The 56178-nt window shown below is 52.3% G+C and carries 58 protein-coding genes and 4 tRNA genes (2 of these 62 cut by a window edge); 30 read left to right on the top strand and 32 right to left on the bottom strand.

Translation table 11 applies throughout. The features are described from left to right. A protein-coding gene (locus K8942_04135) for a bifunctional oligoribonuclease/PAP phosphatase NrnA (protein UPA22219.1) crosses the window boundary here: on the top strand, window positions 1-11 show its 3' portion. 976 nt of this gene lie to the left of the window's left edge; the window shows 11 of its 987 coding nt (coding positions 977-987); the start codon falls outside the window, past its left edge; it ends in the stop codon at window positions 9-11. Window positions 12-13: 2 nt separating this feature from the next. Here the strand turns inward: K8942_04135 and K8942_04130 are convergent, their stop codons facing one another. Together K8942_04130 and K8942_04125 are read right to left on the bottom strand one after the other, a co-directional pair. Beyond that, window positions 14-1990: an ATP-binding protein gene (locus K8942_04130; GenBank protein ID UPA22218.1), complete on the bottom strand. Its 1977-nt coding sequence runs from the start codon at window positions 1988-1990 to the stop codon at window positions 14-16. 62 nt (window positions 1991-2052) lie between these two features. Beyond that, window positions 2053-2874: a hypothetical protein gene (locus tag K8942_04125; protein UPA22217.1), complete on the bottom strand. Its 822-nt coding sequence runs from the start codon at window positions 2872-2874 to the stop codon at window positions 2053-2055. Between the two features lie 214 nt (window positions 2875-3088). Between K8942_04125 and argS the strand changes: the two genes are divergently transcribed. Both argS and K8942_04115 read left to right on the top strand, forming a co-directional pair. Further along, window positions 3089-4792: an arginine--tRNA ligase gene (gene argS / locus K8942_04120; protein ID UPA22216.1), complete on the top strand. Its 1704-nt coding sequence runs from the start codon at window positions 3089-3091 to the stop codon at window positions 4790-4792. A gap of 25 nt (window positions 4793-4817) precedes the next feature. Further along, entirely contained in the window at window positions 4818-6251 is a 1434-nt protein-coding gene (locus K8942_04115; protein UPA22215.1) for an SH3 domain-containing protein, read from the top strand. Between the two features lie 68 nt (window positions 6252-6319). On the opposite strand, the gene K8942_04110 is transcribed toward K8942_04115, so the two are convergent. The 6 genes from K8942_04110 to K8942_04085 all read right to left on the bottom strand — a co-directional run bounded on the left by K8942_04110 (window position 6320) and on the right by K8942_04085 (window position 12104). Continuing rightward, the gene (locus tag K8942_04110; protein ID UPA22214.1) at window positions 6320-6658 is read right to left on the bottom strand and encodes a hypothetical protein; all 339 of its coding nucleotides are present in this window, start codon (window positions 6656-6658) and stop codon (window positions 6320-6322) included. Window positions 6659-6703: 45 nt separating this feature from the next. Beyond that, complete coding sequence (locus K8942_04105; protein UPA22213.1) at window positions 6704-7807, bottom strand: peptidoglycan bridge formation glycyltransferase FemA/FemB family protein; 1104 nt, start codon at window positions 7805-7807, stop codon at window positions 6704-6706. Beyond that, the gene (locus tag K8942_04100) at window positions 7804-8214 is read right to left on the bottom strand and encodes a hypothetical protein (GenBank protein UPA22212.1); all 411 of its coding nucleotides are present in this window, start codon (window positions 8212-8214) and stop codon (window positions 7804-7806) included. The genes K8942_04105 and K8942_04100 overlap by 4 nt, the downstream gene beginning before the upstream one ends. Next, window positions 8211-9446 carry an aminotransferase class I/II-fold pyridoxal phosphate-dependent enzyme gene (locus K8942_04095; protein UPA22211.1) on the bottom strand — a complete coding sequence of 412 codons (1236 nt, stop codon included), beginning with the start codon at window positions 9444-9446 and terminating at the stop codon, window positions 8211-8213. The genes K8942_04100 and K8942_04095 overlap by 4 nt, the downstream gene beginning before the upstream one ends. A 6-nt stretch (window positions 9447-9452) precedes the next feature. Further along, window positions 9453-11042: a UDP-N-acetylmuramoyl-tripeptide--D-alanyl-D-alanine ligase gene (locus tag K8942_04090; GenBank protein ID UPA22210.1), complete on the bottom strand. Its 1590-nt coding sequence runs from the start codon at window positions 11040-11042 to the stop codon at window positions 9453-9455. 324 nt (window positions 11043-11366) lie between these two features. After that, complete coding sequence (locus K8942_04085; protein ID UPA22209.1) at window positions 11367-12104, bottom strand: alpha/beta hydrolase; 738 nt, start codon at window positions 12102-12104, stop codon at window positions 11367-11369. A gap of 33 nt (window positions 12105-12137) precedes the next feature. Here K8942_04085 and K8942_04080 point away from each other — a divergent pair, with 33 nt between their 5' ends. Next, window positions 12138-12542, top strand: coding sequence for a hypothetical protein (locus K8942_04080; GenBank protein UPA22208.1), 405 nt, complete (start codon window positions 12138-12140; stop codon window positions 12540-12542). 559 nt (window positions 12543-13101) lie between these two features. On the opposite strand, the gene K8942_04075 is transcribed toward K8942_04080, so the two are convergent. The 3 genes from K8942_04075 to K8942_04065 form a co-directional block, all read right to left on the bottom strand. After that, window positions 13102-13347, bottom strand: coding sequence for a hypothetical protein (locus K8942_04075; GenBank protein ID UPA22207.1), 246 nt, complete (start codon window positions 13345-13347; stop codon window positions 13102-13104). Window positions 13348-13628: 281 nt separating this feature from the next. After that, a tRNA-Met gene (locus tag K8942_04070) sits at window positions 13629-13704 on the bottom strand. Window positions 13705-13781: 77 nt separating this feature from the next. Then, window positions 13782-14132, bottom strand: coding sequence for a hypothetical protein (locus tag K8942_04065; protein UPA22206.1), 351 nt, complete (start codon window positions 14130-14132; stop codon window positions 13782-13784). 129 nt (window positions 14133-14261) lie between these two features. Here K8942_04065 and K8942_04060 point away from each other — a divergent pair, with 129 nt between their 5' ends. Beyond that, window positions 14262-15065 (top strand): hypothetical protein, encoded by an 804-nt coding sequence (locus tag K8942_04060; protein UPA22205.1) that lies wholly within the window; start codon window positions 14262-14264, stop codon window positions 15063-15065. Next, the gene (locus K8942_04055; protein UPA22204.1) at window positions 15062-15592 is read left to right on the top strand and encodes a nucleotide exchange factor GrpE; all 531 of its coding nucleotides are present in this window, start codon (window positions 15062-15064) and stop codon (window positions 15590-15592) included. The genes K8942_04060 and K8942_04055 overlap by 4 nt, the downstream gene beginning before the upstream one ends. On the opposite strand, the gene K8942_04050 is transcribed toward K8942_04055, so the two are convergent. Genes K8942_04050 through K8942_04040 form a run of 3 tightly spaced genes read right to left on the bottom strand, consistent with a single transcriptional unit; the run spans window position 15581 to window position 18831 of the window. Beyond that, complete coding sequence (locus K8942_04050; protein UPA22203.1) at window positions 15581-16144, bottom strand: hypothetical protein; 564 nt, start codon at window positions 16142-16144, stop codon at window positions 15581-15583. The two genes, K8942_04055 and K8942_04050, sit on opposite strands and share 12 nt — an antisense overlap. Window positions 16145-16171: 27 nt before the next feature. After that, on the bottom strand, window positions 16172-17482 hold the full coding sequence (gene murD / locus K8942_04045; GenBank protein ID UPA22202.1) for a UDP-N-acetylmuramoyl-L-alanine--D-glutamate ligase: 1311 nt from the start codon (window positions 17480-17482) through the stop codon (window positions 16172-16174). Further along, the gene (locus K8942_04040; protein ID UPA22201.1) at window positions 17479-18831 is read right to left on the bottom strand and encodes a hypothetical protein; all 1353 of its coding nucleotides are present in this window, start codon (window positions 18829-18831) and stop codon (window positions 17479-17481) included. The genes murD and K8942_04040 overlap by 4 nt, the downstream gene beginning before the upstream one ends. A gap of 50 nt (window positions 18832-18881) precedes the next feature. Between K8942_04040 and K8942_04035 the strand changes: the two genes are divergently transcribed. Continuing rightward, window positions 18882-19391 (top strand): DUF3592 domain-containing protein, encoded by a 510-nt coding sequence (locus tag K8942_04035; protein UPA22200.1) that lies wholly within the window; start codon window positions 18882-18884, stop codon window positions 19389-19391. A 7-nt stretch (window positions 19392-19398) separates the two neighbouring features. Here the strand turns inward: K8942_04035 and K8942_04030 are convergent. After that, window positions 19399-19484, bottom strand: a tRNA-Leu gene (locus K8942_04030). Between the two features lie 39 nt (window positions 19485-19523). Next, window positions 19524-20273: a hypothetical protein gene (locus K8942_04025; protein ID UPA22199.1), complete on the bottom strand. Its 750-nt coding sequence runs from the start codon at window positions 20271-20273 to the stop codon at window positions 19524-19526. A gap of 45 nt (window positions 20274-20318) precedes the next feature. Between K8942_04025 and K8942_04020 the strand changes: the two genes are divergently transcribed. From K8942_04020 to recF, 6 genes are all read left to right on the top strand, one after another. Then, window positions 20319-20828, top strand: coding sequence for a hypothetical protein (locus K8942_04020; GenBank protein UPA22198.1), 510 nt, complete (start codon window positions 20319-20321; stop codon window positions 20826-20828). A gap of 85 nt (window positions 20829-20913) precedes the next feature. Next, window positions 20914-22167 carry a Glu/Leu/Phe/Val dehydrogenase gene (locus K8942_04015; protein ID UPA22197.1) on the top strand — a complete coding sequence of 418 codons (1254 nt, stop codon included), beginning with the start codon at window positions 20914-20916 and terminating at the stop codon, window positions 22165-22167. A 41-nt stretch (window positions 22168-22208) separates the two neighbouring features. Further along, entirely contained in the window at window positions 22209-23126 is a 918-nt protein-coding gene (locus K8942_04010) for an FAD-dependent oxidoreductase (GenBank protein ID UPA22196.1), read from the top strand. A 44-nt stretch (window positions 23127-23170) separates the two neighbouring features. Beyond that, window positions 23171-23365 (top strand): hypothetical protein, encoded by a 195-nt coding sequence (locus K8942_04005; GenBank protein UPA22195.1) that lies wholly within the window; start codon window positions 23171-23173, stop codon window positions 23363-23365. Between the two features lie 52 nt (window positions 23366-23417). Next, complete coding sequence (locus K8942_04000) at window positions 23418-23873, top strand: NUDIX domain-containing protein (protein ID UPA22194.1); 456 nt, start codon at window positions 23418-23420, stop codon at window positions 23871-23873. Window positions 23874-23880: 7 nt separating this feature from the next. Further along, window positions 23881-24978 carry a DNA replication and repair protein RecF gene (gene recF, locus K8942_03995; protein ID UPA22193.1) on the top strand — a complete coding sequence of 366 codons (1098 nt, stop codon included), beginning with the start codon at window positions 23881-23883 and terminating at the stop codon, window positions 24976-24978. Here the strand turns inward: recF and ruvC are convergent. Further along, the gene (ruvC, locus tag K8942_03990; GenBank protein ID UPA22192.1) at window positions 24970-25455 is read right to left on the bottom strand and encodes a crossover junction endodeoxyribonuclease RuvC; all 486 of its coding nucleotides are present in this window, start codon (window positions 25453-25455) and stop codon (window positions 24970-24972) included. The two genes, recF and ruvC, sit on opposite strands and share 9 nt — an antisense overlap. 151 nt (window positions 25456-25606) lie before the next feature. Between ruvC and K8942_03985 the strand changes: the two genes are divergently transcribed. Continuing rightward, window positions 25607-27094 (top strand): hypothetical protein, encoded by a 1488-nt coding sequence (locus K8942_03985; GenBank protein UPA22191.1) that lies wholly within the window; start codon window positions 25607-25609, stop codon window positions 27092-27094. Window positions 27095-27649: 555 nt separating this feature from the next. On the opposite strand, the gene K8942_03980 is transcribed toward K8942_03985, so the two are convergent. The 3 genes from K8942_03980 to K8942_03970 all read right to left on the bottom strand — a co-directional run bounded on the left by K8942_03980 (window position 27650) and on the right by K8942_03970 (window position 29451). Beyond that, window positions 27650-27726: transfer RNA gene (locus K8942_03980), tRNA-Ile, on the bottom strand. A 127-nt stretch (window positions 27727-27853) separates the two neighbouring features. Next, window positions 27854-28450, bottom strand: coding sequence for a hypothetical protein (locus K8942_03975; GenBank protein ID UPA22190.1), 597 nt, complete (start codon window positions 28448-28450; stop codon window positions 27854-27856). Between the two features lie 74 nt (window positions 28451-28524). After that, window positions 28525-29451 carry a ribose-phosphate pyrophosphokinase gene (locus K8942_03970; GenBank protein ID UPA22189.1) on the bottom strand — a complete coding sequence of 309 codons (927 nt, stop codon included), beginning with the start codon at window positions 29449-29451 and terminating at the stop codon, window positions 28525-28527. 51 nt (window positions 29452-29502) lie between these two features. Here K8942_03970 and K8942_03965 point away from each other — a divergent pair, with 51 nt between their 5' ends. Continuing rightward, window positions 29503-30030 (top strand): hypothetical protein, encoded by a 528-nt coding sequence (locus K8942_03965; protein ID UPA22188.1) that lies wholly within the window; start codon window positions 29503-29505, stop codon window positions 30028-30030. An 88-nt stretch (window positions 30031-30118) separates the two neighbouring features. Here K8942_03965 and K8942_03960 read toward each other — a convergent pair whose 3' ends face one another. The 3 genes from K8942_03960 to tsaD form a co-directional block, all read right to left on the bottom strand. Further along, window positions 30119-30520 (bottom strand): TrbC/VirB2 family protein, encoded by a 402-nt coding sequence (locus tag K8942_03960; GenBank protein ID UPA22187.1) that lies wholly within the window; start codon window positions 30518-30520, stop codon window positions 30119-30121. A 151-nt stretch (window positions 30521-30671) separates the two neighbouring features. Then, the gene (locus K8942_03955) at window positions 30672-31232 is read right to left on the bottom strand and encodes a hypothetical protein (GenBank protein ID UPA22186.1); all 561 of its coding nucleotides are present in this window, start codon (window positions 31230-31232) and stop codon (window positions 30672-30674) included. Between the two features lie 282 nt (window positions 31233-31514). Then, window positions 31515-32543, bottom strand: a complete 1029-nt coding sequence (gene tsaD / locus K8942_03950) for a tRNA (adenosine(37)-N6)-threonylcarbamoyltransferase complex transferase subunit TsaD (GenBank protein UPA23146.1) — start codon at window positions 32541-32543, stop codon at window positions 31515-31517. A 183-nt stretch (window positions 32544-32726) separates the two neighbouring features. On the opposite strand from tsaD, the gene K8942_03945 reads away from it, so the two are divergent. Genes K8942_03945 through lgt form a run of 4 tightly spaced genes read left to right on the top strand, consistent with a single transcriptional unit; the run spans window position 32727 to window position 37034 of the window. Further along, on the top strand, window positions 32727-33674 hold the full coding sequence (locus K8942_03945) for a glycosyltransferase family 4 protein (GenBank protein ID UPA22185.1): 948 nt from the start codon (window positions 32727-32729) through the stop codon (window positions 33672-33674). Next, a complete protein-coding gene (locus K8942_03940; protein ID UPA22184.1) occupies window positions 33652-34800 on the top strand; it encodes a glycosyltransferase family 4 protein in 1149 nt (382 codons plus the stop codon). Before K8942_03945 ends, K8942_03940 begins: the two co-directional genes overlap by 23 nt. Window positions 34801-34818: 18 nt before the next feature. Beyond that, window positions 34819-36276 (top strand): hypothetical protein, encoded by a 1458-nt coding sequence (locus tag K8942_03935; protein UPA22183.1) that lies wholly within the window; start codon window positions 34819-34821, stop codon window positions 36274-36276. Then, window positions 36273-37034, top strand: coding sequence for a prolipoprotein diacylglyceryl transferase (gene lgt, locus K8942_03930; protein ID UPA22182.1), 762 nt, complete (start codon window positions 36273-36275; stop codon window positions 37032-37034). Before K8942_03935 ends, lgt begins: the two co-directional genes overlap by 4 nt. On the opposite strand, the gene K8942_03925 is transcribed toward lgt, so the two are convergent. The 4 genes from K8942_03925 to K8942_03910 form a co-directional block, all read right to left on the bottom strand. Then, window positions 36922-37650, bottom strand: coding sequence for a ribonuclease HII (locus K8942_03925; protein ID UPA23145.1), 729 nt, complete (start codon window positions 37648-37650; stop codon window positions 36922-36924). The genes lgt and K8942_03925 overlap by 113 nt on opposite strands. 64 nt (window positions 37651-37714) lie before the next feature. After that, a complete protein-coding gene (locus tag K8942_03920; GenBank protein UPA22181.1) occupies window positions 37715-39022 on the bottom strand; it encodes a UDP-N-acetylmuramoyl-L-alanyl-D-glutamate--2,6-diaminopimelate ligase in 1308 nt (435 codons plus the stop codon). Then, complete coding sequence (locus K8942_03915) at window positions 38991-39365, bottom strand: riboflavin kinase (protein ID UPA22180.1); 375 nt, start codon at window positions 39363-39365, stop codon at window positions 38991-38993. Before K8942_03915 ends, K8942_03920 begins: the two co-directional genes overlap by 32 nt. A 72-nt stretch (window positions 39366-39437) precedes the next feature. Then, window positions 39438-40049, bottom strand: coding sequence for a hypothetical protein (locus tag K8942_03910; GenBank protein ID UPA22179.1), 612 nt, complete (start codon window positions 40047-40049; stop codon window positions 39438-39440). A gap of 173 nt (window positions 40050-40222) precedes the next feature. Between K8942_03910 and K8942_03905 the strand changes: the two genes are divergently transcribed. From K8942_03905 to ftsZ, 3 genes are all read left to right on the top strand, one after another. Beyond that, window positions 40223-41155 (top strand): hypothetical protein, encoded by a 933-nt coding sequence (locus K8942_03905; GenBank protein UPA22178.1) that lies wholly within the window; start codon window positions 40223-40225, stop codon window positions 41153-41155. A gap of 358 nt (window positions 41156-41513) precedes the next feature. Continuing rightward, entirely contained in the window at window positions 41514-42746 is a 1233-nt protein-coding gene (gene ftsA / locus K8942_03900; GenBank protein UPA22177.1) for a cell division protein FtsA, read from the top strand. Window positions 42747-42880: 134 nt separating this feature from the next. After that, window positions 42881-44035: a cell division protein FtsZ gene (gene ftsZ, locus K8942_03895; protein UPA23144.1), complete on the top strand. Its 1155-nt coding sequence runs from the start codon at window positions 42881-42883 to the stop codon at window positions 44033-44035. Window positions 44036-44376: 341 nt separating this feature from the next. Here ftsZ and dut read toward each other — a convergent pair whose 3' ends face one another. From dut to K8942_03880, 3 genes are read right to left on the bottom strand one after another with little or no spacing between them, the layout of a single operon-like run. Beyond that, window positions 44377-44820: a dUTP diphosphatase gene (dut, locus tag K8942_03890; GenBank protein UPA22176.1), complete on the bottom strand. Its 444-nt coding sequence runs from the start codon at window positions 44818-44820 to the stop codon at window positions 44377-44379. A gap of 17 nt (window positions 44821-44837) precedes the next feature. After that, window positions 44838-47408: a hypothetical protein gene (locus K8942_03885; GenBank protein ID UPA22175.1), complete on the bottom strand. Its 2571-nt coding sequence runs from the start codon at window positions 47406-47408 to the stop codon at window positions 44838-44840. Continuing rightward, complete coding sequence (locus K8942_03880) at window positions 47409-47906, bottom strand: hypothetical protein (protein ID UPA22174.1); 498 nt, start codon at window positions 47904-47906, stop codon at window positions 47409-47411. A gap of 168 nt (window positions 47907-48074) precedes the next feature. Between K8942_03880 and K8942_03875 the strand changes: the two genes are divergently transcribed. Then, window positions 48075-49037 (top strand): alpha/beta hydrolase, encoded by a 963-nt coding sequence (locus K8942_03875; protein ID UPA22173.1) that lies wholly within the window; start codon window positions 48075-48077, stop codon window positions 49035-49037. Between the two features lie 14 nt (window positions 49038-49051). Continuing rightward, on the top strand, window positions 49052-49882 hold the full coding sequence (locus K8942_03870) for a glycosyltransferase family 2 protein (protein ID UPA22172.1): 831 nt from the start codon (window positions 49052-49054) through the stop codon (window positions 49880-49882). Between the two features lie 9 nt (window positions 49883-49891). Here K8942_03870 and K8942_03865 read toward each other — a convergent pair whose 3' ends face one another. Both K8942_03865 and K8942_03860 read right to left on the bottom strand, forming a co-directional pair. Next, on the bottom strand, window positions 49892-50293 hold the full coding sequence (locus K8942_03865) for a VOC family protein (GenBank protein UPA22171.1): 402 nt from the start codon (window positions 50291-50293) through the stop codon (window positions 49892-49894). Window positions 50294-50343: 50 nt separating this feature from the next. Further along, a tRNA-Val gene (locus tag K8942_03860) sits at window positions 50344-50420 on the bottom strand. A 221-nt stretch (window positions 50421-50641) separates the two neighbouring features. Here K8942_03860 and K8942_03855 point away from each other — a divergent pair. From K8942_03855 to thrS, 6 genes are all read left to right on the top strand, one after another. Next, on the top strand, window positions 50642-51283 hold the full coding sequence (locus tag K8942_03855) for a hypothetical protein (GenBank protein ID UPA22170.1): 642 nt from the start codon (window positions 50642-50644) through the stop codon (window positions 51281-51283). A gap of 182 nt (window positions 51284-51465) precedes the next feature. After that, the gene (locus K8942_03850) at window positions 51466-52572 is read left to right on the top strand and encodes a M50 family metallopeptidase (GenBank protein UPA22169.1); all 1107 of its coding nucleotides are present in this window, start codon (window positions 51466-51468) and stop codon (window positions 52570-52572) included. Next, complete coding sequence (gene dnaA, locus K8942_03845; protein UPA22168.1) at window positions 52547-54010, top strand: chromosomal replication initiator protein DnaA; 1464 nt, start codon at window positions 52547-52549, stop codon at window positions 54008-54010. Before K8942_03850 ends, dnaA begins: the two co-directional genes overlap by 26 nt. Beyond that, complete coding sequence (locus K8942_03840; protein ID UPA22167.1) at window positions 54007-54264, top strand: hypothetical protein; 258 nt, start codon at window positions 54007-54009, stop codon at window positions 54262-54264. The genes dnaA and K8942_03840 overlap by 4 nt, the downstream gene beginning before the upstream one ends. Window positions 54265-54340: 76 nt before the next feature. Beyond that, the gene (locus tag K8942_03835; GenBank protein ID UPA22166.1) at window positions 54341-54853 is read left to right on the top strand and encodes a hypothetical protein; all 513 of its coding nucleotides are present in this window, start codon (window positions 54341-54343) and stop codon (window positions 54851-54853) included. Between the two features lie 93 nt (window positions 54854-54946). After that, on the top strand, window positions 54947-56178 hold the 5' portion of the coding sequence (gene thrS / locus K8942_03830) for a threonine--tRNA ligase (protein UPA22165.1). 571 nt of this gene lie beyond the right edge of the window; only the first 1232 of its 1803 coding nucleotides appear in the window; the start codon lies at window positions 54947-54949; the stop codon falls past the right edge of the window.

Here is a 56178-nt window from a genome sequence, read left to right as displayed (position 1 = left end):
CTGCGCAGTAACGTTATTCCTTTTTCTCTGCATCGCTCATTTTCTTCTGGGCGGTTGCTCTCTGCTGAGCTGCCACCTCGCTTGGCTTCGTTGTGATCAGTTTGGATTCCTCCGTGCTTGCGACAATTTCTGTAGCCACATGCTTGTACCCGGCAAAGAGAATGCCCTGTCCGACGTCTGAGTTCAGGAGGACGTACTTCTCACCATCTGTCAGGTAGAAGAGTTTCTGGAGGCTATCGACTGTGGTCGGGGACTGCTTCATCAGCAGCTGTAGTGAGGAGTTTGTGATGATCGGTTTTCCGAACGGAGACTCCACGAAGTCATCGACGTCCTGTGTGATGGTCGTGACGCCCAGGTAGTACTTACGGGCGCGCTTTACGATGCCGTAGAGGAAGCGTGCGGAGTCTTCGTGCTGCATGAGGTTCCAGGCTTCATCAATCACGAGCAGGCGCTTCTTGAGTTCAGTGCGGATGCGGTTCCAGAGGAAGTTCAGGACCACGTAGATGGCGATCGGGCGGAGCTGTTCTTCGAGGTCGCGGATCTGGAAGACGACCATCTGCTTATTGAGCTCGACGTTTGTCTTCTGATCAAACAGGCCGGCGAAGCTTCCTGTTGTGTATTTCTGGAGCACCTTTCCCATGTTCTCACCGCCATCGGTTGTCATCAGCACATCGACCAGCTGACCGAGGGTTGGCGGGTCATTGGCAGTCAGATCATCTGTGGTGAGCGTAATGCCGTTCAGGGCGTAGGTATCAAGAATTGCTTTATCCAGCACACCGTCTTCGGTCGGGGTAATGGGGCCGAGCATCAGCTTCAGGAGGCCGTGGATATTGATGACCGCAGAGCGGAGCACTTCACCAGGCGCAGCTTCGTCACCGCGGATTGCCTTCGGCAGATCGAAAGGATTGATGCGGAACGGACTCTGGATGGAGAGGGGAATGAACGAACCGTCGACTGCTTCGCAGAGGTTGGTGTATTCATTTTCCGGGTCGATGACGAGCACCTCGGTTCCGAGCATCAGGTAGCGCAGGAGTTCCAGCTTCGCGGTGAAGGACTTACCGGCTCCGGAGGTTGCGAAGATATTGGAGTTGGCGTTCGGGAGATCGAAGCGGTCAAAGATAATTAGCGAGTCGTTGTGGCGGTTGATACCGTAGAGAATACCGTGGTCGTCCGTCAGGTCACTCGAGCTGAACGGGAAACTGGCTGCGAGTGGCGAGGTGTTCATGTTGCGGTTGATCTCGATTTCATCGAGACAGAGCGGCAACGTGCTGGTCCACGCGTGTTCCATCTGGAAGAGGGCCGGCTTTGTGAGCACGAGCTTTCCTCCGAGCATAGATTCAAGGTCAGTCTGGAGCTTTTTGAGATGCTCTTCATCCTCCGCATACAGCGTGATGTACATACCGAACTGGAAGAGTTTTTCCTGGCCGCGTGCAAGGAGGTCACGCAGTTCTTCGGCGTCCTGCAGCGCTGCCTCGAGTGTCGGGTCGCGGACAATACCGCGCTGTTCCAGCATACGGATGCTGGAGCGGAGTTCCGCAACTTTCTTGCGGAGCATTTTCATGATCGCCTTGTTCGAGGTCGGGTAAATGTACTGGGCGATATCCATGGTTGCGGTCATGTTGATGGTCTGCGCGAGCCAGTTCGGATAAATATAGTTTGGCCAGTTGTAGGTATAGAACGTCCGTGCGTACAGGTCGTTCATGACAATATCTTTATTGCGGACCTGCATACCGGCAGGGGCAATCAGATCCAGCATTTTCTGCAGACCTTCTTCATACCGCTTGATGGCTTCGCGCTCGTCGGCGGTCCAGGTCTCGTCATCCTTTTTCTTGTCGAGCACATCAATTGTCTGTTTGTGGAGACCGAGCAGGTCATCAATAGCCTGCATCATCGGCGGTTCCTGCTTGAGGCTGACAGGCGGAAGAACCCCATTTCCTGCTGGAGGCAGGGGAGTTGTGTCTGGGCCGATTGGAGTATTTGTGTCAGGCATGCGGAAAACGTATCTAGTTAGTATAGCAGAAAGACCAATTTCCCGCAACAGGCCGGTTTCGCCTAATTCCCGAATATATTGGAGTTATTGCCCGATCTGGTACCGGTTTTGGTATCCAACACCCCGAGTTCCTGGATTCCTGGCACATCCACAACGGTGATTCCCGCAATTAAAGCCTCGCGATTGACGCTGATAGCCGCAAGGCGCCTGTCTGCAACCTTGTTCAGATTCGTATACAGCGTGATGGTACTTTGACTCTGGTTCACTTCTGCATCCGCCGTTGCCTGCTCGGATTTGGCTTCTACGATTTCCGACTGCTTCACGCTGGCGGTGGTGTAGTCTTTTTTCTGCAGGGCCAGGTTGAGGTCATGCTGAATGGCGACCACACGGGAACGCTTTTCACGTCTTGTATTCAGGAGTGCGGTCTGTTGTTGCTTGAGAGCGGTGAGGTGTGTCTTGCTCCGGTCGTAGACCTGTGTGAGCGTATCGATATACGCATCGAGAGTCTGCTGTCTGTCTGTGCTGCGGTTCAGCATGTCCGGAATATTTACCTGCAGCACGACACCCAGTTGCTGGAGAAGTTCAAAGGATTCGCCGGGACTTTCCTCGCTGTCGAGAAGGGAGTCGAGTCCGGTGTCGACGCCGTACATTGCCCCCTGCACAAACACTCCTGATTCGTTCACCATGAACCCGGCAATATAGAGTCCAAGCAGTGCTCCCGGCGCAGCGCGCAACCGGACTCCGGACAGGAGTTCTGCAGTCTGTATGACACCGATCTGCGCACCGAAAACAGCATCAGGAATCTGGGGCTTGTCTGCTGCTTTGCACTGGGTCAAAAGCAGGGCCGCAAGGAGTAGAGAAATATGTCGGGTGGATGTGTGCACGGCAGTCATTCTACCGGACCCCGGAAGGGACTGCTAATGCTCTGTGTGGAGGCCTTTTTTTCCGCGACCTGGAGAGTCTTTCGCAGAGCAGTAAATTGTGTTCAAACCATGAGTAGAAAGTGTGAGCAAGATCAAATAATGTTTTCATATAGAAACCCCGCTTTTCCCTGATATAGTTCAGCCGTTTTATTGAATAGCGTTTGTGTTCAGACCCATGTTTTCCTTCCTTGCCACCGAAGCCAATCAGGCAGTGCAATCACTGTTTGGAATCAGTGATATTCCGGTGGAGTGGCAGACCCCGAAGGAGGCCACACACGGCGACATTACGACGATTGTTGCACTCAGAATTGCACGTGCAAAAAACCTGAAACCTCAGGACGTGGCGATGCAGATTGTGGAGGCCCTCACGAACAGCCCGTCTGTTGAAAAAGCGGAGGTTGCGGGAGCGGGGTACGTCAACATCTGGCTGACACCCGCAGCACTCATGAAAGAACTGGAAGAAACTCTGCACGCCTGCACTCCCCAAAAGACACGCGATGAAGCACCGGTGATCATCGAATACTCACAGCCGAATATTGCCAAACCCCTTGGCATCCATCACATCATCGGAACAACAATCGGACAGGCGCTCGTGAACCTCTACAGACACACAGGGTATCCTGTTCTTGCGTGGAACTATATTGGAGATTGGGGAACGCAGTTCGGGAAACTCGCTGTGGCGTATGAAAAATGGGGAGGGGGGAAACCGGTGAAAGACTGTACGCTCGATGAACTTCTGGATTTGTATGTACGCTTTCATAAAGAAGTGGAGAACGATGAAACACTGGAGGATCAGGGGCGTGAGGCCTTCCGAAAACTGGAGAGTGGGGATGCTGCGCTTCGTGCATTCTGGATGGATGTCGTAAGCGTCACCAAAGAGTCTCTGGCGGATCTCTACACCAAGCTCCATGTTTCGTTTGATATTGATAAGGGTGAGAGTTTTTACGAAGACAAAATGGAACCTCTTTTGGAGGCCGGCAAAAAAAAGAAGGTATTCGTGGAAGGGGAAGGTGGGTCGTGGATTGTGCAGTTTCCCGAAGAGTCAAAACTGCCGCCGTATCTTGTCCAGAAAAGTGATGGAGCGACACTCTATTCCACGCGCGATATTGCACAGATGAAATACCGCATGGAGACATATCATCCGCAGGCCATCTACATCCTGACAGACATTGCCCAGAAGATGCATTTTCAGCAGCTGGTTGCAACGTGTCAGCAGCTTGAATGGGATATTCCGACCTTTGAAAATGTGCTCTTCGGACGCATGCGTTTTTCTGATTCTTCCATGAGTACACGCAAGGGAACAGTGCTCAAACTGGAACATGTGATTGAAGAGGCGGTTGCCCGCGCAAGGGCTATTACAGAAGAGCGTGGCGAAACCATCCAGACTGATAATGCAGAAGAGCTGGCGAACATGATGGGCGTCGGGGCACTCGTCTACGGCATCCTCAGTCAGAACCGCAAAATGGATATGGTGTTCGACTGGGACAAGATGCTGAGCTTTGAAGGAAACAGCGCGCCGTATCTGCAGTACACGCATGCGCGTGCGAAGTCTGTTCTCCGTAAGGCCGAGAAGGAAATTGGAAATTGGAAATTGGAAATTGGGGTGAAAGAGCTGTCTATGCCGGAGAGAATTCTGATTGGAACATTGCTCCAGTTCCCGCAGGTTCTGGTTGAAGCGCGGAGCGAACATTTGCCACACAAACTTGCGAATTTCCTGTACCAGCTGTGTCAGGATTTCAATTCCTTCTATAACACGGAAAACATTCTTCAGGCTGAGACACCTCAGCGCGATCTTCGTTTGTCACTTACATCCCTAACGGCGACTGTCCTGAAAACCGGCGCCGAACTTCTCACATTGCGCGTCCCAGACCGCATGTAATTTCCCCCTTATTCCTTCCACTCTTATGGCCCGCTCGTATTCCTCTTCCCGTTCCCGTTCCCGGACTCCCGCTCCGTTCATCGCGTTTCTGCTCGTCGCATCCTTCGGCATTCTCTTTGCCGGATGCAACGGTCCTGAGGATGTAGGGGAAGATCAGGATTTTGTTTTTACCCAGGAAAATATTGATGAAGCGCACGATCTGGCGCAGCAGGCGGCAAGCGGAGCCTTGACCGGAACCGGCGCATCGCCGTATCTGGAAGGGGTCGATTCAGGATCAGGGGCAACCGACACGGCTGTGCTGGATCTTTCCATGGTCTCTACGTATAACTCCATCCGTGCCGGACAGGGAACGGTCGGCAAGAACGTGTATCGCGTGACAAATGAATTCCTGAATGTCCGTGACAAAACATCCACGACTGCAGCAAACGTTGCACGTCTGGTGTACGGCGACTCTGTGGAGGTCCTCTCCTTTCCAAATGCGGGGTGGGCGGAGGTGAAGACGGCTGCAGGTCAGACGGGATTTGTGTCCATTCGCTACATTGCAAAAATGACGAGCGATGAAAAGCTGGCAGAGGAGAAGAAGGCGTTTGAGGGTCAGTACTTTGTGAGCTACGGATTTGTGAACATGCGCAAGGAGGCGAATCAGTCGAGCGAGAAGCTTGGCGAGATTCCGGGTCAGACCATTGTGAAGCCAAACAGCATTAATGGCGCATGGGCCAATGTGACCTACGACGGGAAAGTGGGCTATGTCGCGATGTCGTATCTGTCACCCTTCACCCCGAACTTCATTGTCCGCCAGAACCAGTACACGCTGCCTGTTCTCCACTATCAGCTCACGAAGGGCCAGGAGACGGAAATCCTGAAGTCACTCACAGACCATGTTGCAGCACTGAAGGCTGCTGGAAAGACCTTCACGACGTTTGCAAAATTCCACGATCAGCTCGTGGAACAGCAGCGCCGCGATATCCGCCTGGATGACAAGAACGTGATTGTTGCTGTCACAGGCATCACCCCGGACAACGTCCGCGCTCTGTCCGATGCACTCATTGCTGCGAACATCGACGCAACGTTCTTCATTCAGACCCGTTACATCGGACTCAGTGGCATCACGCAGAAAACACTCTTGAACCTCATGGCCAACGGCTTTGATGTGCAGCCGAACACGCACACCGGTGACGATCTCCGCGCGCTTACAAACGCACAGGTGGAACTCGAGCTCAAGCAGAGCCGCAAGATTATTGAAGATCTCACCAACAAAGATGTGGTGGCTGTTGCCTATCCGCAGGGCGGCAGCAACGATCGCGTGATGGAACTCGCGAGTCAGGCCGGGTATCTGATGGGCCTTGGCACGGGATCTGACAAGGTCTTCACCCGCGATCAGCTCCTGAATATCCCGGGCATTGATATCTTCCCGAACATGACAGCGGAGGAGGTGGTGACACTGGCAACGACGAAATAAACACTTTCACAGCCATACAATACAGAGAAGCGCCAAACGCGACGCTTCTCTGTCCCATATGCTTTTTTTTATTTCTTCGGCTGCATGTACCCGTTCAATCGGTCCATCAGGCTTTCCTGACTCGTCATACTTTTGACAGACATATCCGTGAGCTGCTGCATGAACTCGGTCCCGTGCGCGTAGAAGTACCAGGCGCTTGCGACAAAAATAAAGATGGGAACCAGTGTCAGTACTCCGCGGAAAAATCCGCCGATGGTCCGCCAGTGATCGCGGCGGTCCATACGATGGAGGTAGGTGACGATAATATCCAGCTTCTGTTCCACACTGAGATCGTGCGTCATGGGCGGGGTGTTACTGTTGTGGTCGATGACAACAGGTTCGGTATCCGGGGTGATTTTTTTAGGCATGGGAAAAGTATAAGGTCACGGCTGGGGATTTGGAATGTTTTCATCTTAAAACCCGCGCTTCCACTTGCGGATGTATTCAAATGTTCTCGTCAGATAGTATTTCGATGAGAGCGGGAGATCGAAGCAGTGTTCGAGGTTGAGCAGCTTTCCGCCAAAGCCGGTCTTGAAGAGTGTCACTCCTGCAAAAGGATGTTTCGGATTCAGGATTTCTGCCTTGGATTCCTGTCCGTCTTCAGACTTTTTCTCGCTCATGGGTGCAATGCCCCAGAAGTTATAGACGCTGTCGCCGCGCTTGATGGCATCCTGAATCGCGCGCCACTGGAGCAGGTAGCTTGCGGGGACTTTGGTCATCACACTGGCGCCATGATGATAGCTGGTCTCACCGCCAAACTGCATGTGGATGGAGGTCGCGAGAATCTGTCCTTCGTGTTTTGCGATATAAACGAGAACGTTTCCGGCTTCCGCGAATCGCTTCACCTGCGCGCGGAAAAAGCTGTTGGTGTAGGGCGTGAAGTGATGGCGCTTGCGGGTTTCATCATGGAGCTTGATGAACTCTTCCACATCGCGAACCGGATCAGTCGACAGCTCAACGGTGACGCCGTCTTTCTCGGCTCTCCGAATGAGGTTTCTAGTCGTCTTTCGCATTGCCATGAGGATCTCTTCTTCTGATCTTTTGGTTATGGGTAATGAGTGATGGGTTACGGGGGGCCACTGATCGTCGGTTGTGAGGGGGAGATACCAGATGTGCTCCGCTAAAAGATGCAGAGGTGATGAGATTCCTTTGAGTTGCTCTTGATGAGTATCGGAGGCAAAGGGGCTCATGCGTACAAAACTACAGCGATGCTTCCGGGCTTCTTCTTTCAATCCATCAACCAACATTTCAAAAACCCCATGACCCATAACCGATAACCCATAACCGACCACTGGTCCATACTGCACCATCAAATGCCGTCCTCTGCGTGCGGGTACCAAAATCGCCTGACAGATACCGACAATCTTTCCATCATCGCGCACTTCCAGTCTGACCGGTTCTTGTCCGATATCGCGGTAGACCTCTCCCATAGTCCAGCTCTGGAGGAACGGCGAGAAGCGCTGGCTTTTCAGAAAGTCATCCCACTCCTGCCGGTTGTCTGCAATCTGGGTGATCATCTGTCCTGTACTTTATAAACGAATTTCAATGCTGCATAGGAGTATTCGATCTCGGTGTTATTCACTTCCGAGAGTCCGTGCTTCTTTGCGATGTTGCGCACAACCGCCGACTTCAGATCTGTCTTGATGCCCATGATGATTTTCGGCCACGCGATCCAGAGGGCGCCGTGCGTGGCGATCTGTCCTTTAAGGGAGTCGAATGTCTCATCGAGCTCTTTTGCATCTGTCTGAAAGGTAATCAGCATGTCCGCGCCTTTGCCCGGTGTCTGCTGCAAAAGTGCCTGCCGCGCCTCCGATCCCAGCGTTCCAAAAACCGTGGTGGGAACATTGTGCAGGACAACGGTGTGCCCTGGCTTGATGCCAAGACGTTTGCTGAGCGGGTCGTGGCGGTTTTCGGGGGTGTTCATGAACGGAGAAGGGGATCGAGATGGGAAACGAGTGTTTTGGCTTGAGCGAGTGTCATGGTCGGATGCGTCGGGAGGGAGAGAATCTGCTGGCACGCAGACTCGGCCTGCGGGTCCTGTCCATCCTCATATCCTGCGTCTGCATTGCTGACGGTATCCGGGCAGACGACACATCCCGTCCAGCCATCATACAGGTGAATGTTGTGTTTCTTCAGTGCACGCCGGATCTTTTCTGCGCCCACGGTAAAGAGCGGGAATTTCTGCAGCGGAAAACTGCCGGACAGAGCGTCCACAGTCGGCCAGCCCGCTTCAAATCCGTGTGTCAGGTAGAAATCTGTGAGCATACGCCGATGATCGTTAATCGCCTCCAGTGTGTTCAGCTGCTGCAGCGCAAGTGCAGCGCAGGCTCCGGGCATACGGTGCAGGGTCTGTCCCATCTCTCCTTTCTTTTCTAACCGTGTGAGAATGGGAATAAGCAGTTTGAGTTTCGATGCCAGCACCAGGATCGCTTTCCCAAGGCCGCGGTCGTACACAGGCTTTGCGAGACTGTAGAGCAGGGGGTACTGGAGGTAGGCAAAAATCTGGAAGAGACCAATCGGTCGTGCATCCTGCTGCATCGCACGCAATTGATTGGCGATATGCGTATCCCTGACTATCAGTCCGCCGCCACTCACGCCTGAGATTGCTTTATCACGGCCAAAGCTCAGCAGCATCGCATCGCCAAGATGTCCGATTTCTGTTGGCCCCTTTGCATCCGGAAGAATGTGGGCACAGTCTTCAATCAAAAACAGCGAATGCCGGTCGCAGATTTCACGGAGGCGCTTTGCATCGGCGGGAATACCAAACGTGTGCTGGCACATGACGACGCGCGTTTTCGGGGTGATAGCTGCTTCGACAGCGTCGGGATCAAGGTTCAGTGTGTCTTTCTCAATGTCTACGTAGACCGTTTTCATGCCTGCTGCGTGGATGGCGTTCGGAACGACCACACACGTGTAGCCCTGCACAATCACTTCTTCATCGGGTTGGAGCTTCATGGCTTTTAGCAGAGCGAGCAATGACTCGCGGCCGGAGTTGAAGGTGATAGCGTCGCCGTTGAAGCGTTTGCCGAGTGCCTGTTCGAGTGCCTGCACATCACCGGGATCACGATACTGCCACGGCATCAGCGTTCGCGACAAAGCGAGACGACGTTGGGCGCTGTCTGCAAGCGGGGCGAAGGTGTGGTGGATGGGCTGCACTTTTGGTTATGGGTTATGGGTTATGGGGGACTTGGAGAGAAGTTTTTGGATTGCAGAGAGGGGCATGCGGCCGAGGCAGAGGAGGAGGCTGCCGGCTGGAGCGGGAGTGCTGTGACTGGAGAGGATCTCGACCGGTTTGCCGTAGGTTTCTTCAAAGGCGGTGCGGCCGGTATCCGCTGTGAAAATCACGCGTTCGATACTGCCTTTGGCGGCGGCTCCGAGCTCCTTTAAAAATGCCTCTTCCTGGTTTCCAGTTTCCAGTAATCCGCTCATCAGCAGAATACGCGGGCGTTCATTCTGGGATTTCGCCCAATCGAGTGCGGCGCGGATACTGAGGAGACTGCTGTTATAGGTGTCATCGACAATGCGGACGCCGTGTTCGGTACGGACATTGAAGGTGTGGGCGAGAGGCTGGAAGGATTCCAAAAGCTCTCTGATCCGCTCATCGCTGATGCCGAGTTTTTTGGCGATACCAACCGCAAGAAGAATATTGCCGACGTTGTGCATGCCATGCAGGGCAACGGTACAGGTCGTATCTTCCAGATGGGCAGTCAGGCCCTTATCGGTCTCTGTGACTTTTTCCACGCGGATATCTGCATCTTTATGAAGCCCGGCAAGCGTCACGTGACAATCGAGAGTCGAAACCAGAGATCGCACGGCGTTGTTATCGGCGTAGAGAAATGCGTGCCCGCTTTTCGGGAGAGCATGAAGCAGTTCGGCGTTTGCCTCTGTGATTGCGTCTTCCGATCCGAAGAGGGCCAGATGATCTGAGCCGAGTGCGGTCATCACACCAATCGTCGGTTTTACGAATGTACACATCAGAGCGATTTCTCCTTTTTTATAGGCGCCCATCTCTACAATGACAGGTGAGCGTTCGGCTTTCATCTTTCGGCTTTCAGTGACCATCCATTGAGCGACGCCCATTTCTGTGTTCACGTGTGCAGGTGTAGTAATCGGATGTAGATCACTTAGTAAATGTTTGATGAGCTCTTTAGTGGTTGTCTTTCCGACGCTTCCTGCAATACCGATCACAATGGAATCTTTCCAGGTGTCGCGGACAGCGCGTGCGCGTGCGAACCATTGCGCCTTCAGATACCTGTCGAGCGGCAGCAGGGCAGCCCAGGCGATGAGGACAATGAGTGGCTGCGCCAGCAGAATGACGGCCGGAGAATAGATGGAAAACAGCCAGATGCTGGTGGCAGCAATGTCGAGCATCCCTGCAATGACGGCCATCAGTTTTGCTTTGCTGGTCCAGACGGGGGAGCGCTGCTTGTGGAGGAGGAGCTGTACTGCGGTCATTCCTGCAAAGAACAGAAGCCAGCCTCCATGTGCAACGAGAAGCAGGAGTGCCAACTGAGCGGCCTCGTTACTATTTGTCGCATTGCGGACCATGAAGACAAAAAAGATGTCAGTCAGGACAAACAGAACAGCCATGCCCGGTCGCACCCACCCCCAGAGCTGTCGGATAACGCCTTCCCGGCGCAGGTGCTCTCCCAAACGGTCCAGGCGCCATTCCTTCTGCTGGAAAAGAGCCAGGAATGTCAGAAGAGGCGATAGACACCCGATAATGGTCAGAATTCCGAAAAGGAGGAGCATACAACCGGTCTGTGAGAAGACATTGTAGCGTATGTCTAATTTGCAAAATATAGAAAAATGTGTTATTATAATATAGTTTTACATCCATACCAAATCCTTCCTTATGGAAATGCCGAAGAGTCACAACTTCACGCATGCCGTCGCAGGCTTCGTCCTGGCTTCCATGTACTTCGTGTACATGTTCCTGCTGTTGCCACGCATGTAATCACTGATCAATCGATTGTTCAGGAAAACGGGGGCTCCGGCCCTCGTTTTATTATGTGCATCGTGTCATGGTGAGGACACTCGAACCATGATATCTCAAGAAACATCCTTCGAGCGGCCTCAGGATGACACGGCCTTCTTCACCAGTCTCGCAATCTCCTCCGCCCGATCCCGATGCACCCGATGCCTTACGCCCGGATACGTATGCAGTGCACTGCCCGGAATTTTTTTTGCTATCAGGTATCCATCGGCAATCGGCGTCATCTGGTCTTCGGTGCCCCAAAAGATATCCGTCGGAACATCGATAGTCTGGAGGAGGGGGCGCAGATCCTCTTCGGTGACATTGATGAGCGTGTCGCGCATGACGGGTGATGCCTTTTCGTAGTCGTGGACACGGACGAGTCTGTACAGAAATGCTTTCCCGACCGGTTGCAGATGCCGCATGCCAGGAATCGAGAGAAAGAATTTTCCGGTCTTTGCGAGTGTCAGTCCGATCATGCGCTTGAAGTGCCGTGGGTGCCGGATTCCTGCAGATGCACACAGAAACAGATGGCCGATCGGCAGCATGTGACCCGCTGCCAGCTTGATCGCAATACGACCGCCGTGTGAGTGTCCAATTAAAAAAATCTCTTCTTGCCTGTTGCTTCTCGCTTCTTGTTCCTTTGCAAGCCAGTTTACTACCCAGTCTGCGTAATCATCTGTTGTCCACGGGCGTACGGGTTCCGGCTCATCGCCAAAGCCCGGGAGATCCGGTGTGAGAATTTCGATGTCTGTTCCCTTCAGGGCATCACGGAGTTCGGTAAATGAGTCTTTGGAGCCGCCCCAGCCGTGGAGACAGAGAAGAGTCTTTTTTTCCATGCGTCTATTGTAGCGTTCTGCTATGCTTTCTGCATGCACACTCTGCACAAGCGGATTGATCGGATTTGGAGAACCTGTATTACGTTTCTCGAGAAAATCGTTGCCGGCGTTGTGGTGATTGGTGTCTTGTTTTACGCATTCCACAGTGCATCTGTTCTGATGGAGCTGGACTGGAGCCAGACAGAAACATTTTTCGAACTGATCTACCGTGTGCTTGCGGTTATCATCGGTCTGGAGCTGGTGCGTATGCTTGTGAGTCACAGTATTTCCGCCGTGCTCGAACTGCTCGCGTTCGTTATTGCACGTAAAATGTTGAAGCCCGATCTTGCATCGCTTGATGTCACGCTCGGTGTTCTTGCTTTTGTGGCACTCATGGCTGCGCGTCACTTCTTTACGGAGTCACAGTTCCTCCACGAAAAAGGGGATGATCATGTCTAAATGCTGAAGTATAACTATTTAGAATGTTTCGCAGTGCACTGCAGTCTGTAGAAATTCCGATACGGAGTTTGTTCTCCCTGTCGAATTCGGATAATCCTGTAGGTTTTTTACTGCGTAATGAGTGAGGAAAAATAGAGCGCAGAGTTCAATAATCAGCATCGTTCCTATTTGTAGCAAAAGTGAATTCCGAACGGGTGGGCAATATTTTTTGCAGAGTAGGACTCCCATTATGGTGAAGCTGCTGAGCACGAGAAAGATAACGGGCCATAGAAACCCTACTAAGTAGACGCCGTTTGCTGCTGCATTCGTGCCAATGTCGTGTGAGTTATAATAGCAGGACAGGCTGCGGATGAAGCCCAGAGAGAATGCGAGTGCTGTTCCCAGAGCAAGAAGTATCAGGATGGTGTTTGCTGATGTACGACTATTCGCAGTGTGCATAGTTATGGAGAAAGCGCGGAACACTGTGAGCGCATGCGTAGTATAGGCGGATTCCAGTTGTGGTACATAAAAAACGAGAAGCACAGATGCCTCTCGTCGTTGTCTGTTTGTTTCTCCCTCCTTACTGTAACCGCTCGTAGATTGCATTGAGCGGGTATCCGGGGTAATGGCCGTGGCTTCCGATAGCCCACACTCCCCATCCGATCAGCGCCATCATAATCCCTGCGACCGGTGTGCAGATAGTTATGTACCACGGTACGTACAGACGCTTTTCAACCCATTGGATCAGCTTGTCTCCCATGAAGACGTTGCAGGCAAGCAGTATCCACCCGACAAAACCAATCCAGAACCCGACCATTTCCTGCATGGCAATCTCCTTACGAGTGAGTGTTGTAAAATAACAGACAGCACAAATTCTGCGCAGGACATTATTCCAAACAACTCTCTAAGACTCTTGAAAAAAATGATGAAAAACGGTAAAAAAATGATGAAAAACGGTAGGGCGGTTGCCCTATTTAAAGTCGAGCTTTTTTCGATGGTGTCACGGGCCAGGATTAAACTGGCGACCCCAGGCTTATGAGTCCTGTGCCACTGCGCGGCAGGTGTTGTTTTCTGATTGCCTCTAGCAATGCGACTGAGCGTTTTTGATGGTGTCACGGGCCAGGATTGAACTGGCGACCCCAGGCTTATGAGTCCTGTGCTCTACCGACTGAGCTACCGTGACATGGGTGAGGTGCGATACACGTTGCTTAAAAGAGCCCGCAAATGGTACGGAAAAACGATGATTCGGGCAAGCGCTCCTTAGAGCAGGGCCAAAAGGGCGATTCCTGACATCATAATCCCGATATCGCGCACGGCGATGTCATTCCAGCCGACCTGGGTGAGGATGCCGAGCATGTGGAGGGTGATGAGAATCACGCCGATTTTCTGGACTGTTTTGACCGGAATGAGCAGCAGGATTGCAAAGAGGATTTCGAGGATAGCCACCAGTTTCAGCCAGCTGTCTTTCGGCAGTCCGCCAAGGCCGTCCATCCATGCAGGAAGCCATCCGAGCCAGGTGAGGGGATTGATGAATTTATCGATGCCGAAATAGCCGAACACAAACACCAGTGAGATGATCAGAAGCCACTTTGCGCTGTTGGGTCGCTGCATAGTGGCTCTCACACTAGCGGAGGCCTCCGCGGAGGTCATGCATTTCCCGTTGTTTCTGAAGCCAAAAACCGGTCTCTTTGTATCTTGTAAAGTCTCTTCATTCTCCGGAGCTCATGCTATACTCCGCCCATGAAACGAGCTCTTATTCCACTCATCGCAATAATCGCTTTTGCCGGCGCAGGTATGTACGGATACAACCGTACAGCGCAGAACCCGGATCCGAATCACACGCATGCGGACTTTGCAGTGTGGATCAATGGAGAGCAGTTTGATTTTGCGAAAGAGGAGTTCATGTCTCATGTGCCGGTTGCGTCAGTACCATCATCCTTTCGCTTGATTCCTGCTGTATCTGCCCATGAAGGAGAAGAAGAGGGGGGATCGGGTGCAGTGGTGGCCGGACGTGAGTATCTGCATCTGCATGATATGAACGGGCATGTCATTCACCGGCATAAGCCAGGTCTGACATTCGGAGATTTTTTGGAATCGATTGGTTTTACGCTTGATGAAAAATATACCGATGATGACCTGTCGGTTTCCTGTGTGACTACTCCTGATGGTGATACCTATTGCGATGAAACAGAGTCGCAAAAAGGATGGTTGGCATTGGTGAATAATGCTGTGGTTGGATGCAAGGCAACGATTGATGGAAATTCCTCATGCGGAGGCCCTGATGAACCTCCGTTCCAAGGGAAGCCGGATATTATCGCTCTCTGGAATTATGATTTTAAAGATGGTGATAAAATTCTGCTCTCCTACGGTCCCTATTTTGAAGTCGGTGAAGAAGGAGTAACGCCGCATACAAATACGATGAAAAAAGAATGGGCACTACTAACCAATGATGCCTGTATGTACAGTAAAACCTGCCCCGGACGCGGCACGCCTCCCACCGAAAACTGCATTGCTGATCCTACTGTTCCCTGCATCGTCCAATGACTCATACTGATGATTCCCAGGCCGGCGCTACCCCTCAGGATGACGATATCGTTCTTCCGACGACTGCTGACCTGATGGCTGAAATCGCGTCTCTGAAAGCGGAGCTCAATCGTTATCGCGATCTTGCCGGTCGCGCGCAGGCAGATCTGCAGAATGCAAAAGCGCGCGTCGAGCGCGAGGCGGATGATCTCCGGAAGTTTGCATCGGAATCATTGGTCCGCAGAATTCTCCCGACACTCGATAACTTCCAGCGTGCGTTCCAGCACATTCCGGAGGACCTCAAAGATCACGAATGGGTGAAGGGTGTGAGTGCCATCGAAGCGGATCTCATGAAGCAGATGGCCGATGTCGGTCTCAAGCGTATGCAGTCGCTCCATCAGCCGGTGGATGCCAACAAGCACGATCCACTCATGGTTGGTCCGGGCGCTGCGGATACCGTTATTGAGGTGCTCGAAGAAGGCTATGAATTGAACGGCAAAGTATTGCGTCCTGCAAAAGTAAAGGTCGGGGATGGATCAGCTCAGTGATTGTGTCGTCAGGAGGACTATCATTACGCCAATGGCGTCGAGAAGGAAGCAGAATGCGGCGAAGGGTTTTCCTTTGACGTCGGCGCTGCTGCTTAACAGTGTGACACCCAATTCATCCGGGAGCGGTGACGCGATGATGATGCCGGCGATCGACCATTTGATGTAGTGTCGGATCTGCTCGGGGATACTTTCTTTGTGCGCGTGGGTCCAGAGCCAGCTGATGAAACGTGTATGACCGAGTCTGTGCAGTTCATCCAGAAATGAGAAGCGGATGAACTGGAAGATGATCAGATCGGAGAGCATGGCGCCGATTCCTGCAACAATTGCTCCCAAAAACGGATCGACGGTATCTGCCATCTCAATAAAAATCGCGATGGCAAACGGGGTGGTGAATCCGAAACTGAAGAGCAGTCCGCCGAAGAACATTGTCAGATACCCCTGGCCCCGAAGGAGGACGGGGAGGGCATCGAAAATCCCCATCTCAAACAGCAAAAATGCGAGAACAAACGAGCAGACGAGCAGGAGGAGTTTTGGATATTGAATGCGCGACATCTGTTTATTTTAGCATAAAATCGTTCTTTATGCCATCTGCACGTAGTGGGCAAAGATGTTGCCTTTCTCCTCGAAGTTTTTGAACATGCCGTAGCTTGGCGATGCGGTCGAAAGCAGGACAATCGGGTGTCCGAGCGGTGTTCTGCCGCCTGTCACTTTCTTGGCGATGGTCACAGCGTCTTCCATGGACGCAGCATCGAAGAATTCCACGGCTGCACCCGCATCTATGATCGCCTGTCTGATGCGCGGGCCGCTGCCGGGGAAAAGAATCACTGTGCTGACGGATGACGCTTTGATGCGCTCCCCGAGTGCGCCGAAATCGTTCCCTCTGTCCTGTCCGCCGAGAATGAGAATTTCCACTCTGCTGTCGAGCGCGTCGAGCGCGGCGATGGTTGATTCCGGTGTGGTGGAAATCGCGTCATCAATCCATTCCTGTCCATGGTGAATGCCGAGTGACTGGAGACGGTGCGGGAGACCTTTAAAAGTTTTGATCACCTCGATCGCCGCTTTTTCCTCAATGCCAAGCTTGGTTGCAACCATGAATGCTCCGGCAATGTTACTGAGATTATGATCTCCAATCAGCTGCGTGTCCGGGATGCTGACGGGAGCATCTTTCATGGAAAAGGGGATTTTGGTTCCACGGCTTTCGTTCGCGATCTCGGTCGCTCCATCGGATGTTGCACAGAAAAATACGAGGTCACTCTCTGTCTGAAAACGCGTGATGTGTTTTTTGGCATCCATATAAGCCTCAATCGATCCATGATAATTCAGGTGTTCCGGGAAGAAGCTCGTGATGACGGCAATCTGTGGTGAGGTCTTGAGGTCCATCAATTGGTAGCTGCTCATTTCCATGACAAACAGTGTCCTGTTCTTCGCGTCATCAATATGGCTGATGGCAGGTTCGCCGATGTTTCCGATCAGATGCACTTCCTTCTTGCCGGTTTTAAGGAGTGCGTAGAGAAGGCTGGATGTCGTGCTTTTTCCTTTGCTGCCGGTCACACCGATCACCGTTGCGCCAGAGCCTTCGATGGTGTCGAAGAAGATCTGGGTCGATGAGGTTATGGGTAATGAGTTATGGGTTATGGGGAGACTGGAAGGGGGGATGCCTGGGGATTTGATGATGACATCAAACTTTTCTAGATCTTTCAGCCATTCTTCGCCGCTTTGCAGGTAGTACGGCGTTGTCTCTGCGAGCTCCTTCAGTACATCGGGGTTTTCATCCGCGACGGTGATTTTGCATTTCTTCACATGTGTCTGGATGGCTGCAAGCATGGCCTGTCCTTCTTTCCCGAAGCCGAGGATGCAGATTTTCTTGCCGGCGAGATCCTGGATCTTCATAGGTTTTTCAGAAGCGGGAGGAACTGGTCAGGAATCGCATGCTTCGGACGCTGAAGCATCGCTTCGCCGATGATTTCGTCCGGCTCGATGATTTCCGGCATCACGTCATCCAGGAACATCTTCATGGCTGCCGTGTCTTCCAACTCTCCGCGATTATGCGCCATCACGAATGCCGCCGCTGTTTCTTCCGGTGTTCCTACACATTCAAACGGCTTGTGACCGGTCACGCCAAGCAGCTCACGGTAGAGTGGGAGGAGGGATTCATCCTCAAAAAGATTGCCGTTAAACACTCCCTCGAGATCGTTCTTCGGGAGGAATGCGGCAAAGAGCGCAAACGCAAAGGCGCACTTCGGACAGTCTCCGCACCAGCGCGGACGGTTCGGGTCTTTGCTGAGGATCTGCCAGTTGCGGTTGCAGCTGGTGGCGAGCGGGAGGTACTGCCGGTGTTCACAGAAAAGCTCGGCGATTTTCAGTTCAGAGAGTGTGCGCAGCATGCTGAAGCAGGTCACATCCTTCGTTACACAATCCGCAACGTATGCCTGGAACATCTGCTCAAACGCGAGGCTCTTGCTCCACTGGTGGTTGATCTGTTTCCCGTGGAATTCGACATTTCCTTCTTCCGCACTTTCCTCGTTGCTGAAGGCCACATATCCGTACCCGCCCAAAAGCCCGATGATGACAGAGAGGAAGTGAATGTAGCCGGTAATTGGCACATGCCCGTTCAGCGCTCCGTCTGCATTGAGCGTGAACAGCTCCGGCGCCAGTGCGCGTTTTACATTCAGAAGCGGAAGCTGCGCCTCGTTTGCCATCGTGTCGATCAGTTGATGCTGACCGATCCGCAGTAGCGTGCAGTCGGAGCCGCCTTTTTTCAGGAGTTCGGTTGTGACCAGGGAATCTTTGCCGCCGCCGATAGGGATTAATACACGCTTGTTACCATCTTTTTTTGATTCAGATTTGTTGATGGTTGGCTTGTTGCCTGTTGATGGAAAATGAATCAGTCCGCGGAAATCGATGTCGTTCCTGTAGAAAAATTCTCCGAGGCCGTTTTCGTACACATCGTTCCAGAAACTTGTCTGCTTCTCGCTTAAGCTTCCACTCCGGATGTCTATCGCTTTTGGGAGGCAGGTTTTGTAGTAACTGATGCCGCCCATCAGATGCAGCGCAAACAGTGCGCTATCCAGGTCCGGATGATCCTGTATGTGCAGATCAGCGGGGAGAGTGATGGTTTCGGTAAAGGTGACCGCATCATCCAGCTTATAGACGAGTGAAATGGTCCGCTTTGCCTTATCGAAGGCGTAGGAGTCGAAGATGAAGGTTTTGTACTGGTTCATTGAGTGTGTAGTATACATGGTTGCAGTCAGTGCGTAATGAGCAGAAGATACTCGAAACAGCTGTATTTATGGCAAATCCTTCCATCCGACCATCTCGTACACACTATGTGTGGACCTGCATAGCTCTGTTCCTCCTGACAGGAGCGCTCTCGTTTTTTGCATTTCCCGTCGTCAGCAAAATGGTCCGGTCTTATTCGTGGCCGGCAGTTGATGTCGTTGTCACTGATCATGCTGTGAGACATTACCGCAAGCGCGGAAATATGTTTGATTACGAGGGGCATGTTCAATTCCGATACATGTTGGATACCAAGCAATACGTTTCAAGTCGTCTGAATGTTTCTCCCGGCTACTATTCCGCACTATCGGAGGATGAAGCATGGATTTTCTTGCGAACAAAGTATCCCACAGGCTCGCAAAAGAAAGCGTATGTGGACCCCCATAACCCCTCTTACGCCATTCTCGAAAAAGGCATTTCCGATTCACTGTTCTTTCTTCTTCTGGTGATGATTCTTTTGATGCCACTTGGCGCACTTCTTGGATTGATTGTCGGGACGCGGTCGTCCGTTTTTAAGGCGTAATATTCTGTGGTGCCATGGGAGGGACTTGAACCCTCAATCCCGTAAGGGAACACGATTTTGAGTCGTGCGCGTATACCGTTCCGCCACCATGGCATGGGAAGGATCATACACTACTGATATTCCCATCCTGCATCAATCCATCCACCGGAAACTCCGGAGAATGGTCTCCGTATCGGTATCCGCATGTTTTTGCATGGAATCGTATTGTTCCTGGGGGAGACCTTCGAAACCGTCAGAGCCGGGGATGCACCCCAGACAGCCGCCGATACTGATTTCAACGACGATGTTTTTTTCCGGCTGCAGTATTGCGAATGTGCGTTCGAAATACCCCGCATCACCGAAGGTAAATTCGTACATTGTTATGCCATTATAGCTGCGACTTTTTGGTTCAAATGAGTTCTGTGCCATGACTCTCGACCACGTTCCTGTGTCTGCGTTATACAGATATTCATCATCATAAATATTCACGTAGCTATATCCTTTCAGCGGATACACGGCGACAGTGGTTTTCAGATCGCCCGGAAGTTCCCGGTCACGAGCGCTCAGTGCAAACAGGGCGTCTGCTTCATCATTTTTGAGAATATTATTCTCCACGCGGCTGTTGTGGTACCGATAGACGCGCCAATATGGTTTCTGGAGAGGTTCAAAATGTGTCGGGTACATGAGAGAGAAGCCGTATGCAGCATTTGTGTAGGACCCGCTGTGACTGGTTTGGTCCAAAGGTGGCGGCTCTGTCGGTTGTTCGTCTGCAGTGCTGGATGATGAGGCTGCGCGCATCGACGAGGATGCGTGTGACTGTGATGCATCACCAGTATCAGGCGATTGCGTGGTGCAGGCAGAGAGGATGACAATCGGGAAGATGAGAAGGAGTGAGAGGCGCATGAGCGAAGTGTACATCAGTGATATCTCAGGAGTAGAATAATTGTCATGCCATCTTCCAGCATGCGTTTTGCACTCTGTCTCACATCATTTTTTCTGAGTGTCTTGATCGGAACCGGAAGTGTGAGTGCGGCAGATGCGCCTGTGCCGGATAAGAGAGTGAGGCCCGGTGCGCGTGGAGTATTGATGCTGTCGTATCCGCTCCGTGAGGGGTGTCATGATTTCACGCTCATTCGCAACATGACGCTTTTGTATGAGGGGACATCGCCTGCGAATATCCGCAGAGTGTACGCAAAAGTGCTGGGCAAAAAGCTTACGACCAAGAGAGCAATCAACGCAGAAAACTACACCGTGACGCTCTGGTTTGATCCGAAGAATGCGCCCGGACTCTGCTACAGCAGATCCATCGAAATCTACGCTGATTTTTCCGGTACCGCTGAGCCGGGGTCTATGCATAGTCTGCAGGTCGAACTGCCGACAGATGTGGTCACCGATAGCGGCGTGATTGGTGAACCGACACATGGTTTGTGGGTAAAGGTACTCAAAAAAACCGAATAATTCTCTCCTCAATTTCTTGGGGAAAACGCTTCTTTTCTGTGCAGAAGGGGTATAGTGACAGATGATTTCCCTTCTTTTCTTTGTTATGCCAGCATCCACCCCCTACGAACGCTTCACCGTGCTGCTTACATCCGCGATGGATGCTTTGCAGCTGACGGATGCTGAGCAGAAGCTCTTCCAGACGCCGCAGCACATTCACAAGAAAAAAATCAGTGTGACGCGCGATGACGGATCAACCGTTGAGCTTCCTGCATTCCGTGTGCAGTACAACAATGCGCGTGGTCCCTACAAAGGCGGCATCCGGTTTCATCCGGAGGCGAATGAGGAAGAAGTGAAGGCACTTGCCGCACTGATGGCTGTTAAAACCGCAGTCGTCGATATTCCGTTTGGCGGCGCGAAGGGTGGCGTGCAGTTTAATCCAAAGGAGTACAGCAAAAAAGAACTGCAGGCAGTGGCGCGGGCGTATGTGCGTGCGTTTGGGGAGCACCTCGGTCCGGATATCGATTGTCCGGCGCCGGATGTGAATACAACACCGGAGATTATGGCGTGGATGCGTGATGAGTTTGAAAAGATCAATAACGGTTTGTACGCACCGTCGATGATTACCGGAAAGCCGCTCTCGTTCGGCGGTTCCCGTGGCCGCGACAAAGCAACGGCCCGCGGCGCATTCTTCGTACTGGAAGAATTACTGAAAGCAGAAAATCAGGACAGCGACGGTCAGCGTGTCATCATCCAGGGATTCGGAAATGCGGGCGGACATATGGCGCATTTTCTGCACAAGGCCGGTTATGCGATTGTCGGCGTGTCGGATTCCAAGGGCGGCATCTACAGTGAGGATGGCCTTGATCCTTCGGAGATCGATCTCACGAAAGAGGAGAAAGGATCAGTCACTGCATATGAGGCAAAAGGTGTTCGTACTGTGACAAATGAAGCGCTACTCGAATTGCCCTGCGATATTCTCATTCCAGCGGCACTCGACAATGTTCTGAACGAAGAGAACGCCGATCGCATTCAGGCGCGGTATATCATCGAAGTTGCCAATGGTCCCACAACGCCGGAGGCCGATGCTGTTCTTGGAAAGAAGGGGATTATTGTTGTGCCTGATGTGCTTGCGAATGCCGGTGGCGTCACAGTCAGTTATTTCGAATGGTCACAGGGCAAAAGCGGGGAGCAGTGGACAGATACGCAGGTGGATGACGAACTGAACCGCATCATGCTCAATGCGTTTCGTGCGGTGCATGAACAGAAACTGAAAGGTGCACCAAGCTATCGCATGGCCGCATTTCTTGTGGGACTCGGACGCATTGTAGAGACCATGAAAGTGCGCGGGTGGATGTGACAGGTTGCAGGTTGCAGGTTTTCTTTCTAGGATGTGCCCCTATGATCTATGACGTTTTGATTATCGGACAGGGCTGCGCCGGCTATACAGCCGCCATTTATGCAGCACGTTACAAACTCACAACCTTTTTGGTGGGGGAAGTGGCAGGTGGTCTTGGCATTACCGCTGCAGAAGTCGGTAACTGGCCGGGTGATATTGAAATCACCGGTCCGGATCTGATGGAGAAGTTTCACAAGCATGCCGCGAGCTTTGAGGAGGTGACTATTCACAATGCGCGTGTGGAATCGATTGAGAAAGGAACGCTCTTCAGCATGCAGCTGAATGACGGCACGACGGTGCAGGGCAAAACGCTGATTTTTGCGATGGGCTCCAACAAGCGCCATCTGCACGTCGAAGGAGAAGACCGCTTGTCCGGTAAGGGTGTGACGTACTGTGCAACCTGTGATGCATTCTTCTACCGCAACAAAACGGTTGCAGTGATCGGTGGAGGCGACAGTGCAGTGGAAGGCGCAGCCATTGCGGCACAGGTAGCGGCAAAGGTGTATCTGGTGCATCGCAAAGCAGACTTCCGTGCAGAGCCGTATTGGGTGGAGCGCGTGAAGAGCAAAGAGAACGTGGTGTTTGTGCTGGAGAGCAATGTTGTAGAGATTCTCGGGGATCAGAAAGTAAGCGGTATCAAGCTTGATAAGCCATTTGAAGGAAGCGATACGCTTACGGTAGACGGTGTCTTTATTGAAATCGGTGCCGATCCTGCAACGGCTTTGGCCAAAAGTCTCGGGTGTGAGGTGGATGAGAAAGGGTACCTGAAGGTTGATAAAGGGATGAATACGACGGTTCCGGGTATTTTCGGTGCGGGTGACATTACAGACGGCAGCAACCATTTTGCCCAGTTCACCACAGCTGCCGGCGAAGGGGCGACTGCGGCCAATAGTGCGTTCCAATACCTTCAGAAGGCCTAAAATTCGCTTGCGTCGAGCTTTTGTATCCGTATACTGCGTCAGCTATGCCAAGAGGTAAAAGAGTTGTCTTCGGCGTCTTCTGTACCGAAACGGGAATCCGTTTGGGGACGATGCGCTTTCATAAGCAGGATAAAGCTGGAAAGTCCTGGAAAGAGCATGTTGCAGATATGAAAAAGTACTGCCCGCCTTTGCGTCGCCGTGTTGCTGTAAAACTCAAAGAAGAGAAGCACTCAAGCTAATCTTCCCACCCGGTCGTTACATCAGGCCGATGTTTTCGCTATAGTCCGTTTCATGAATGATATGTACCGGGCGGCGGCATCTTTATTGCTGCTTCGTCCCGCTCAAAACGGCTACGAACTTCTGCTTTTGCATAAGCCGCGCAAGCGCGATGCCTGGCAGTTGCCACAGGGTGGCGCGGAAAAAGGCGAAACAGCGGAGCAATGTGCGGTGCGCGAACTCAGGGAAGAAGCAGGGATTACCGATGTCACAGTCCTTGGAAAGAGCGATCTTGTGTATAAATACGATTTCCCCGCGTCCTACCGGCGCTTCCGGCCGGACAATATCTGCGGACAGCGGATCGAGTTTGTCTTCGGAACCTGTTCGCCGGATGCCACAGTCACCGTCGATAATGTTGAAGTGGATGATTTCAAGTGGATTCCCACCGATACAGTCGGAGAGTTTCTCAAGCGCAAAGCGTACTTGGAACTCGTGACTTCTCTCATCGCAGAGGCACTGGCTCGTGTATGATCAATCGGTGCGTATCACCCGTCTTATTCTCGAGCAGTTCCGCAACTACACGTCCCAGGTCATCAGTCTGACGGACGCCGATATTCAGCTGTTTGTGGGACAGAACGGTGCCGGAAAGACGAACATTCTGGAAGCGGTATCGCTTTTGTCCATCACCAAATCCTGCCGGGGCAAAGATGAACAAGACATGGTCCAGTGGGAGAAGGGGCATTACCGGATTTCAGGCGTTCTTCGGAGCGACGCAGGAGAGGAGACGACGATGGAAATCGTGAGTGAGCTCACACCGCGCAAGCGCAAAGCCTTTTTCTTAAATGATGTCCGCTCGCCGCTTTCGATGTATGTCGGAACGCTGCCGACCGTTGCATTCATGCCGGAAGACTTGCTGCTTTTCAGTGGCACGCCTGGCGAACGAAGGCGCTTCCTGGATCAGTTGCTCTGTCAGGTTTCGTCGCAGTATTTTTCAGATCTCTCCGCCTACCAGAAAATCCTGCAGCAGCGGAACGCTCTCCTAAAGCGCATTGCGAACGGGAATGACACCTCTGAGGTGCTTGCCATCTGGGACCTGGAACTCGCCGCAAAAGCAGCCAGTATTACCCTCATGCGTCTGGAACTGATCGAGACATTGAATCTGACATTGCTCGAACAAATCCGCGCACTGGGGGAAGCATGGAATTCCGCGGATATCCGCTACGAACGAAAAACCTCTGCGCGCGATCTTGAGACACTGAAAGCGGAAATGATCAGCATTCTGGAATCAACCAGGCAGCGCGACATTATTCTCCAGTCCACCGGTACCGGCCCGCACCGCGAAGACTGGCAGGTGTACCGTGATGGTCGCGCCATTCCGAGCTTTGCGTCCCGCGGTCAGGAGCGCGTTGCCGTGCTGGCATTGCTCCTCCTGGAAGTGTCATACCTGGAATTACAGCGTGGCGAAAAGCCGGTCATCCTTCTGGATGATGCCTTCTCCGAACTGGATGACAGGCATCAGGGGACATTGCTCGATGCATTCAGGGGCTATCAGGTCCTGATGACCTCTACCCGTGTGCCGCCGAATGCGGAGGGGGCGACGGTGTTTGATGTGACGGCGGGGGTGGTCTCAGAGTAATACCGCTGTCCGGTGATGCAGTGCTCCATACACCGCAAGCGCCAGCGCATCCGCTGCATCATCAGGTTTTGGGATTTCGTTCAGGTGCAGCATCTGCACCAGCATCGACTGTACCTGTTGCTTGTCTGCAGAGCCGTCGCCGGTAATGCCGCTCTTCAGTTGAAGCGGGGTAATTTCCAGAATATCGCAGCCGTACTCTGCAGCGGTCATCAGGATAACACCGCGCGCCTGCGCAACGTCGATTGCCGTGCGGACGTTTGTTTCGAAGAAGAGCTTTTCAATCACGACCAGCTCCGGTTTCGTCTCTTCCAAAAACGCTGCGAGGTCTTTGTGTATTTCGGCAATGCGCTCGGAGAGTGGCAATCCTGCTTTTGTATCAATTGTCAGCCATTCAACCACGGCAATATCCGCACCGGTCGCTTCCACGACACCCAGTCCGACAATCGCCAATCCAGGATCGATTCCGACAATACGCATGCACGGATGATAGGGGAAAGCTGCTGAGCCATCCCTTGTCAGATGTGTATTTTTAGGGTCTTGAGACTATAAGAAAGTGACATTTTTTGCTATAATGAGAGGAAATATGAACATACAAAAACACACCCAAAACGCGAAACACAGATGGCTCGTGGCAGCACCTCTTTTTCTGTTGATGTTCACGCTCAGTCTGCGCGATGTATTTATCGCCTCTGTTCCAGCTGCATCACTCATCACGGATGAACAGGTGGTGGTAGATGGTGCACAGGTCTCACGTCAGGACAACGCATCCACTCTTGTCTATTCACCGTATCTTTCTCGTTTTGAAGCAGGGGAATACACACTCGAAGGATGGAATGGTGGATATCAGGTAACGGTCGGTGCAGTGTCGATCACCGTTGCCGCACTTACGACGCCGGTTCTTGTGACGCATGGGAAAGAGCAGACGATTGTTCCTGCGTTTACCCAATGGAAAGGGGAGACGCTCGCGCCGCTCTCCGGCAGTCTGGATCTGTGGTATCTCTCCCGTGAAGTGCTTCCGCTCCCTGCGGATTACACACAGACGATGCTTCGTTCGCTCTCACAGCTTGCGACATTTGTGCCTGCAGAGAGTGGCACATCATCAGATGAAACGATTCTGCCGCACACTATCGGTCAGTCGTTGCGCTTTGAACAGGCGCAGGAACGCGCAGCGCAGATGGAACGTCTCCAGAGAATCGAAGCGCTCCGCACTGCACTGCAGTCCGATGTGCCTTCGTTCGATACACTGCTGCTGGCATCTGATATAGACGATATTCTAACATCTCCGGAAGGCCGCAGCGCACTCCCGGAACTGCTGACGCTCGCCACTCGTGTGCACAAAGACCATCTCCTGTTGCCGTTCTTTGTGGCAGACAGCAAGTATCGCTTATTGGCAGCATTTCATCCGCTCCTCCGCGATAGTGCACGCGTGGTGCCGCAGTCCGCAGAGCTCAGAGGACAGACAGAACGTTTGTTCCTGCTCTTTACGCCAGCCGCCGATGTGCTGCCTGCTGCCATCACGGAACTTGCCATCACGCAGTGGCAGGACCAGTGGAAGAGTCTGACCGCCACAAAAGAAGGTATTGCAGACTTTTCAGCTGCGCTGCCGTTTATAGAATCCCAGATCGAACAGTTTGATACATTGCAGTACCCGCAGCGCGTAGAGACCTATAGTACTGCGATTCTTGCTGTTGCTGATCCTCTCGAACAGAAGCTCACGCCAGATGCTCGTAAAGTTCTCCAGGGCATCCGTACACTGCGGACAGAGCGCCGTCTCGCATCACCGATTCCGGACCCCGTCGCGGTTGTCGTGTCACCTGCTGCATCGTCAGCATCATCGGCAAAGCATGTGGATGTTTCACCGGATATTTTGATTGAACAGACGGCCTTTATCCTCGCAAACGCAGGATTCATGTCGACCGCTCAGACAATCCTGAAGCCTGTAGGAAGTGTTGTAGAGGTCTCCGAGATTGTCTTTGGCACAGCAAACGGTGATACGACGCTGCATTTCTCCTTTGACCCGCAGACGGGCCTTGTGAGCGCAATTCATCATCAGGGACAGATTCTGCCGTATGCGATATCGCTGCAGCAGTTTACGGAGTGGTTGCAGGGGAAATAAGAGTATGTAAAGAAGAATTGACTTTTTATGCTGTGATCGTATAATAATCGCACTATGGAAAATCTGACACACGAAGAAATTCTCCAGCGGGATGCAGATATGCTTTATGATGCAATTGTGTAGCGAGGGCTTACGTACAAAGCAGCTATCATCCAAACCAATGTCTTCGATGGATATTCGTATGACCAACAGAGAGATGTATTGTCGGTCACATTAAGCCGTCTGGATGCACTCGACCATGAGGATGAGGAGATTTTGAGAACACAGTTTGCTATACGCGAGGCAATTAGAAATAATAATTTCTTTCATTCTCCACAGAGACAGCGCCAGCTTGATCAGCAAGTGGAGAGGAGTATTGCCAGGGATGCTAGTACTACTTCATCGCAGTACCGCTTAACCAGAGAAGCGCCTGTGCACTACTTTACGTCTATCGACGGAACGACTGCACAAGTGACAGGAGTTTCAAAAGCGCTGGATGACCAGTTGCCTGAAGGAAAGTGATGTGCTTTTGATTTCAAACGAAACAAGGCCAGCTGAGCTAACCGTGTTTTTTGATGGTGGGCGATCGCAGACTTGAACTGCGGACCTCGACATTATCAGTGTCGCGCTCTAACCAGCTGAGCTAACCGCCCGGAAAGTACAGGGAGGGTACGGAGAAATGGCTCCGGGGTCAAGATATCGTGCCATGGGCTTTTATAGCCTCTTCTACGAAAAAGGCATCCAAACGTGTGTCTGGATGCCTTTTTGTGGTCAAAACGCTTAGTTTGATGATACAGAGCTGGTACTGACAGAGCTCATGGAAGATGAAGAGGATGAACTGATGCTGCTGCTTGACATCATGGATGAAGCGCTGCTTGAAGACTTGTTGCGGAGCGGGGAAGAGGTCTTCCGGAAGCTGTGGACGCAGAGAGCCAGAGCCGTACCGCGCTTGCCTGGGCAAAGAGACTGGGCGCCCTGAGACATCGGACGGGTAGCCGGCTTCATTTTCTTTTCCATTTTCTCCATCATTTTTTCAGCCTTTTTCATGGTGGCCTTCTTGATTCTCATCAGACAGGCTGCCTTTTCCAGGCCTTCTTTCTGACTGCATGCGTCTTTGATGGCAGCTTTTTTGCTGTTGCGGGCGGAATCCATGCGTGTGTCTGTATTCTTCTTGCGGCTTTCTGCATTGAAGCAGTGCACCTTATCGACGCCTGTTTTATCGGCGCATGGTCCTGTCATCATGACGGATGAAGGGGATGAAGAGGAAGACATCGCAACACTTGATGCGGATGAGGACATGCTGCTTTCAGCAAATGCGAGCGGCATGAGTGCGACTGTTGCAGAGGCAGCAGCCAACAGGGAAAGAGATTTTTTCATAAGAAAAAATGGGGAAGAAACATGTTCAGCGTATCATAGCGCTTCCATCCTTGGAATTGCTTTTAGTGACTTCTTTATTTGCTTTTATAAATATCTGTCACACTCTGCTTGCTCTCAATATGCTGGATGACTTCTGCAAGGAGGGGAGCGATCGGGAGGACTGTCAGGCCTTCAAACTGATGTCGCGGGGGAATGCTGTCCGACACAACCACTTCTTTGAATTTGGCTTCTTTCAGCCGTTCAATTGCAGGTCCGGAGAAGAGTGCGTGCGTAGCGGCCACATAGACATCCGGGTTTGCACCCTTTTCCACGAGGGCAGCTTTTGCGGTGCAGAGCGTTCCTGCGGTATCGATCATGTCATCAAACAGAATGCAGGTGCGACCCTGCACGTTCCCGACCACTTCCAGGATCTGTGCTTCGTGGTGTCCGGTTCTGTTCTTCTGCATGATGGCGAGATCTGCTCCCATCTGGTCTGCGAATTTCTTCGCCTGCTTTGCGCCTCCCACATCCGGGGAAACGACCACCGGGTTCTCAAGCTTGCTCTTGAAGTACTTTGCAAAAATCGGGCGCGCGTCGAGGACATCGACCGGCACGGAGAAGAATCCCTGGATCTGGTCGCTGTGCAGGTTGAGGGTGATGATATGGTCTGCACCCGCTTTCTCGAGCAGGACGGCCATCATCTTTGCAGAAATCGGCTCGCGCGGTTCGGAGACTCTGTCCTGGCGTGAGTAGGGGAAGTACGGGAGGATAACATGCACATGGGATGCAAAGCTCAGTTTGGCGGCCTGGCACATGAGGAAGAGCTCGAAGAGCGCCTCATGCGGATCAACACCCGGTGCCTGCAGCAAATACACTTCCTGTCCGCGCACAGATTGTTCATACTTCACATAACACTCGCCCGATGCGAAATGTTTCAGGAGAATCTTCCCGAGTGGAACAGAGAGCTCCTGCGCGAGGCTGGAGGCAAGGGCCGGATGGGTGGAGCCCGCAAAGATATTCATTGTGTAGTACCATTATAGCAAATGCACGTCCGTTTTACCACTTGCGCCGGCATGCCTGTCACAGATGATCAGCTGGAAGAGGATATAGGCACTATTGGCGATATCCTCATTCATCCCGATACAGCCACCATTGAGGGCTTTTTTGTGGTGATTCCGTCTTTTCTGCATACGCAGGTCCTTTTTCTGCCTGCGCTGGATATCATGCATTTTGGCTCCAGAGTACGAGTTCGGCATGCGGAATCCTTGTCGCCTGTTGAAGATATTGTACGTCTGCAGTCATTGCTTTCCGAAAAACGCCCCGTGCTCGGACAGAGAATGCTCACAGAGTCCGGAAAAGATCTTGGTATCTGCCGGGATGTGCAGTTTGAAACACGGACATTTCATGTGGAATGGTTCTACCCCCGCAAATGGTTCCGGTGGAGAGCGCCGATTGCGGCACTCAATATTCTGGAAATCCGCGAGGATGCGATCGTCGTGCGTGATCCTGTTTTGATGCAGAAAGTCACACCTGCAGAAACCGTTCTCCAGTCGCTGGAGCCGCTGACCGGGGCGCCGTTGTCACGCGTGGAGGATCGGTGATAGACCCTTCGACTTTGCCAGCTCATCTTTGATCAAACAAAAAAACGGACCCCGAAGGGTCCGTTTTTAGAATCGATAAGAAGTCGCTTTAGTTTCCTTCGACCTGGCCTGCGAGGTAGACCGTCACAAGGCTGACGATAACGCGTGCGAAGAGCACAATCACGAGACCGCCGAGAGCGTAGAAAATAGTCTTCTTGGCCTTGTCCTTTGCCTCGTCTTCACCCTGGGAGACGATGAGGCGGATACCTGCGATCACAACCACCACAACGGCGATGAGAGCGAGGAAGTTCAGGACTGCTGTCAGGATATCAGTAATGATGGTGCGGACACCGTCAGCGTCTGTGCCAGCATCAGGCAAGCCTGGCAGGTTAGGATCTGGACCTGCAAAGCCATCGCCACCTGTTTGGGCGAATGCAGAGGAGACGAACACCAAGCTTGTGATGGACGCAGCGGCCACCTTGTTGGTGAGGGACTGAAGGGAAGTTTTCATAAAAAACATGGAGGGAGAAATTAGCTCCAGTCTTGTCTAATGATGTGCTGCGTGCAAGCGATTTGATCGGACAGCAGGACACATTGGATTGACAGTAAAGTCAATAATGTCGTTCCTTATGTATTTGTCACACAGAAGAATCTTTTTTATTTTACGCGTCACGATTACTCAAAAATCCGACCGTCAGAAGAAGAACAGCCGGCAGGCAGAACCACACGTTTTGGTAGTCGACCATAATCTGCATCAGTGTGCTTTGCGAAAGAATACCTGCAAGCAATGGGGCGGATTCCAGGGTGTTATCCAGAATCGGTTTGGCGGCGACGTAGGTGAGCAGTGCTGTTAAGAGTAAGCCCGATGTTGCAAAGCCGAATGCGCCGGTCAGGACTGTTTCCCAAATACCCTCAATCTCTTTTGCATACTGCATTTCAAAGCCGCCGCGGATAGCGAGGAAAATAATCATCGCAACGAAGAGGACAAGTTTGATGGTGGAGATGATGTTCCGGTCGATGGTGAATCCGAGCATGCTCATCATGAATGGCGATTGCCCCGAGAGCATTTCCAGAATATTGCCGATGGCCTGCACTGCCACGATTGCAATATAGGATGCGATGATGATTTTCACAGATTCGTCTTTTCCGACAATAAAACTGTACGCGACGATGGTTGCGAAGAAGACGATGACAATGAGGTCCCAAGTGAGGGTGATGTCCATGATGGAATGTAGTCTAGCTTTTGTTGTTGCTTGTATCTAGTTTCCCTCCGGGGGCCGCTGCCGCGGGGGCATTCTTTTTGCTCGTGCAGCAAAAAGAATCAAAAAGTGCGGTCCGGGCCAGCCGCTCCTCCGCTTGCCCCTTCACCCCCGGGTGGCCGGACTCCACCCCGTGAACGACGAACCTTCATTTTCCCTTTGGGAAAATGTTCCTGGTGGAACTCTTTTTTTATTGGAACAAACAAAACTCCCTCGCCCGGAACGGGAGAGGGGCGGGGAGAGGGCTCAATCTCGTATCGCCGCACTCAACGGCAACGATGCCTCTGTTATAAACATCTCTGTCGCAGTCTCGTGTTCCTGTGTCAGGAAATACGCAGCCGAGGCAATCATCGCGGCGTTGTCTGTGCAGTAACTGAGTTTGCCCGGGAAGCGGACGGTGACATCCGGGCAGTGCGCGGTGACCATGGTGCGCAGGACGGTATTTGCGGAGACGCCTCCGACCAGATGCACCTCTTGAATGTCCGGATAGTCTTCGAGTGCCATTGTGATACGACTGACGAGATGTTCGCAGATGACTTTCTGAAATGACGCTGCGAGATCGGGGGTCTGTGATGCGGCATCGACCTGAAGATCGCGGATGGTGTAGCGCAGCGATGTTTTCAGTCCGGAGAAGCTGAAATTGAAGGTACGCTCTTTTTTGAGTGGAGCCGGGAAGTCGAATGCCTGGTCATTTCCTTCCAGTGCTGCCTTCGCAATCGACGGGCCGCCCGGGTAGGGGAGGCCGAGCATCGTGGCGCCTTTGTCGAAAGCTTCGCCTGCGGCGTCATCAATCGTGCGGCCGATCAGTGTGCCGTGCGTGTGCGATGTGCGGAGCCAGAGTTCGGTGTGACCACCGGACGCGGAGAGCGTCAGGATGGGGAACTGTGGCTGTGCGGTTGGATCAGTATCAAGCCAGGTGGAGCTTAAGTGGCCGAGTGTGTGGTGCGTTCCGATCAGCGGTTTTTGGTGCATGCTCGCGAGTGCTCTGGCGGTCACTGTTCCGACGAGTAGTGATCCGAGCAGGCCCGGGCCTTTCGTGACGGCGATCGCATCAATGTTGCTCCAGTCATTTCCGAGTGGTTCCAGTGCCAGATGCAAAACAGGGAGAATAGATTCCACCTGCTTGCGCGCCGCCTCTTCCGGAATCACGCCACCCGATGCCTTGAAGGCAACTGCCGAACTGGCGATGATATTGCTCACGACGGTGCAGCCGTTTTCCACGACGGCAATCGAGGTTTCATCGCACGAGGATTCAATGGCAAGAATACGGATGATGGGTTATGGGAAATCGGTTATGGGTTACGGGATTGTATCAGTTTCCCTCTAACCCGTAACTCATAACTCATAACCTTTCCTGTACAGTCCTGTTATTCTGCAATTATCATGGTTTTATTTATCACCCGAACGTGGCATGGAATAGGCGGCTTGCAGCGCTTGAGCCGGGATTTGTGGAGGGAGATGGAAAAGAAGTATGGATCGCAGGCAGCAGTCATTCATCCTTCAAAACCTGGGTTTTTGGCGCTGATCGCTTTTGCATGCCGATCGATTTTTCGGGGGCTTCGGGCAGGGCAATCCGTTCATATTCACCTTGGTGATGCATCGCTCTGTCCGCTTGGCGTCATCATCAGTGCGATCACCGGTGCGAGGATATCTGTGACTGTAGCAGGACTCGATGTGATCTATGCCCGATGGTGGTACCAGTGGCTGCTCAGACGATCACTTCCCACAATGCATTGTGTCTGCTGCATCAGTGAAGCAACGGCGATCGAGGTGCGAAAAAGGGGAGTGCGTGATGATCGCATTGTTGTCATCCCTTGCGGTATCAATACATCCAATCTCCCGGTTCGTTCCTCTAATTCTAACCTCAATCCTACCCTTCTCATGATCGGCCGTCTGATTCCGCGCAAAGGCGCCGTCTGGTTTGTGGATCAGGTACTGCCTCCACTCCTCAAGCGTATGCCGCATCTCCAGCTCCGCATTATCGGTGATGGACCCGATCGTCCTTTTCTTGAGCGTCTCATCCGCTGCAATTGCCTCGGCGATCACCTGGTGCTTCTTGGTGCAGTGGATGACGATAGACGGAACAAGGAGATTCTCGCGGCAGATCTGTTCCTCATGCCGAATATTCCGGTGAGCGGAGATACCGAGGGATTCGGCATTGTCTGCATAGAAGCATCGGCCCGCGGACTCCCTGAGGTGGCATCGCGCCTGGAAGGAATCACAGAGGCAGTGATTGAAGGAGAGACCGGACAGTTCTTTAAAGCGGGCGATGTTGATGATTGCATCCGGGTCATTACCGATGCACTGACGTATCCGCTTGATCCTGTTCAGGTTGCAGCCGCGACGAAAGCACACTATGACTGGTCTCATCTGATTGAACGTTATGCAACTGATGTCTTCCGCTAAAAAAACCATCGGCATTGTGAGCTGGGATTTTTCGCATGCAAAAGGGGGGATGGGGCGGTCGATGGAGTGGATTGCGGAGTCCTTGTCTGCGGACTTCGAGGTGGTGGTGGGGACGCCCGGTTATGGGTTACCGGTTACCGGTTACCGGGGCGCTGGGACGTCGCTGCTTTCTTTCACGAAACGGTTTGGTGGACATACGCTTTTCTCTTTATTATTGCCTTTTGTGTTGGGTCGATGGATCAGAAAGCATCGTATTGATTTTCTGATGATGCCCGGTGGGCCGGGTGGGGTTTTTCTCTGGAAGAAGCCAAACATTCCGTACATCTGTTCTGTGTATCACATTTACGAGCAGCAGGCGCGGCTGGTGCCGGGACAGGGTTGGAAGAAAGTCTTCATTCCGTTGGAGAAAAAAACCTATCGCAACGCATCGCTCATTCTCAGTTTCAATACAGACACCCGTCGTGTGCTTGAAGAAACGTATCGTCTCCCCGCGGATCGCATAGTGTCGTTGCCGCATCCGGTCAGTGATACATGGAAAGAGGCATCGACGATCTCCAGGAAAAAAGGGCTGTGTGTCTGCGTTGCACGATTGGAAGAACGGAAAGGAGTGGGGCTTCTGCTGCAAGCCTGGCCGCTTGTTACTGAGAAGCGCCCCGATGCACAGCTGATGATTATCGGACAGGGGATTTTGGCCGATCGTCTGGATGAGCGCATCAGACATCTGCATCACGTCGTCCGCATTCCCGGGTTGCTCTTTTCGGATCTCCTCAGTGTCGTGAAACAGGCAGAAGTGGCCGTGTGTCCTGCGTATCTGGAAGGATTTGGCCTGGCTGCTGCGGAAGCGATGATGGCAGGAACGGCTGTTGTGGCTGCGGAAAGTGAGGGGTTGCGGTGCCTGGTGGGTTATGGGTTATCGGTTATGGGTTATGGGGAACGGGGGTTTTTGTTTGAGAGTGGGAATGCTGAGGAGTGTGCACGGGCTCTGCTTGATGCTTTGAATGATGATCAGCGGCGGGAGAAAGCCATTGATGAAGCAAGGAGCTATGCAGAGCTGCATTTTGATCATCATCGCGCAACGGATGCTTTGCAGCGCGTCATCAACGAAAGGGTGACGAACGGACTCTGAACACGTACTCTTAGGACCATGTTGCTTAGTCCCTATCAGCGCGCATGGGTCGCGAAACACACTGTTCATATTCTCTCAGCTGTTTTTCTGCTGCTCCTGCTCTGTAAATTCTTCTGGTCGTTTTTCCACTACAGCGCACCGCTCGGGTACGACCCCGGCTTCTATCGCTATCTCTTCATCCGCCACGCAGACGGATTTCCGCCGTTCTGGCTTGCGCCGATGGATGGTTGGGCTAAAGGACATCCGCTCGGACTCTTTTTCTTTTCCACTCTCCTCCTGAAGCTCGGTGTGCCGGTGTCATGGCTGCTCGGGTGGATCTGGAATTTGTTTCCCGTTGTGCTGGCGGCAGTGTTTGCGTTGGTAATAGGGAAGAGGGAGGGAAAGATGACGGGCGTCTTGGTGCTCCTTACAGCCCTTCTTTCCATCGCATACTTTGACGGCTTTGCCGCGATGTACTGGAAAACCTACGCGTCACTTCTGTGGTGCGTGGCCACGTACCGGCTGATTGAGAAAAAATCGTGGTGGGCGATTCTGACCGGCATTCTCTGTGTGGCTACACACCATCAGACAGGTTTGCTCTTTGGTCTCGCATTCGGGTCGTGGCTGTTCACTTGCTTTATCGGTGATGCGCGCACCAACCTGCGCGCCGCTTTCCGCACATTCCTGCCGTTTTTTCTGGGGGGATGCGTTATTGTTCTTATCGGCGTGCTCTGGTATCTGCCTGTCTGGAAAGATGCGATTCTGTCCCAATTGCCGGCGCTTCTGAAGGGGGAACAGATATCGGGCGGCAGTTTCCCGCCAGCTCTCTTCTATCTGCAGACAGAAGGCATTCTCCTTGCACTCGGTGCCGTCGGTTTTGCGCTCAGTATCAAGCGCGAACGGTTTACATTGTGGCAGCTGTCGGTACTCTGGAGCTTGCTGTTTGTTGTGGCACGGCTGCTCTTCTACCGCCGCTTTTTCCTGCAGCTCGATTTCTTCCTGCTGCCGTTTGCCGCGATTGCTATCCGTGCGTTCTGGATGCGGTTTTCACGGCCTGTGTATCGCGGGGTCCTCGTCTGCGCTCTTCTGGTGCAGGCTGCCATCATGATCAGTGTCATGCCTCTGCGTGGACCAATGACAGATCCTGCTGATTTCGATGCCATTAACACATTTGCAGACCATATTCCCGCGGATGCGCTGATTATTGGACTGGATAACAAAACAGTCACGCAGCTCCGCGGCTGGTTGCCGTATGCCCGTATTGCAGGTCCGGGTCTTTTTGACAACGCCTGGACGTACAGTGAGTGGGAGACTTTCCTGATGGGGACGCACGAAGATCGTGTCCGGATGCTCTCGATCTATTCCGGCACTGTCTATATTTATGTCTCGCAGTTTTTCCAGGATTACTATGGAGAGTCCGTCGCCGGATTTATGAGTGATCCGTGTTTTACCCCAACCGAGTACCCGCGCTTCTTTACCGTTTCCTGCCTTCCATGATTTCCTTTTTCCCGTCCCGCACCGTTGCGCTGGAACTTTTCGGATTTGGCATTCACTGGTATGGACTTCTGTATTTTGCCGCGTTTGTTCTTGCATGGTTTCTGGTGCCGCATCTGCAGAAATACCGGCAACTCACTCTGTCTGCAGACAACTGGTCATCCCTTATTTCCGCAGCGGTGATCGGCGTGATTGTCGGCGGCAGACTCGGTTATGTCTTTTTCTACGCACCATCGTATTATCTTGAGAATCCTCTGCAGATCTTTGCAGTCTGGAACGGGGGAATGGCATCACATGGGGGATTCATCGGCGTGGCGATCGCGATGCTTTTTGTCCTGCGCAAAAAAACCTGGGATGACATTCTGCGCATTGCAGACGTGATCGTGATCCCGGTTGCCATCGGTCTCGGCCTCGGACGTCTTGGAAATTTCATCAATCAGGAGCTCTACGGAACTGTCACATCTCTTCCCTGGGGCATGAATTTTCCGGGCGCAGACGGACTCCGTCATCCGATTCAGCTGTATGACTTTGCAGCCATGATGCTTCTGGCAGCAGCGCTTTTTCTTTCCCTGCGGTCTTCAGTAAAACCCGGCCGGACACTCGCACTTTTCCTCATTCTCTACAGCATTGTCCGTATTCTGATTGAATTCATTCGCGACCAGGCTGGTGTGCCGGTGTATATCCTGACAGAAGGGCAGTGGCTGACGATTCCGATACTGGTTTTGGGCTTGATGTTGTTTGTAAAAAAGGGGAATCGCTGAGAATATTTCTCAGGTAACTCCGCCGATGCAATGCACATGGTCCATGCATTTTAATAGCCGCAATATGATCACTCGATCCGTAGCCTTTGTGTCCCTCAAAGCCGTACTGCGGAAATTTCTGTGAGGCTTCCATCATCAGCCGGTCCCGCGTCACTTTTGCGATAATAGACCCTGCTGCAATGCAGGCTTCTTTGTCGTCTCCTTTGATGATCGACGTGTGCGGATAATCGAACCAGAAGGCATCGCGGCCGTCGACGAGCAGATAGGTCGGTGTAATCTTTTCGGCAACCATCGCCAGAGCCATCCGCATCGCCTCGTTCGTTGCTTCCAGAATGCCGATCCGGTCAATCGCTTCGGCAGACACAATCCCAAATCCCCACGCACAGTTTTCGGTTATCCATGTGTAGGCTTTTTCTCTGTGATGTGCGGTTAACGCTTTGCTGTCGCCAATAATAATGTCATCACTGATTGCCCGTTTATGCGGTGACCACGCGCCATAGGATCGCCGGCGGTTATAGAGGGGTAGGGGAATATGACACGCACCTGCAACCACCGGACCGGCGAGGGGGCCACGGCCTGCTTCATCAATGCCGACAATCACTGGTACTGGATGTATGAATGATGAGTTATGAATTATGGCTCCATTGTATTTCCATAATTCATAATTCTTAAATCGTAATTCACGAGTGTGACAAAAGTGTCTTTACGATCTCTCTCTCATTCCATGGCACTTGCCCATTTTTTACCCACATGGTCGTATCCGATCCCTTGCCGCACAGAATCACGATGTCATCTTTTTTGGCTTCCTTCAGCAGGAATTCTATAGCCTCTTTACGGTCAGACATGCGGTGGGCTTTTGTTTTGGACTGATCAATTCCCGCCCACACGTCATCGATAATTTTTTCCGGATCTTCCGTGTACGGATCTTCATTGGTGACAACCAAGACATCAGCGTAGTTGCTTGCAATCTTTCCGATGACCGGACGCTTTTCTTTCATGCGGTCGCCGCAGCTTCCCATTAGGACAAGTAAGCGCTTATCGGCAGGCAACATTGCTTTGAGAGTCGAAAGCGTTGCTTCATAGGACTGCGGTGTCACCGTAAAGTCGATGAAGACCGAAAAATCCTGGCCGGCATCAATCCGTTCCATGCGGCCTGGGATTCCGGTGAAACTTTTCAGGGCAAGCGTGCATTGGTTCACGTCCACTCCTGCCGCATGCGCGCAGCTGAGTGCACAGAGCGCATTCTGAATATTGAAAGCGCCGGGAATACTGAGAGTCAGGGGATCGAGGATGTCTGCCGTTGTCGTGAACAGTTCTGCAGATGCTCCACGCGGATGTACCTGCACCGGACCTGTCCAGATACCCAGATGATGCAGATCAGATGATGCATCGAAGGGGCGGACAGCACTGTAACTAATCGACCATTCTGTTGGGATGTTGCTGTATGCACCATATGTCCGGTCATCTGCATTGAGAATTTTTGCACCGCCTTTTTTTTGCAGCATTCTGAAGAGCAGTCCCTTTGCCCGGATATATTCCTGCATGGTTCCGTGGTAATCGAGATGCTCCTCGCTCACATTCGTAATCGCTCCAATTAACGGATAGGTAAAGTGCGTTCGTCCCTGAATCAATCCGTGCGATGAATATTCCAGCACTGCATGTGTACACCCCTCACGAATCAGCTGACGCAGGAACTTCTGGATGATGAAAGGGTTGGGTGATGTCTTCTGTGTGGCATTCCAGGTGATGTCGGTTTTGATCTGAAAGAAGGCTGTCGACAGCGCACCTGTCGGAATCTCGTTGGCGTTCAGAATATGCGCGATCATACCCACTGTGGTGGTCTTTCCATCGGTTCCCGTCACGCCAATCACCGTCAGTTTCTTCGCCGGAAAACCGTAGCGCACGGCGGCAGTCAGAGCTTTGGATTTGTGCCAGAGGAGCCGCACGGGATGCTGCTCAGGAATCAGTTTTTTCAGACGGTGCAACATACGTCTCCAGAATACCACGAGCCTTGGCAATATCGTCGTTGATTTGGGCTATTAAAGCGGCTTCAGAAGGGAAATCCTGTACAGGACGGAGATAGGCAGCAATCTCTACTGCAATCATGGCTGGGGCATCGCTCATCGTTTCATCAAGCAGATGTACTTCGCAGGAAGCCGTATCTTTATGAACAGGGCGCGGCCCGTAATGCATGGCAGCATCGTAGATCGCATTATTAATGATCACTTTGCATGCATAAATCCCTTCTTTCAGATCGCCCGGAACATCAGCTAAATCAAGGTTGAGAGTCGGCGTCCCCATCCCTTTTCCTCTACCAGAACCGGTGATCACAGATGCACTAAACCGCATGAAAAAACTATATCAACAAATCCCCATAACCCATAACCAATAACCCATAACCCGTCACTTCGAAGTCCGTTCCATGCATGACTTCTGAATCGTCTTCCAGTCGTATGGGAAGCGGAAGGTTTCGAGCGCACGGACAATCGCACCATAGGCATGCCATACCGTCTGCTTTTCATACAAAAATCCCTCACCACTTTCCTGGTTCGGGTCGTAAGCCTTGATGCTCTTGGTTATCGGGCAGAGGGGGATTGTGCCGTAGCAGAGGGCTGCCTCGAGCTCCGGCATTCCTGTTGCGTCGCTCAGGAAGAGAGCCATGTCCGCAGCGGCAAACATTTTGCGGATGTGCTTTTCGTCGTTCGGGACAATCGCAATGCGGTGACTGTGTTCCTTTGCAATGTCTGTGAGGAACGCGCCGAATTCTGCAGAGCCTTTTCCGAGAATCACAATTTCAATCGGCAGAGCGAGCAGTCCCGGGATCAATTCCTTCAATAAATTGCCGCCCAGCTTTTCACTCATTCCAGTCGGGAGACACACCATCGCGCGCTTCGGCTCGGGGGTCCAGCCCAGTTCTTCCTGCAGCGCCACTTTGTTCTGCGCTTTCAGCTCGAGCGAATCCATTGCGTATTTCTTCGCAATAGCGGTATCGGTGGCAGGGGACAGATTTGTCATGGGTGTTTTGGTGTGAATGTTTCCTCTCATTATAGCGAAAAACACGATTTCCGGAAAGTCTGCTGGTCTTGTAAAAAACATAAAATAGTACGTCTTACTATATGTTTCTTTGCAGGTTTTATGGGTAGGATAGGCCTATAGAACATTTAGTCCTTATTGATGGCCACCACCTCATGTACCGCGCGTACTGGGCTATTCCGCGAACTCTCAGCACACCGCAGGGGGAACAGGTGAATACGGTGTTTGGGATGGCATCCATGCTGCTGCATATCCTTAAAAAAGAGGAGCCGACCCATCTCCTCGTATGTTTCGATGCCGGTGAGGAGACCTTCCGTCACGAGGAAAATGAGACCTATAAAGATGGTCGTGCCGAAACGCCGGACGATTTCTACAGCCAGATTCCGCGCGTCATGCAGCTGGTGGATGCGATGGGCATCAAACACATCAGCAATAAAAGATATGAGGCGGATGATCTGCTCTGCACCTACGCAAAAGCCGGAGAAGAAAAGGGAATGAAAGTGACGATTGTGACCGGTGACCGCGATGCCTTCCAGCTTGCCACAGACAAGGTCCACATTGCGATTCCCCACAGCGGCTACCTGAATGCGGAATATCTGGGCCCCAAAGAAATAGAGGCCAAGTACGGTATCCGACCCGATCAGGTTCCTGCATACAAAGGACTGGTGGGCGATGCGTCGGATAACCTGCCCGGCGTGAAGGGCATCGGCCCGAAAACGGCTGCAGAGCTGCTCCAGAAATACCAGACGCTCGAAGCGGTGTACGAGAATCTTGCAGAGATCCGTCCTGCTGTGCGCGCGAAGCTGGAAGCAGACAAGGAACAGGCTTTTTTCTGCCAGCATATGGCACTTCTGATTTGTGATATTCCACTCGCTGCATCGTTTGAGGAGATCCGCGTGCAAGGACTCTCCGCTGATCCCATCCTGGCCTTCTTCAAGCTTGTGAATTTCACCATGCTGACGAGGCGTTTCCGCGAGTTCCTGCAGACACCGTTCGGGCAGACTGCGTACTACGCAGTGTCTGATATTTTCAGTGAAAACCCGGCATCAGATGAGCCGAAAGCAGACGATCAGTTGGCGCTTTTTTAGAGCATTTCGTTTTTGCCGGATGGGAGAGGTGTAAATCTTCTGTGTGGCTGATGTGAGTCATTTTTTCGTGTATGTATTTTCAGAAAAAATCTGGTTGAAAATCCGATTGTCATCTTTTGTTATGTTCACAGAATGTGCACATTTATTTTTCGCCTACTTTTTGATTGAATACATTTGTAGGTTCAGACCTAGTACAGGCCAAAATATTTGTATACGCGTTGTGTTCAGTCATCAGCAGTTCGAGTACGAAACGTAGTCGTTCGCTCTTGCGCTGTTCTCCGTTGCATCCGTACACTTGGGACCATTGTTTCGGTGATGTTTCAGAGGTGTTTTGACTTCTTTTCTTTCCTTCACTCTTATGCCCAAGGAACGCGTGCTCGCCAGTCTTGATATTGGCAGTTCAAAAATTCGTACAGTTGTTGCCATTACCGAAGGTGGCCAGGAACAGGGTGTGCCGAATGTCATCGGTGTCGGTGTCTCTCCGTCCATGGGTATCCGCAAGGGTCAGGTCATTGATGTCGAAGAACTCATCCACAACATCATCTCTTCCCTGGAAGATGCTGAGCGCATGGCCGGCGTGCCGGTGAACCATGTGTTTGTCGGCATGAGCGGATCGCACATCGAGTCCTTCGATAGCCGTGGCGTCATTGCCATTTCCGGCTCCGAAATCACGATGGATGACGTTGCCCGCGTTCTTGAAGCGGCTCAGGCTGTCAGTATTCCGCCAAACCGCCGCATTCTGCACATTGAACCAAAAGCGTACGCGGTCGACGAACAGCGCGGCATCAAGAATCCGGTTGGTATGACAGGCATCCGCCTCGAGGTGGAAGCGCATATCATCACCGGTCATGTCCAGCATGTGAAGAACCTTGAAAAGTGCATCTCCCAGGCCGGAGTGGATATCGACGCTCTTGTCCCGTCCACTATTGCCGCTGCAGAAGCAACGCTTAGCAAGCGTCAGAAGGAACTCGGGGTTGTGGTCATTGACGTCGGTGCCGGTTGCACCAGCGTTGCCGTGTTTGAAGAGGGAACCATCCTGCACTCCATCGGACTTCCGGTTGCGGGTGAGATGGTGACAAACGATATTGCCATCGGACTCCGTACGTCGGTCGATACCGCTGAGCGCATCAAAATTGAATTCGGATCTGTGCTGCCGCAGGAGATTAACGAGCGCGACACGATCGATCTTTCGTCCATCTCCCGCGTCGACACACAGACAGTTAGCAAGCGTTATATGGCTGAGATCATGCAGGCACGCTACTACGAAATTTTCTCTCTGGTGAAAGCAGAACTCGTCCGCCTCGGACGCAGCGGCATGTTGCCGGCTGGTGCTGTGCTCACGGGTGCAGCAGTGAAAGCTCCTGGCGTGCTCGACCTCGCCCGCGATGTTCTCGGGCTGCCGGTCCAGATGGGCTTCCCGGTTGATATCGGTGGTGTCATTGAGAAAGTCGACGATCCTGCCTACGCAACGTCTCTCGGTACCCTTATCTGGGGACTCCGTGAAGGAGACGGTATGTCTTCCGCTGGAAACTTCCAGATGAAGCGCGTTGCTGCCCAGGTCGGTTCCTGGTTCAAGAGTCTTCTCCCGTAAAACTTTTTCCTTTTCTCCCATCTTCTTTTCCCCATCTCCCCATGTCAGATACATTCCGCTCCCTCTTCTCCGGCCAAAAAGGAGCACAGCCCGGCCGCGCAGGCGCCGTGCCGGATCCCGCAGATCCAGCAGCAATGTCGCGCGAAGTGCGCCCTGACGCATTGCCCGGTGCCCTCATCCGCGTTCTTGGAACCGGAGGTGCCGGCTCAAACGCCGTTGCACGCATGGTGACGGGAAAAGTGCAGGGTGTTGAGTTTATTGCCGTCAATACCGATATTCAGGCCATTTACCACAACCCGGCTGGCAAGAAAATCACGATCGGACGCGGGACAACCCGTGGTCTTGGTGCCGGTGCAAACCCGGAGATTGGAAAGAGCGCCGCTCAGGAAAGCCTGGAGGAAATCAAAGCTGCTCTCGAAGGAACAGACATGCTCTTTATTACAGCGGGTCTCGGAGGAGGAACGGGAACAGGAAGCATCGGTATCATTGCCGAGCTTGCCCGCAGCATGGGAATCCTCACGGTGGGAGTCGTCACCAAGCCGTTCAGCTTTGAAGGTCTCAAGCGCCGCAAGAATGCAGAAGAGGCCCTCGAGAACCTGAAGGGAAAAGTCGACACACTCATCACCATCCCGAACGACAAAATCCTCTCGATTATCGACAAGACAACGCCGCTGACCGAAGCATTCGAAGTGGTCGATGAAGTGCTCCAGCATGCCATTGAAGGTATCTCCAGCCTCATCACCCAGCACGGTCTTGTGAACGTCGACTTCGCCGACGTCCGCACGATCATGCAGGACGGTGGAACCACCCTCATGGGTATCGGATACGGAACCGGCGACAGCCGCGCTGCAGAAGCTGCCCGCGCTGCCATCGACAGCCCGCTTCTTGATCTCAGTATCAGCGGCGCAAAGGGTATCCTCTTTAACATTACCGGTGGAAATGACCTCAGCATGTTCGAAGTGGACGAGGCTGCACGCATCATTACCGAAACCGCAGCACCGGAAGCAACGATCATCTTCGGAGCTGTCATTGACGAAAACTACACAGGTCAAGTGAAGTGTACGGTGATTGCCACAGGCTTCGATCCTGCAGAAAGCCAGTCCACGCCGTCATTTGCAACTCCTGCACAGCGCTACCTGACAAAGGCAGCCGGACCCTCCGCACCTATGACAGACCGCGCCCCGGGTTTCAAAGACGACAAACTTGAGCCTATGAAGTCCAGCGCTCCGCAGTTGAATGAGGAGGAATTGGAAGTCCCGGCGTTCATGCGCAAGCCGATTAGCAAATAATTCTGGCATTTTGCCTCCCCGCCCCCCTCCGAGCTGCCCACACGCCGCCGGAGAGGGGAGTTTCGGGTATCAATAAAAAGAAGTTCCACCAGAAACATTTTCACGAAGTGAAAATGAAGCCGCGTCGTGATAGACCTCACAGTCTAAGAGGCACAAGGGGTGGCCCCCGGCACCAAGGAGGGGTGTTGCGGCAGGTGGAGAGGCGTTTGGTGCCGGTGCGTTTCTTTGGTTCTTTCTTGTCGGGCAGACAAGAAAGAACAGGCCCATGCTTCGAGTGTCCTCAGCATGACACGGAACACCCTTCGACCAACTTTCGCTGAAGCTACGGCTGGCTCGCGAGCTCAGTGTGACACGGCGTGCCCCGTCGACCCAAACCCACCTCTTGTCTCCGCTCCATGGGAATCTACTTCCTCCCAGATCGCCGTTTCCACCTTCACAAAAATACCCTGCGCAATGCGTTCGCCGCGTTCGACGGTGACCGGCGCATCCGTGATGTTCTGCACCTGCACTTTGAGCTCATCTTCATCTCCATGATAATCCTGGTCAATCACGCCAATGCCATGCGGGCAGACGAGTCCTTTTTTGCGTGGCAATGACGAGCGAGCGATCAGAAACAGCGCGTATCCTTCGGGCACTTTCACAATGACATTTCCCGGCACCAGCGCGATCTTTCCGGGTTCTATCACCGTTGTTTCGCGGGTCACCAGATCAAATCCCACAGCGCCTGCGGATTCGTATTTGGGAAGAGGGAGAGTGGTGTCGAGGCGTTTGATGGAGATGTGCATGCACGCAGCCTACCGCATCAGGCGCCTGTTGTCGTGGATTTTTCGGGAGCCTTCGCTGGAGCGATGGGGGTGTCTTTCAGAGCCACAGGCTTATCACCACCTCCTGCCACAGTCTTCATATAGAACGGTTTGAAGAATTTCTGAAGCTGTTCTGTGAGGAGTTTCACGATTTCCGGGTTTGCATTTTGCATGACGTTCCAACTTAGCAATCCTGCTGCAACAAGGCTGGCGAGAGCAGGCTTTCCTGTGCGGGTGTCCATGGTATAGAGCTGCTTTGTGGCCTGGCCGTCTTTCATAAAGGACGAGAAGTGCAGGTTCATTTTTTCACTGATTTCTGCGCAATAGTTTGCATGTGCGTCCCTAAGAGATGGAATTTTTCCGAGACGTTCCTCCATGGAAATGAGGTTACTGAGGAATGGCATAACCCATTTTTCCTCTTTGAATTCACGTGTGGATGTATAGGCAAGAATTTCTTTGAAAGTAACTTCCGGGAGCATCGTTTTTTCTGTGTCTTCAATAGCGAAGTCCGGATCTTCTTTATGCGGATTTGCAGCAGATGCGAAGGTGTCTTTCGCCATTTTCCGGTATTCCTTGAACCGTGATTCGAAAATATTGATATGACCTCCCGGCAACTCAATAATTCCACCCGCCAGCACTCTCGCAAGCACTTCGTTGAGACGCTGTTTACCGGAGTGACTATTGGCATTAATTGAAGGATCTTTTGCCAGAATATCTTTCTCAATAATGTTGAAGTACTTCATGGCAGTTTTATCCAGAATGCTTTCGTCGGGTGCACCGTTGGGATCTCCGGATAGTGCCCATTGCTTGAGTTCACGACGGTATCTCTTCGCCCAACCCATTGTGAAGGCCGTGTTATACATACTCAATTTACCGATAATATCGAAGAAGGAGACCGGTGTATTTCTGCGGAGAGTCGGATATTCACGCAGCTTCGACATAATGGTTGTAAAGAGCCATGCGGCAACGGCTCCATCGAGACCGCGTTCCATCGCACGTTCTGCAATACCCGCAGCTGCCCAGAGGTTATGTTCATCCATTTCGTGTTCCACAAGACGGATAAAGCGGGGCACGTTTTCAATGTCGTTTTCCATGTCGTGACCGTGTTTCTTTTCGTGGTCACGTCCGTGGGAGTTATCACCACGCAGCTTGATGAAGTAGTTGGAAATCTTCGCGTCGTCACCGGCCCAGTCGGAACAGATATCGGCAACCGGAACGCCGTAAATCGGGTGATCATGGTTATCCAGATCATCATCAATGTCGTAGAGGAAGCCGCGTTCAGCAGCCCACGAAAGAATACCGCGCAGTTTGTTCGGGTTATTTTTCTTGCGCCAGATATCGAACACACCACCTTCTCCGAAGACTGTTTCCCAGTTGGCGTGGTTATCGGCCAGTGTCTCTTTCATGCCCTTTTCTTCCTCGCCGTCTTTGGCATCGAGCTGTTGTCCGAGGATGGTATCCACTTCCTGTCCGTAGAAGGGGAAGATGTCGAACGGTTTCATCGCGAGACCGATATTTCTCGCGACACCCGCACTGATACGGTCACCGCGCGTTTCCCAGGTGGATTTCACGGCGTTCCAGTACTTGCTAACACCGTTCAGATAATCGTTGATGGATACCCAGCGGATGGCATGGAACATCTGTGCAAAGCCGCCATCTGCATCCAGTTCTTCAATTTTTGCGTCAGCATCAATTTTCTTGATCTGCTTTTCCACCTTATCGACATGGTCTTCCTGCTGCTTCAGGTATTTCTCCATCTGATCGTACGTATTCATTCTGGAGCTCATCCAGTCCTCAACCTGAACGTGTTGCATGAGTCGCTGAATGGTGACGATTCTGTCTGATTCATTCAGCAGGAACCATTCATCTTTTGTTGTTGCTGTATACGGCCTGCTTTGCGATGCAGCTTCTTCTTCTGTGAGGGGATAGGCGGTTTGATCCTCCTGAATGGTTGTCAGACTTCCGATTGCTGCACCAATATCATGGAAACCATACGGGAGCGTTTTCATGTAATCTTCCTGCTGGACCAGAAAATCATGCGGCGCAACTTCACCGCTCCAGAATGTCTGGAGAGCTGTCGCAAAATCTTTTTCTTTGGTCGTGTTAAACGCTTCACGGTTAATGAGTTTGAGGTCAGACTTCCAGCGGAGTACCTGATCCGGAGGGCAGAACTTCTCGATTTTTTCAAGCACAGCCGGATCAGACATGCGCGTCTTCAGATCACCCAGTCTCTGGCTGTTCTCGGTCGCTTTTTTGATGATGGCCTCAAATTTCTGCGTCATGATTTCCTTTTCCATTTTCTGTTTTTCTTTATCGTTCATGAGCTTGCCGACCTGGTCCTTTGTTTCTTCCGTTCCTTTTTTTACAGTCTTCTCCGGTTCCGGCGTCGGGAGAACGGTGCCTTTGTTTACCGCTGCCTCCATGTCTTTGTCTGTCACATCTGCATCTTTGTTTTCAACAACAGCATCATCTTTTTTCTGATTCTGATCTTCTGCAAACGACAGAAGACGGGCCTCCCGTTCGGGGGTCCGTTTGGTTGCGTTGTGCCAGAGCTTTCGCGTCGGCAACATTTACAGTTTAGCGGTACGGACTAAAGCGTCAAGTAAACTCTCCTTTTTATCTTTTAACTCCGAAATATACGGTCCGATCAGCATGCGCAATTGTGTGAGATCCTGTCCGTTTGTCTGGATCAGAATGTCGGAGCTGCGTTTTGCTTTCGGAACGAAATGAATTTCTGTATAGCCCGGGGTCTCAAGAATCCAGAATCCCGCGAGATCTTCCCAGCGTGTGAATGACTTCTCGAGAAGGACACCTCCTGTGGTGAGTGTCATTGTTTTGAGTGGCGGCACATGATCGCGCATCAGGTAGTACATGGCGCCACACAGAAGAATCACAATCGTGAACGGCCAGGAGCCAGTCAGAATGCCGTACACTGCTCCAATCAGAACAGCAACTCCACCGACGATGTACCACTGTTTCGTGCGTTCATGTCTTGGGAGAACCGGTGCCTGCCACGAGGTGAGCGTGGTCTGCTGTTCCAGCGGGACGGATGGTGAGACGTCTGTCATATGTTTGTGTGTGAATAAATCCTCTTATTATAGCAAAAAACGGCACTTTCTGCCTCGGGCTGGGGTTGCTAATTATCAGTAATATTTTATAAATATTTATTTACTCAAGAAAGCCGGTCATTTTGGCTGCGGAAGCCTGTCTACATAGGCAGATACCTCACATTTTCCATGTCCGCTTCCGAAACGTATCTCCTCCGGCTCCCTGACAACCGAATGCTCGAATATGCAGCGTATGGTGACCCGCATGGCAAAACCGTTGTGTATTTTCACGGCTTTCTCGGCTCCTGCCACCAGGCAGCTCTGGCTGATACCTGCGGGCGCGATCTTGGTTTGCGGATTATTGCGCCAAACCGGCCGGGAATCGGGCAATCCACTCCGCATGTATTTCCGTCGATGACGGATTATGCAGAAGACATCAGATATTTGCTGGATGCACTCGATGTGGAGAGAGCTGCCTTCATCGGGGTGTCGTCCGGTGGCTGTTTTGCATTGGCGTGTTCATACGCGATGCCGGAGCGTACTCAGCTCACTGGAGTCGCCGGATGTATCGGGCCACTCAATGTGATTCGTAATCTGCAATCCATGCACTGGTTCCGCCGCTATTTTTTGTCGGGATGCAATGACTATCCGTGGATTACGGGATCACTCCTGCGCATTGTCTTTACCGTCTGCAAGTTCCGGCCGCAGTGGTTGTATCAGTGGCTCGTGAATACATCGTCTCTGCTGGAACCGGGACTCATGGTGCCGCAGGACACTGTGAAAAAAGTGTTATGGAATGATTACAAAGACGTTTTCCTTCAGGCCAACGGTGTACAGGGGCTTCTGCAGGAAGCCCGGCTTTTTTTTCACTGGGGATTTGCACCCTCTGATTTCCCGAAAGAAAAGCGCGTGTTTTTCTGGCACGGCAAAAATGATCCGCTCGTTCCATGGTCCATTGCACGCAATCTTGCAAAGCATATTCATCGTACACAGGTCGTCCTGTTTCCGGGCGGTCATATGACATTCCTCACAAAAGTGGAATCGATTCTCAGCCGCGTGTCTGCTGTCTGGGAAGACGCGCCGACATTCAATGAGTCAACGTCACAGGAATTGCATTCCTCTGCGTCGTATCCCGTTTTGCATTTTGCCTGATTCTCCGTTTTTCTATGAAGATTTTCCACTCCATCATCGGTATTCCACCCCGTATTCTGGAGCTCGAACGCTTCGGTGTCGGAACGTTTACACAGGAAGAGGTCATCAGAAAATGCACCTTCATTCGTGCACTCATGCAGAACCGCGGACGCACAGATCATCCGTATATTTCCGTGGTCGTTCCTGCCCATCGTGAAGGCCAGTATCTTCTGGCAACGCTTCGTTCACTCGCGGAGCAGTCGTTCCTCGATGCAGAATGTATTATCGTGGTGAACGGTGAACAGAAAGGAGGGGAGACAGAGCGTCTCGCGCGCCGCTGCGGATTCCGTGTCATTCACGAACAACGTGCCGGCATCGGGCGCGCACGGCAGATCGGACTGCTGAAAGCAAAAGGGGAGATCATTGTGACAACAGACGCCGATACTCTGCATCATCGCCGTTGGCTGGAAACCATTGCGCAGACCTGCAAAGACAATCCGTCACTTGTTGCAGGATTCGGGTGGATGCGTGCGCTGTCTTCATCGTATATGCATCAGGTGTGTCTGCAGCTGCACAGCGCGTGGCGCAGTGTGCAGGGGCGATACTGGCTCCTGAATGTATCCGAAGCAAATTCCTTCTTCCGTCGCGAGGCGGCGCTTCGCGTCGGTGGCTACGACATCGACAGTAACTACTGCGAAGGATCGCAACTCTTTCACAAGCTCACAGAACTCGGTGAGATCCGTGGCATCAATGACAGGCGCGCTACCATCTTCACCTCAGATCGCCGCACGATTGCAGAGCGCCTGCAGGCGTTTGCACAGTATCTCTTCAGTTGGCGTCCGGTGCGGTATGGGGTGGTACGCTGATGGTGATTCTTACTGAGCGCTACCCGGATTCATCCATGTCAGCCCCCAGCCGTGTCCGTCGAGGTCATAGAAGCCGCTCTGATACATAAAACCGTAGTCCTCAGGTTCATGTGCCTGTGTGCCGCCGGCAGCGACTGCTTTCGAAACCAATGCATCAACCTCTTCACGGCTTTCGCATGTCAGGCTGAGAAGCACCTGGCAAAATTTTGTTGCATCACTGATAGGCTTTGGGGAGATCTCCTGGAATTTTTCATGCGACGCCAGCATCACAGTAATCACGTCGCTGATTGCGATGCTTCCCGTTGTTTCATCTGAAAAATCGGGGTTGCTCTTGTAGCCGAGTGCTTCGTAAAACGCGACTGACTTTTGTGCATCTTTGACTGGCAGGGAGATGTAGATGTTGGTAGGCATGAGAATGTTGCGTAGAAGAAATAACAAAGAAGGATTCTATGTTGACACAATGGTGGGCAATATTGGACTCGAACCAACGACCTTCACAATGTCAATGTGACGCTCTAACCAGCTGAGCTAATTGCCCGAATGTAACACGATGATTTTAGGGGTGGCAGCTGCTTGTCCGCCGTAGCTCCGGGGAGCGAAGGTGGAAGCTAATTGCCCGGGGATGTGAAAATGTATCGGTGTTCTACGTCTCTGTAGAACAGCTCCCGAAGGCTTCTCAGTCCTCAAAAGCCCAAGCAGGGTACCAATTCTCTCTGTGCGCCACAAGACGCTTTCATGGGAATATTCTACGCTAGGGGCATGTTTAACCGTTTTCTTGATCTCCTGTTCCCACGGGTCTCTCTGGAGGGAGAGGAGGGGATGCATATGACAGAGAAGGAATTCGAGGCGCTGGTGTCGTTTCCGGTGCGGGTGGAGGCCGAAGAATTGCGGGCATCGGGGTTACTGTTTCTGGACCGCATTGTGGCAGCGGGCTCCTATGAGGCGTCACCACTTCTGCGTTCTGCGGTGCACCGGTTCAAATATGACAGGCAGAAATCCTATGCGCAGGAACTTGGGGCAATTCTTCTGGAGGCATCGGAGATGATGGAGATGACAGGGGAGACGGTCCTGTGTCCGGTGCCGCTTCATTGGACGCGCACATTTGAACGCGGGTTCAACCAGTCGGATGTGCTCGCGCAGATTCTTGGTGAAGAGCGTCACTGCAAAGTCTCACCACTTCTGAAACGCAGACGTGCAACCGGGCATCAGGCGCACCGGTCGCATGAGGAGCGACACGAAGCGATGCGCAATGCGTTTGCCGTGACGACATCACATCTTCCGGAGCGCGTGATTCTTATTGATGATGTTGCGACAACTGGTTCGACACTCGATGCATGCGCAGAAGTGTTGAAGATGGCGGGAGTGGACTGCGTCGAGGCGCTGGTGATGGCGAAGGGTTGAGACGGGTTATGGGTAATTGGTTATGGGTTATGGGGTTTGGATTTTTTTTGAAAACTTTTTGTACTCGCCAAGTACACTCCATCTTACTTTGTATTTTTTCGACATGATCACCCCTCATGCTCCACCCGAAGTTGTGGAAAACTTTTACGTTTTCCACAGGTTCTCGCTACGATGCATGTCCTATGTTACTTGTCGTGTCTGCCCTGGCATTTTTCTTCCTGATTACGGGACTCATTCTCATTCATGAGTTCGGTCATTTTATCGCCGCACGTCGTGCAGGAGTTGTAGTTGAAGAATTCGGATTCGGATTGCCGCCACGCGGCATGACGCTCTTCCGCTGGCAGGGGACAGACTTCACGCTCAACTGGATTCCGTTCGGAGGATTTGTGCGACTGAAAGGAGAGAACGGTGACGACGGTGCGAAGGCAGCGAAAGGAAGTTTCGTGTATGCAGGCATCCCGGCCCGTTGCGGCATTCTGCTTGCCGGTGTCGCGATGAACTTCATTCTTGCACTCGTCATTTTCTTCTTCGGTTTCTCGTTTGGAAAATGGATTCCGACGTATCTGTCTCTCGATGACATGGAAGCGGCTGCAGCACGCGGCGATATTCACTTGAAGCTTGCTGTCCTTGTTGATGATGTGCTGACCGGTGGAACAGCATCCGAAGTTGGTGTGCCGGAAGGTGCGGTCCTTCTGTCTGTGGACGGACAGCCTGTCTCCAAGCCGGAAGATGTGATCGCGGCACAACAGGGAAAGTCACAAGTCATCTATGCGTACACACAGGGTGAAGATCAGACGCAGCGGACCATGACGGTTCCGGTGGATGAAGGAAAGACGGGCGTGGTGCTTCGTTCGTTCACGCAGGAACTCTCTGCACCGAACCGCAATCCGCTTGATGCCGCGTGGCTTTCTATCCGTGAAACAAGTGTCGTCACGAAGCAAACTATTATCGGCATCGGTACGCTCTTTTCATCCCTCGCGCAGCGCGGCACCGTGCCGGAAGGCGTCACGGGTATTGTCGGCATTGCTCAGCTGACGTATCAGTCTGTGGAGCACGGTTTCATGGTGTATCTGCGCCTGGTGGCCCTTCTCAGCTTGAGCCTCGCGATCCTCAACGTGTTGCCGTTCCCTGCGCTCGACGGAGGCCGCTTGGTCTTCACACTTGCAGAACTGTTTGTGAAACCCGGCAAACGCCGTATTGAAATTCTGACCAACACTGTCGGTTTCGGTGTCCTCCTTCTTGTCATCCTCATTGTCACCCTTTATGACGTCGTCCGTCTCTTCCGTTAGTCCGGCGTCAACCGCTGCTGATGCATCGAACCGCGATTTGTGGCTCGAGGTGCTCAAGCGCATTGAACCCAAAATTCCCCGGAGCCAGTTCATCACGTGGTTCCGTGATACAGCGATCCTCGGCTTTGAAGAGGGGACCATGGTGGTGGGCCTGCCGCTTCCGATGTCGCTTAACTGGCACTTGGAGCATTACCGCGCAATCACGCTCAGCGTGGTGCAGGAGTTGCAGCCGGATGTGAAACAGATTGTGTATCAGGTCGATGGGGCATTGAAAGATGATCCTGCCCGGACATTCAACCTCATTGAGGCATTCCCGGATCAAAAGAAGCGCAAGCTCCCCGGACGTCAGGAAGTGAAGCTTGCGGAGGGGATTGTCAGCAAAATTCTGAACCCGCGCTATACGATGGAAAATTTCATCGTCGGTTCCAACAATCGTCTGGCGTATGCAGCCTGTCAGGCTGTCGCGACGGAACCGGGCGGAAAGTATAATCCGCTCTTCCTCTACGGAGGTGTCGGACTCGGTAAGACACATTTGCTGCAGGCAACCGGTAACGCGATCCTTAAAGAGCGTCCGTCCGCGACTGTCGTCTACACGACGACCGAAGATTTTGCGAACCAGGTGATTGAAACCGTGATGAACCAGCGCTGGGAACAGTTCCGCCGCCGCTACCGCTTAGTCGATGTGCTGATTATCGACGACGTCCAGTTCCTTGCCAACAAAGAGCGTATGCAGGAAGAATTCTTCCACACGTTCAATGCACTCTACGAAGAGCGGAAGCAGGTCATTCTTTCCGCCGACCGTCCGCCGCAGGAACTGCAGCTGGAGGATCGTCTCATCTCCCGCTTCGAGCGCGGCATGATTGCTGATGTGTCGCTCCCGGATTATGAAACACGCCTCGCGATCCTCGTCGAAAAAACCAAGGAGTACGAACTTTTTATGGATATGGGTGTGCTGCAGTTTATTGCCGAACATGCCACCAAAAACATTCGTGAACTCGAAGGAATCCTGATGCAGGCCGTTGCTCAGTACGAACTTGAGCAGCGCATGCCGACCATCAAGAGCATCGCCGACATCATGCGGAAGCTCAACAAAGATCCGCACCACGGACCGGAAGAGGACATCGGGTTTGAAACCCAGCCCCGCCGCAACGCCACGTTCCAGGATGTGATGGAGGGAGTATCCCGCTATTACTCGGTATCCGTGCAGGACATGATCGGTCAGTCCCGCGTCCGCGAGATTCTTGTGCCGCGCCAGATTGCCATGCATCTCCTGAAGAAGTATCTGCGTATGAGCTACGTCCGCATTGGTGAAGTCTTCGAAGGCCGCGATCACACAACGGTCATGAACGCTGTTGAGAAAATCGAAAGCAAACTGCAGAACGATCCACAGTTACTCCGTGAAGTCCGGGCGATCGAAAAGGAACTGGATTTCGTATGAACATCTTTACGGAAGTGATCGGCTATATGGCAGCCCTTGTCGGTACATTTTTGATGGCACCGCAGCTTGTCCGTGCTATGCGCACCAAACACATGGGCGATGTCTCTGTGGTGATGCTCTGGGCGTATCTGGTGAACTGCACTCTCTGGAGTGTGTACGGAACCTTACTCGGGGCGCTTCCCATGATGATCTGTAACTACACAGCAATCGTTATTGCGATCTGGCAGCTGGTTTTGAAGCGAAAGTACGCGTGATTGCCATATAAATAAAATAGTTGTATGGTATACAAGTCGCTTTTTACATTCACCGGCAGAGAAAAGGAGAGGGGAAATGTCTCATTCAAAATCGGTCTGGCTAAAAAATTGGAAGGGTATTGATGTCGTTCTTGTATTGCTCCTGCTGTATGTATTGTCAGTGCATGGAAAAGATCTTGCTCTCCACATTCCGTTCATGAAGCCCATGATTGCGAAAACCGAGAAAAATGTGGAGCTGGAGATTATTATCGACACTCCTTCCCAGCGCGTCTGGGGTCTTCGCTTTTCTTCCTATTATAAGGGGAGAAATCTGGAGATCGAGGCGGTCGAGCAACTGAGGCAACACTACTGGAGTAAAACGACACGGTTTCTCAAGTTCTTCTATCAGGGCCACTCCATGGATTCTGATGGAAAGAGACATATGCTGCTCTATTTTGCAGAACCGGTTAGCACTGCAGTCATTCCTCCCAAATACGAGTTCGTTTTCCGGGAGCTGAAAGATCAGACTTTGCCCCCCGGCTGCAGAATGAAAATTGTTCCTGTAGACAGTGCAGACTCATCCCTGGGCTACAAGCTTATTCCCAAATAAGAAGAACACAGAAAGCGACACGAGCGGAAACCAGGGATGGTTTCCGCTTTTGCGTACTCTGTAATTTGGGCTGTAATCCTGTATAGTTCCGCCATGTCCACTTTCTCCACACCCGAAGAACTCGCGTCCATGCGCCATTCTCTGGCCCATGTCCTTGCCCAGGCCGTCGAAAACCTGTGGCCCGGCACTGAGCGCGCCATTGGTCCTGCTATTGAGACCGGCTGTTATTTTGACTTCCTTTTCACAACTCCTATTACCGATGCCGATTTTCCGGCGATTGAGAAGGAAATGAAGAAGATCATCTACCAGGGTCAGACCTTCCGTCGTGATGAACTCCCTGTGAAAGATGCAACTGCGTTCTGGAAAGAGAAAAACCAGCGGTTCAAAGTGGAAATGATTGAAGACCTCGTGAAGAACGAAAACGTGGAGATGGTCACAAACTACACGAACGTGAACCTCAAAGGGGAAGATGCGTACGTGGATCTCTGCCGCGGCGGACACGTCGAGAACCTCAAAGAGATTCCTGTGGATGGATTCAAGCTCACAACCCTTGCCGGTGCGTACTGGAGAGGCGACGAAAAGCGCGAACAGCTCACACGTATTTACGTGGCAGCGTTCGGGTCCAAAGAAGAGCTCGATGCATACCTCGCGCAGATGGAAGAAGCCAAGAAGCGTGATCACCGCAAACTCGGGAAGGAAATGGATCTCTTCACCTTCAGCGATCTCGTCGGTCCGGGTCTTCCGCTCTGGACACCGCGCGGCACACTGATGCGCAACACGCTCGATGCGTTCGTCTGGGAACTGCGCGAAGCCAAGGGCTACATGAAAGTCACTATCCCGCACATCACCAAGAAAGAACTCTACGAAACATCCGGTCACTGGGCAAAATTCAAAGATGACCTTTTCCGCATTCAGACCCGTGACGAGCACGAATTTGCGATGAAGCCGATGAACTGTCCGCACCACACGCAGATTTATGCACACAAGCAGCGCAGCTATAAGGATTTGCCCCAGCGCTACACAGAAACCACGATGGTGTACCGCGACGAACAGACAGGGGAGTTGCATGGTCTGTCCCGCGTCCGCAGCATCACCCAGGACGATGCACACGTGTTCTGCCGCCAGAGCCAGGTAGAAGAAGAATTCCTGCGCGTGTGGGACATTATCGATACCTTCTACAAGACAACCGGTTTCAACGAGCTGCAGGTCCGCCTGTCCCTTCACGATCCTGAACACTTCGAGAAATATCTCGGGACGCCGGAGGTCTGGAACAAAGCCGAAAATGCTATCCGCAGCATCGCAAAGGAGCGTGGCGTAAAGTACAT

It is taken from the genome of Candidatus Peribacteria bacterium, assembly GCA_023038255.1.
Taxonomy (GTDB): Bacteria; Patescibacteriota; Gracilibacteria; order Peribacterales; family Peribacteraceae; genus CALREJ01.
Note: the sequence above shows the minus strand (reverse complement) of the source record. Positions and strands in the feature narration are given on the sequence as shown.

What these genes read in the sequence shown, in the direction of transcription:
- K8942_03975 (UPA22190.1), bottom strand. Translation starts at nt 28,450, where the DNA reads ATGAAAAAATCTCTTTCCCTGTTGGCTGCTGCCTCTGCAACAGTCGCA.
- K8942_03885 (UPA22175.1), bottom strand. Translation starts at nt 47,408, where the DNA reads ATGTTGCCGACGCGAAAGCTCTGGCACAACGCAACCAAACGGACCCCC.
- K8942_03910 (UPA22179.1), bottom strand. Translation starts at nt 40,049, where the DNA reads ATGACAAATCTGTCCCCTGCCACCGATACCGCTATTGCGAAGAAATAC.
- ftsZ (UPA23144.1), top strand. Translation starts at nt 42,881, where the DNA reads ATGTCGCGCGAAGTGCGCCCTGACGCATTGCCCGGTGCCCTCATCCGC.
- K8942_04010 (UPA22196.1), top strand. Translation starts at nt 22,209, where the DNA reads ATGATCTATGACGTTTTGATTATCGGACAGGGCTGCGCCGGCTATACA.
- K8942_04115 (UPA22215.1), top strand. Translation starts at nt 4,818, where the DNA reads ATGGCCCGCTCGTATTCCTCTTCCCGTTCCCGTTCCCGGACTCCCGCT.
- K8942_04020 (UPA22198.1), top strand. Translation starts at nt 20,319, where the DNA reads ATGCCATCTTCCAGCATGCGTTTTGCACTCTGTCTCACATCATTTTTT.
- K8942_03870 (UPA22172.1), top strand. Translation starts at nt 49,052, where the DNA reads ATGAAGATTTTCCACTCCATCATCGGTATTCCACCCCGTATTCTGGAG.
- K8942_04040 (UPA22201.1), bottom strand. Translation starts at nt 18,831, where the DNA reads ATGTATACTACACACTCAATGAACCAGTACAAAACCTTCATCTTCGAC.
- ruvC (UPA22192.1), bottom strand. Translation starts at nt 25,455, where the DNA reads ATGCGTATTGTCGGAATCGATCCTGGATTGGCGATTGTCGGACTGGGT.
- lgt (UPA22182.1), top strand. Translation starts at nt 36,273, where the DNA reads ATGATTTCCTTTTTCCCGTCCCGCACCGTTGCGCTGGAACTTTTCGGA.
- K8942_04055 (UPA22204.1), top strand. Translation starts at nt 15,062, where the DNA reads ATGACTCATACTGATGATTCCCAGGCCGGCGCTACCCCTCAGGATGAC.
- K8942_03850 (UPA22169.1), top strand. Translation starts at nt 51,466, where the DNA reads ATGTTACTTGTCGTGTCTGCCCTGGCATTTTTCTTCCTGATTACGGGA.
- K8942_04075 (UPA22207.1), bottom strand. Translation starts at nt 13,347, where the DNA reads ATGCAGGAAATGGTCGGGTTCTGGATTGGTTTTGTCGGGTGGATACTG.
- K8942_03945 (UPA22185.1), top strand. Translation starts at nt 32,727, where the DNA reads ATGGAAAAGAAGTATGGATCGCAGGCAGCAGTCATTCATCCTTCAAAA.
- K8942_04060 (UPA22205.1), top strand. Translation starts at nt 14,262, where the DNA reads ATGAAACGAGCTCTTATTCCACTCATCGCAATAATCGCTTTTGCCGGC.
- K8942_03875 (UPA22173.1), top strand. Translation starts at nt 48,075, where the DNA reads ATGTCCGCTTCCGAAACGTATCTCCTCCGGCTCCCTGACAACCGAATG.
- K8942_03970 (UPA22189.1), bottom strand. Translation starts at nt 29,451, where the DNA reads ATGAATATCTTTGCGGGCTCCACCCATCCGGCCCTTGCCTCCAGCCTC.
- dnaA (UPA22168.1), top strand. Translation starts at nt 52,547, where the DNA reads ATGACGTCGTCCGTCTCTTCCGTTAGTCCGGCGTCAACCGCTGCTGAT.
- murD (UPA22202.1), bottom strand. Translation starts at nt 17,482, where the DNA reads ATGAAGATCCAGGATCTCGCCGGCAAGAAAATCTGCATCCTCGGCTTC.
- dut (UPA22176.1), bottom strand. Translation starts at nt 44,820, where the DNA reads ATGCACATCTCCATCAAACGCCTCGACACCACTCTCCCTCTTCCCAAA.
- K8942_03940 (UPA22184.1), top strand. Translation starts at nt 33,652, where the DNA reads ATGCAACTGATGTCTTCCGCTAAAAAAACCATCGGCATTGTGAGCTGG.
- K8942_04005 (UPA22195.1), top strand. Translation starts at nt 23,171, where the DNA reads ATGCCAAGAGGTAAAAGAGTTGTCTTCGGCGTCTTCTGTACCGAAACG.
- K8942_03935 (UPA22183.1), top strand. Translation starts at nt 34,819, where the DNA reads ATGTTGCTTAGTCCCTATCAGCGCGCATGGGTCGCGAAACACACTGTT.
- K8942_04000 (UPA22194.1), top strand. Translation starts at nt 23,418, where the DNA reads ATGAATGATATGTACCGGGCGGCGGCATCTTTATTGCTGCTTCGTCCC.
- K8942_04025 (UPA22199.1), bottom strand. Translation starts at nt 20,273, where the DNA reads ATGCGCCTCTCACTCCTTCTCATCTTCCCGATTGTCATCCTCTCTGCC.
- K8942_03855 (UPA22170.1), top strand. Translation starts at nt 50,642, where the DNA reads ATGTTTAACCGTTTTCTTGATCTCCTGTTCCCACGGGTCTCTCTGGAG.
- K8942_04050 (UPA22203.1), bottom strand. Translation starts at nt 16,144, where the DNA reads ATGTCGCGCATTCAATATCCAAAACTCCTCCTGCTCGTCTGCTCGTTT.
- K8942_04035 (UPA22200.1), top strand. Translation starts at nt 18,882, where the DNA reads ATGGCAAATCCTTCCATCCGACCATCTCGTACACACTATGTGTGGACC.
- K8942_04080 (UPA22208.1), top strand. Translation starts at nt 12,138, where the DNA reads ATGCACACTCTGCACAAGCGGATTGATCGGATTTGGAGAACCTGTATT.
- K8942_04065 (UPA22206.1), bottom strand. Translation starts at nt 14,132, where the DNA reads ATGCAGCGACCCAACAGCGCAAAGTGGCTTCTGATCATCTCACTGGTG.
- K8942_04015 (UPA22197.1), top strand. Translation starts at nt 20,914, where the DNA reads ATGCCAGCATCCACCCCCTACGAACGCTTCACCGTGCTGCTTACATCC.
- argS (UPA22216.1), top strand. Translation starts at nt 3,089, where the DNA reads ATGTTTTCCTTCCTTGCCACCGAAGCCAATCAGGCAGTGCAATCACTG.
- K8942_03905 (UPA22178.1), top strand. Translation starts at nt 40,223, where the DNA reads ATGTACCGCGCGTACTGGGCTATTCCGCGAACTCTCAGCACACCGCAG.
- K8942_03835 (UPA22166.1), top strand. Translation starts at nt 54,341, where the DNA reads ATGTCTCATTCAAAATCGGTCTGGCTAAAAAATTGGAAGGGTATTGAT.
- K8942_04130 (UPA22218.1), bottom strand. Translation starts at nt 1,990, where the DNA reads ATGCCTGACACAAATACTCCAATCGGCCCAGACACAACTCCCCTGCCT.
- K8942_04110 (UPA22214.1), bottom strand. Translation starts at nt 6,658, where the DNA reads ATGCCTAAAAAAATCACCCCGGATACCGAACCTGTTGTCATCGACCAC.
- K8942_03965 (UPA22188.1), top strand. Translation starts at nt 29,503, where the DNA reads ATGCCTGTCACAGATGATCAGCTGGAAGAGGATATAGGCACTATTGGC.
- ftsA (UPA22177.1), top strand. Translation starts at nt 41,514, where the DNA reads ATGCCCAAGGAACGCGTGCTCGCCAGTCTTGATATTGGCAGTTCAAAA.
- K8942_04085 (UPA22209.1), bottom strand. Translation starts at nt 12,104, where the DNA reads ATGGAAAAAAAGACTCTTCTCTGTCTCCACGGCTGGGGCGGCTCCAAA.
- K8942_03955 (UPA22186.1), bottom strand. Translation starts at nt 31,232, where the DNA reads ATGGACATCACCCTCACTTGGGACCTCATTGTCATCGTCTTCTTCGCA.
- K8942_03880 (UPA22174.1), bottom strand. Translation starts at nt 47,906, where the DNA reads ATGACAGACGTCTCACCATCCGTCCCGCTGGAACAGCAGACCACGCTC.
- K8942_04100 (UPA22212.1), bottom strand. Translation starts at nt 8,214, where the DNA reads ATGAACACCCCCGAAAACCGCCACGACCCGCTCAGCAAACGTCTTGGC.
- K8942_03865 (UPA22171.1), bottom strand. Translation starts at nt 50,293, where the DNA reads ATGCCTACCAACATCTACATCTCCCTGCCAGTCAAAGATGCACAAAAG.
- K8942_03840 (UPA22167.1), top strand. Translation starts at nt 54,007, where the DNA reads ATGAACATCTTTACGGAAGTGATCGGCTATATGGCAGCCCTTGTCGGT.
- K8942_03920 (UPA22181.1), bottom strand. Translation starts at nt 39,022, where the DNA reads ATGTTGCACCGTCTGAAAAAACTGATTCCTGAGCAGCATCCCGTGCGG.
- K8942_04105 (UPA22213.1), bottom strand. Translation starts at nt 7,807, where the DNA reads ATGATCACCCAGATTGCAGACAACCGGCAGGAGTGGGATGACTTTCTG.
- K8942_03960 (UPA22187.1), bottom strand. Translation starts at nt 30,520, where the DNA reads ATGAAAACTTCCCTTCAGTCCCTCACCAACAAGGTGGCCGCTGCGTCC.
- K8942_04090 (UPA22210.1), bottom strand. Translation starts at nt 11,042, where the DNA reads ATGCTCCTCCTTTTCGGAATTCTGACCATTATCGGGTGTCTATCGCCT.